Source organism: Streptomyces sp. NPDC034037 (assembly GCF_055575715.1).
In genome coordinates this window covers 341,986-399,656 of the sequence record NZ_JBVISC010000002.1, presented here as the reverse complement: position 1 = coordinate 399,656, position 57,671 = coordinate 341,986, and the positions used below count along the sequence as shown (strand labels likewise).

42 protein-coding genes and 4 pseudogenes (2 of these 46 only partly in view) are annotated in these 57,671 nt (G+C 68.1%); 25 read left to right on the top strand and 21 right to left on the bottom strand.

Annotated features, from left to right (window positions below):
* The 4 genes from uppS to ACZ516_RS07505 all read left to right on the top strand — a co-directional run.
* On the top strand, window positions 1-443 hold the 3' portion of the coding sequence (gene uppS, locus ACZ516_RS07520; RefSeq protein ID WP_468748862.1) for a polyprenyl diphosphate synthase. It extends 298 nt beyond the left edge of the window; 443 of the gene's 741 nt are visible here — the last part of the coding sequence; its start codon lies off the left edge, out of view; its stop codon occupies window positions 441-443.
* 176 nt (window positions 444-619) lie between these two features.
* Entirely contained in the window at window positions 620-1,147 is a 528-nt protein-coding gene (locus ACZ516_RS07515; RefSeq protein WP_468748861.1) for a transposase, read from the top strand.
* Window positions 1,148-1,335: 188 nt separating this feature from the next.
* On the top strand, window positions 1,336-2,667 hold the full coding sequence (locus ACZ516_RS07510; RefSeq protein ID WP_468748860.1) for a cytochrome P450: 1,332 nt from the start codon (window positions 1,336-1,338) through the stop codon (window positions 2,665-2,667).
* 404 nt (window positions 2,668-3,071) lie between these two features.
* Entirely contained in the window at window positions 3,072-3,950 is an 879-nt protein-coding gene (locus ACZ516_RS07505) for an LLM class F420-dependent oxidoreductase (protein WP_468748859.1), read from the top strand.
* Window positions 3,951-4,423: 473 nt separating this feature from the next.
* Here the strand turns inward: ACZ516_RS07505 and ACZ516_RS07500 are convergent, their stop codons facing one another.
* The 7 genes from ACZ516_RS07500 to ACZ516_RS07470 all read right to left on the bottom strand — a co-directional run bounded on the left by ACZ516_RS07500 (window position 4,424) and on the right by ACZ516_RS07470 (window position 11,545).
* Window positions 4,424-5,611: a hydroxymethylglutaryl-CoA synthase gene (locus ACZ516_RS07500; RefSeq protein WP_468748858.1), complete on the bottom strand. Its 1,188-nt coding sequence runs from the start codon at window positions 5,609-5,611 to the stop codon at window positions 4,424-4,426.
* The gene (locus ACZ516_RS07495; protein ID WP_468748857.1) at window positions 5,601-6,692 is read right to left on the bottom strand and encodes a hydroxymethylglutaryl-CoA reductase; all 1,092 of its coding nucleotides are present in this window, start codon (window positions 6,690-6,692) and stop codon (window positions 5,601-5,603) included. The genes ACZ516_RS07500 and ACZ516_RS07495 overlap by 11 nt, the downstream gene beginning before the upstream one ends.
* Window positions 6,692-7,774, bottom strand: a complete 1,083-nt coding sequence (fni, locus tag ACZ516_RS07490; RefSeq protein WP_468748856.1) for a type 2 isopentenyl-diphosphate Delta-isomerase — start codon at window positions 7,772-7,774, stop codon at window positions 6,692-6,694. Before fni ends, ACZ516_RS07495 begins: the two co-directional genes overlap by 1 nt.
* Window positions 7,771-8,925: a phosphomevalonate kinase gene (locus ACZ516_RS07485; protein ID WP_468748855.1), complete on the bottom strand. Its 1,155-nt coding sequence runs from the start codon at window positions 8,923-8,925 to the stop codon at window positions 7,771-7,773. The genes fni and ACZ516_RS07485 overlap by 4 nt, the downstream gene beginning before the upstream one ends.
* Complete coding sequence (gene mvaD, locus ACZ516_RS07480; protein WP_469009023.1) at window positions 8,925-9,926, bottom strand: diphosphomevalonate decarboxylase; 1,002 nt, start codon at window positions 9,924-9,926, stop codon at window positions 8,925-8,927. The genes ACZ516_RS07485 and mvaD overlap by 1 nt, the downstream gene beginning before the upstream one ends.
* Window positions 9,913-10,968, bottom strand: coding sequence for a mevalonate kinase (gene mvk / locus ACZ516_RS07475; RefSeq protein ID WP_468748853.1), 1,056 nt, complete (start codon window positions 10,966-10,968; stop codon window positions 9,913-9,915). Before mvk ends, mvaD begins: the two co-directional genes overlap by 14 nt.
* Before the next feature lie 334 nt (window positions 10,969-11,302).
* Window positions 11,303-11,545, bottom strand: a complete 243-nt coding sequence (locus ACZ516_RS07470) for a phosphopantetheine-binding protein (protein WP_468748852.1) — start codon at window positions 11,543-11,545, stop codon at window positions 11,303-11,305.
* A gap of 2,026 nt (window positions 11,546-13,571) precedes the next feature.
* On the opposite strand from ACZ516_RS07470, the gene ACZ516_RS07465 reads away from it, so the two are divergent.
* The 3 genes and pseudogenes from ACZ516_RS07465 to ACZ516_RS07455 all read left to right on the top strand — a co-directional run.
* A complete protein-coding gene (locus tag ACZ516_RS07465) occupies window positions 13,572-15,395 on the top strand; it encodes a carbamoyltransferase family protein (RefSeq protein ID WP_469009021.1) in 1,824 nt (607 codons plus the stop codon).
* Between the two features lie 391 nt (window positions 15,396-15,786).
* Window positions 15,787-16,818, top strand: a complete 1,032-nt coding sequence (locus tag ACZ516_RS07460) for an IopA (protein ID WP_468748850.1) — start codon at window positions 15,787-15,789, stop codon at window positions 16,816-16,818.
* 112 nt (window positions 16,819-16,930) lie between these two features.
* Window positions 16,931-17,377, top strand: a pseudogene (locus ACZ516_RS07455) (DUF5655 domain-containing protein); the annotation flags it as partial.
* A 357-nt stretch (window positions 17,378-17,734) separates the two neighbouring features.
* On the opposite strand, the gene ACZ516_RS07450 reads toward ACZ516_RS07455, so the two are convergent.
* The 3 genes from ACZ516_RS07450 to ACZ516_RS07440 all read right to left on the bottom strand — a co-directional run bounded on the left by ACZ516_RS07450 (window position 17,735) and on the right by ACZ516_RS07440 (window position 21,535).
* Window positions 17,735-19,021 (bottom strand): low temperature requirement protein A, encoded by a 1,287-nt coding sequence (locus ACZ516_RS07450; RefSeq protein ID WP_469009020.1) that lies wholly within the window; start codon window positions 19,019-19,021, stop codon window positions 17,735-17,737.
* A gap of 94 nt (window positions 19,022-19,115) precedes the next feature.
* Window positions 19,116-20,552: an aldehyde dehydrogenase family protein gene (locus ACZ516_RS07445; protein WP_469009018.1), complete on the bottom strand. Its 1,437-nt coding sequence runs from the start codon at window positions 20,550-20,552 to the stop codon at window positions 19,116-19,118.
* Window positions 20,553-20,635: 83 nt separating this feature from the next.
* A complete protein-coding gene (locus tag ACZ516_RS07440) occupies window positions 20,636-21,535 on the bottom strand; it encodes a zinc-binding dehydrogenase (RefSeq protein WP_469009017.1) in 900 nt (299 codons plus the stop codon).
* 293 nt (window positions 21,536-21,828) lie between these two features.
* On the opposite strand from ACZ516_RS07440, the gene ACZ516_RS07435 reads away from it, so the two are divergent.
* Window positions 21,829-22,401: a TetR/AcrR family transcriptional regulator gene (locus ACZ516_RS07435; protein ID WP_469009015.1), complete on the top strand. Its 573-nt coding sequence runs from the start codon at window positions 21,829-21,831 to the stop codon at window positions 22,399-22,401.
* Between the two features lie 416 nt (window positions 22,402-22,817).
* Here the strand turns inward: ACZ516_RS07435 and ACZ516_RS07430 are convergent, their stop codons facing one another.
* The 3 genes from ACZ516_RS07430 to ACZ516_RS07420 are packed head-to-tail and all read right to left on the bottom strand — an operon-like array spanning window position 22,818 to window position 26,820.
* Window positions 22,818-23,897, bottom strand: a complete 1,080-nt coding sequence (locus tag ACZ516_RS07430) for a 3-oxoacyl-ACP synthase III family protein (RefSeq protein ID WP_469009013.1) — start codon at window positions 23,895-23,897, stop codon at window positions 22,818-22,820.
* On the bottom strand, window positions 23,894-25,738 hold the full coding sequence (locus ACZ516_RS07425; RefSeq protein WP_468748846.1) for an acyl-CoA dehydrogenase: 1,845 nt from the start codon (window positions 25,736-25,738) through the stop codon (window positions 23,894-23,896). Before ACZ516_RS07425 ends, ACZ516_RS07430 begins: the two co-directional genes overlap by 4 nt.
* Complete coding sequence (locus ACZ516_RS07420; protein WP_468748845.1) at window positions 25,735-26,820, bottom strand: acyltransferase domain-containing protein; 1,086 nt, start codon at window positions 26,818-26,820, stop codon at window positions 25,735-25,737. The genes ACZ516_RS07425 and ACZ516_RS07420 overlap by 4 nt, the downstream gene beginning before the upstream one ends.
* Window positions 26,821-27,225: 405 nt before the next feature.
* Here ACZ516_RS07420 and ACZ516_RS07415 point away from each other — a divergent pair, with 405 nt between their 5' ends.
* From ACZ516_RS07415 to ACZ516_RS07380, 8 genes and pseudogenes are all read left to right on the top strand, one after another.
* Window positions 27,226-28,071: an SDR family NAD(P)-dependent oxidoreductase gene (locus ACZ516_RS07415; RefSeq protein WP_468748844.1), complete on the top strand. Its 846-nt coding sequence runs from the start codon at window positions 27,226-27,228 to the stop codon at window positions 28,069-28,071.
* 149 nt (window positions 28,072-28,220) lie between these two features.
* Window positions 28,221-29,477 carry a wax ester/triacylglycerol synthase domain-containing protein gene (locus tag ACZ516_RS07410; RefSeq protein WP_469009012.1) on the top strand — a complete coding sequence of 419 codons (1,257 nt, stop codon included), beginning with the start codon at window positions 28,221-28,223 and terminating at the stop codon, window positions 29,475-29,477.
* A 109-nt stretch (window positions 29,478-29,586) separates the two neighbouring features.
* Window positions 29,587-31,161 (top strand): CocE/NonD family hydrolase, encoded by a 1,575-nt coding sequence (locus ACZ516_RS07405; RefSeq protein ID WP_469009011.1) that lies wholly within the window; start codon window positions 29,587-29,589, stop codon window positions 31,159-31,161.
* 239 nt (window positions 31,162-31,400) lie between these two features.
* Entirely contained in the window at window positions 31,401-32,822 is a 1,422-nt protein-coding gene (locus ACZ516_RS07400; protein ID WP_468748841.1) for a hypothetical protein, read from the top strand.
* Window positions 32,823-32,833: 11 nt separating this feature from the next.
* A complete protein-coding gene (locus ACZ516_RS07395) occupies window positions 32,834-33,082 on the top strand; it encodes a hypothetical protein (protein WP_361080500.1) in 249 nt (82 codons plus the stop codon).
* A 170-nt stretch (window positions 33,083-33,252) separates the two neighbouring features.
* Entirely contained in the window at window positions 33,253-34,734 is a 1,482-nt protein-coding gene (locus ACZ516_RS07390; RefSeq protein ID WP_468748840.1) for an ABC1 kinase family protein, read from the top strand.
* 109 nt (window positions 34,735-34,843) lie between these two features.
* Window positions 34,844-35,017, top strand: a pseudogene (locus ACZ516_RS07385) (transporter); the annotation flags it as partial.
* 289 nt (window positions 35,018-35,306) lie between these two features.
* A complete protein-coding gene (locus ACZ516_RS07380; protein WP_468749079.1) occupies window positions 35,307-35,606 on the top strand; it encodes a hypothetical protein in 300 nt (99 codons plus the stop codon).
* A gap of 313 nt (window positions 35,607-35,919) precedes the next feature.
* On the opposite strand, the gene ACZ516_RS07375 is transcribed toward ACZ516_RS07380, so the two are convergent.
* The 7 genes from ACZ516_RS07375 to ACZ516_RS07345 all read right to left on the bottom strand — a co-directional run bounded on the left by ACZ516_RS07375 (window position 35,920) and on the right by ACZ516_RS07345 (window position 45,192).
* On the bottom strand, window positions 35,920-36,102 hold the full coding sequence (locus ACZ516_RS07375; RefSeq protein ID WP_468748839.1) for a hypothetical protein: 183 nt from the start codon (window positions 36,100-36,102) through the stop codon (window positions 35,920-35,922).
* Between the two features lie 418 nt (window positions 36,103-36,520).
* Entirely contained in the window at window positions 36,521-37,729 is a 1,209-nt protein-coding gene (locus tag ACZ516_RS07370) for a hypothetical protein (RefSeq protein ID WP_469009009.1), read from the bottom strand.
* Window positions 37,730-38,656: 927 nt separating this feature from the next.
* On the bottom strand, window positions 38,657-38,830 hold the full coding sequence (locus ACZ516_RS07365) for a hypothetical protein (RefSeq protein WP_468748837.1): 174 nt from the start codon (window positions 38,828-38,830) through the stop codon (window positions 38,657-38,659).
* Between the two features lie 170 nt (window positions 38,831-39,000).
* Window positions 39,001-40,512: an ABC1 kinase family protein gene (locus ACZ516_RS07360; RefSeq protein ID WP_469009008.1), complete on the bottom strand. Its 1,512-nt coding sequence runs from the start codon at window positions 40,510-40,512 to the stop codon at window positions 39,001-39,003.
* Between the two features lie 383 nt (window positions 40,513-40,895).
* A complete protein-coding gene (locus ACZ516_RS07355; protein WP_468748835.1) occupies window positions 40,896-41,219 on the bottom strand; it encodes a hypothetical protein in 324 nt (107 codons plus the stop codon).
* 1,787 nt (window positions 41,220-43,006) lie between these two features.
* Window positions 43,007-44,596, bottom strand: a complete 1,590-nt coding sequence (locus ACZ516_RS07350) for an HAL/PAL/TAL family ammonia-lyase (RefSeq protein ID WP_468748833.1) — start codon at window positions 44,594-44,596, stop codon at window positions 43,007-43,009.
* Window positions 44,597-44,856: 260 nt separating this feature from the next.
* Window positions 44,857-45,192 carry a chorismate mutase family protein gene (locus ACZ516_RS07345; RefSeq protein ID WP_468748832.1) on the bottom strand — a complete coding sequence of 112 codons (336 nt, stop codon included), beginning with the start codon at window positions 45,190-45,192 and terminating at the stop codon, window positions 44,857-44,859.
* A 306-nt stretch (window positions 45,193-45,498) separates the two neighbouring features.
* On the opposite strand from ACZ516_RS07345, the gene ACZ516_RS07340 reads away from it, so the two are divergent.
* Window positions 45,499-46,737 carry a metal-dependent hydrolase family protein gene (locus ACZ516_RS07340; RefSeq protein WP_468748831.1) on the top strand — a complete coding sequence of 413 codons (1,239 nt, stop codon included), beginning with the start codon at window positions 45,499-45,501 and terminating at the stop codon, window positions 46,735-46,737.
* Between the two features lie 111 nt (window positions 46,738-46,848).
* Complete coding sequence (locus tag ACZ516_RS07335) at window positions 46,849-48,024, top strand: carboxylate-amine ligase (RefSeq protein WP_469009007.1); 1,176 nt, start codon at window positions 46,849-46,851, stop codon at window positions 48,022-48,024.
* A gap of 121 nt (window positions 48,025-48,145) precedes the next feature.
* On the opposite strand, the pseudogene ACZ516_RS07330 reads toward ACZ516_RS07335, so the two are convergent.
* Window positions 48,146-48,472, bottom strand: a pseudogene (locus tag ACZ516_RS07330) (IS630 family transposase); the annotation flags it as partial.
* Between the two features lie 1,693 nt (window positions 48,473-50,165).
* On the opposite strand from ACZ516_RS07330, the gene ACZ516_RS07325 reads away from it, so the two are divergent.
* The 7 genes and pseudogenes from ACZ516_RS07325 to ACZ516_RS07295 all read left to right on the top strand — a co-directional run.
* Window positions 50,166-51,302, top strand: coding sequence for a beta-ketoacyl-ACP synthase III (locus ACZ516_RS07325; RefSeq protein WP_469009005.1), 1,137 nt, complete (start codon window positions 50,166-50,168; stop codon window positions 51,300-51,302).
* Between the two features lie 50 nt (window positions 51,303-51,352).
* Window positions 51,353-51,589, top strand: coding sequence for an acyl carrier protein (locus tag ACZ516_RS07320; protein ID WP_468748828.1), 237 nt, complete (start codon window positions 51,353-51,355; stop codon window positions 51,587-51,589).
* 67 nt (window positions 51,590-51,656) lie between these two features.
* Complete coding sequence (locus tag ACZ516_RS07315; protein WP_469009004.1) at window positions 51,657-52,883, top strand: beta-ketoacyl-[acyl-carrier-protein] synthase family protein; 1,227 nt, start codon at window positions 51,657-51,659, stop codon at window positions 52,881-52,883.
* Between the two features lie 171 nt (window positions 52,884-53,054).
* Window positions 53,055-53,240 (top strand): annotated as a pseudogene (locus tag ACZ516_RS07310) (IS5/IS1182 family transposase); the annotation flags it as partial.
* 469 nt (window positions 53,241-53,709) lie between these two features.
* A complete protein-coding gene (locus ACZ516_RS07305) occupies window positions 53,710-54,990 on the top strand; it encodes a wax ester/triacylglycerol synthase domain-containing protein (RefSeq protein ID WP_469009002.1) in 1,281 nt (426 codons plus the stop codon).
* A gap of 134 nt (window positions 54,991-55,124) precedes the next feature.
* On the top strand, window positions 55,125-55,343 hold the full coding sequence (locus ACZ516_RS07300) for a DUF5988 family protein (RefSeq protein ID WP_468748825.1): 219 nt from the start codon (window positions 55,125-55,127) through the stop codon (window positions 55,341-55,343).
* 99 nt (window positions 55,344-55,442) lie between these two features.
* Window positions 55,443-57,671: the 5' end (the start) of a beta-ketoacyl synthase N-terminal-like domain-containing protein gene (locus ACZ516_RS07295; RefSeq protein ID WP_469009000.1), read on the top strand. 4,410 nt of this gene lie beyond the right edge of the window; the window shows 2,229 of its 6,639 coding nt (coding positions 1-2,229); it begins with the start codon at window positions 55,443-55,445; its stop codon lies off the right edge, out of view.

Here is a 57,671-nt window from a genome sequence, read left to right as displayed (position 1 = left end):
GCCGGCTGCGCCGGAGCGACCAGTGGCGGCTGCACCACATCGGCAGTACCGACCTGCTCCCCGAGCCGATCGTCCGGTTACTCGCCGATACCGAAGAGGCCACCCGCCACAATGCCGGGATGCTGGTGAACCTCGCCATCGGCTACGGAGGGCGCCGCGACATCGTCGCCGCAGTGCGCTCCCTGGTCGAGGACGTGACAAAGGGCCTGGACGTACCGGTGACGGAAGAAGAACTGTCCAGGCGACTGTCCACGGCCGGGCAGCCCGACCCGGAATTCATCATTCGTCCGTCCGGTGAATTCCGAACGTCAGGGTTCCTGTTGTGGCAGGCCGCCCGCGCCGAACTGCACTTCTGCGAGCAGCTATGGCCTGACTTCAGCAGGGAGGACCTCACCGAGGCCCTGCAATCCTTCAGTCATCGCCAGCGCCGCTTCGGCTCCTAGCTTGATCCTTGAACCTGGGGTCCGGAAGCTTGGGCTCTGAACAATCGGAAGGCGCTCGCCCAGGAGATCATCCCCCTCTTTGAGGGCGACGGGCGAACCCCGGAACAAGACCCTGCGCGGGCGCCGGTTCCACATCAGCTGCGCCATCCAAGGCGTCGCCGCGCTGCTCGCACGGCGTGGCTGGACTTTGCCGGGCCGTGTGCGCTTGCCGCCGCCTGCACGGTTCGGGAGGGGGCCGACGGAATCGGACCCGAACCACGGGCACCTTGCCGACGGCCCACCGGACTCTCAACAGTCACCTCGCAGTAGGATTGCGCCGCGACATTGACGACCCGGCCCGGCTCACAGTCTTCCAACTGCCGGCCTACGCACCCGATCTCAATCCCGTCAAGGGCACCTGGTCCGTGTTGCGGCGCACCGTCCCGTCCAACCGGGCTTCGCCGCCCCCCAATCCCTCACCACCGCCGTCCGCCGACGACTACGTCAGCTCCAATACCGCCCCGACGCCCTCCGCGGGTGCCTCAAGGCCAGTAATTCACAACCATTCAACGCGTTCACGAGAATGTCTCCGGCTCCGTCTTGTCACGGGGTGCGACGAGTGGGTTGATGGTGCTAACGGCCACTATTTCGGCATCCGATATACGGCTACCAGAATTATTCCACGAGCGGAATCCGTTGGGATCCGGGCAGGCCGGCCAGCGTGAAGCGCCGTTCCAAGGGCAAGTCGCGTCGGCAACACCGGACGGCCGCGGCATCGGATACGCCATGACTTAAGAGTGGGCGAGCCGGCGGCCTCGGCGACCCTCGCAGCCCGCACCGAAGAACCGCTTCTCCCGACAGCCGCATCGCTCGAAGAAGCGACTGAGCAACAGTCCTTTCGAGGAGATCCAGCATGGATACTGAAGCCAATCTCGGTTCCCTTCAGTATGTTCCCTCAACGGGGCGTCCAGTCCCCGAAGCAGAGCCTGAACTCGTGGAGCGGTGGCGCTCGGAGGGAGGCGAACTGGTCGAGTTGCTGTCGCAGGTGCGCGAGCGGTTCGGCGGCATCGCCGCCTTCCGCCTCGGGTCGACCCCCACCGTTCTCGTCACCGATCCGCAGGTGGTCCAGCATGTGCTGGCCCGGCACTCGGAGCGGTATGTCAAGCACTCCCACCGCGCCCGTGCGCTGATCGGCGACGGCGTCATGGTCGCCACCGGTGCGGCATGGAAGCGGCAGCGCCGCATACTGCAGTCTCAGTTCACCGGTACCGGGATGCGCCGCTACGAACACCGGATAACCGGGGCTGCCCGTACCACCGCCGGACGCTGGGACGGATACGCCCGCACCGGGCAGACCCTCGATGTCGGGCAGGAGATGCGCCGCTTCGCCCTGGACACCATCTGGCGCTCCCTTACCGGATACCCCCTCGATGACGGAACCGAGCGCGAACTGGCTGCCGTGGCCACCGCGGCAGCAGCCCTTCCGACCCTGCCCGCTGATGCAACCGATCCCCAGGGCGCCATTGCCGCCGATCTCGCCCGAATCGACGCGGTCGCCGGACGCACCATCGAAGCCGCCCGCAGTGGGGCGGTCGGCCCCGACGGCCCCGGCCTGCTGCACGTCCTGCTCGACGCCGCCGCCGAGCAGGAGGAGTACACTCACCGGCTGATCCGCGACGAGCTGGTCACGCTGCTCGTAGCCGGGCACGAGACCACTGCCTCCACCCTGACCTGGCTCTACCTGCTCCTCGATCGCCACCCTGACGCCCGCGAACACGCTCTCACCGCCTGCGGCGAAGGCCCGGAGCAGCGCCGTCAAGCTATCCGGGCTCTGGTCAACGAGACGCTCCGGCTCTACCCGGCCGCCTGGGCCCTACCACGCCATGCCGCCGAGGACGACACTCTTGGTGGCTACACCATCGAGGCGGGTACGGACATCCTGGTCTGTCCGTACTTGACGCACCGCAATCCCGAACTGTGGCCCGACCCAGAGCACTTCGACCCCCTGCGCTTCATCACTCCGAGCGTCCGACCCGCCCACCCCGGCGCCTACTTCCCCTTCGGTATAGGCCCTCGTGCCTGCCTCGGCATGCAATTCGCGCTCCGTGAATCGACCACCATGCTCGAACATCTACTGCCTGCCTACACCCCGACCTTCCACGCCACCCCCACGGGGACGGTGTACGGCATCACTATCCGCCCCGATGGCCCGACCTCCGCGACCCTGGTACCGCGACTCCCATGAATGCGGAGGGTCCGAAGTCAACGGATACAGCCGTCTCCTTTGCGGGCATCGCATGGGTGTGGGCCCCCACGGCCCTGGCGGCTGCTTGTCCCCGTCCAAGGACATGGCGGGCAGCGGCGTCCCGGACGATCCATTTGCGCTCAACGACCACCGGTGGCTTCCGAGCCCGGACCGGCGCGCGAATCTGCGACGAGCGGCCACTGGTCTTGAGGCGGGCCGCGTGAGCGCGCCCCGCTATGCACATGAGAGCCCGGCTATGCACGTGAGCCCCGGCTGCTCCGCGATGCCGCGAGAGAACCGGCGCGGGACCATACCGACCTCGACCATGAGCAACCGTCCTCGACAGGCTCCCCGTCCCCAACCGCCAGCCCGGCAAATAAATCAGGAAGGCAGGAAGGACACCGATGCAGGTCAGCGCCACACTTCTCATGACCGACCAGACTGTCGGTCCCGCAGATCTCGCACACGACTTGGAGGAGTACGGATTTTCCGCCCTCTACCTTTCCGAGCACACACACATCCCTGCGAGCGGGGCCACACCATACCCCCTCGGCGGTCCTTGTCCAGAGCCGTATAGCCGGCTCCTCGACCCCTTCGTCGCCCTCACGGCAGCAGCCACCGTGACCGAACGGCTGCGTCTGGGAACTGCGATCTGTCTGGTCGCACAGCATGATCCGATCATTCTCGCAAAGCAGATCGCGACGTTGGACCTGCTGTCCAACCAGCGTTTCACGTTGGGGATCGGGTTCGGCTGGAACCGTGAGGAAGCCGCCGACCACGGCGTGGACTTCGCTGACCGACGCGAAGTGGCCCGCGACCATGTCGCGGTGATGCGAGCCCTGTGGGCGTCAGAACCCGTCGGGCACCAGGGGATCTTCGCACGGGTCCAGCCAAGCCGATGCCACCCCAAGCCGGCCAGGCCGGGTGGGCCCCGGATCCTGGTGGGCGGACAAGGAGCTGCCACCACACGGCTCTTCCAACACATTTGCTCATACGGTGACGGATGGCTGGCGCCGGTACTCGACACCTCCGTATTCGAGGACGCTCTCGTGCGTCTGAAAACCCAATGGCGGGCCGCAGGCCGGGACCCCGCAGACCTGTTCGTCGTCCCCTTTCTTCCGAGCCCGCACCTGGCGCCCGGCCCAAGGCCCGGCCTGCCTGAGGCGGAGCGATTCGCCGAACTCGGTATCACAGAAATAATCGTTCAGCTCCCCTCTGCGGGACGCGGCGAGGTGCGTAAGGACATGGACGAGTACGCCCCCCTCCTGGCCCAACAGTCCTGACAAGGCAGCCCGATAGAGGAAGACATCACCTCATGGGAGGACCTGTGACCATGGCTGCTCCCAGACGTACTCTCTGGAGTTGCCTGGGCGGGCGGCGCAGATGAATCGCACCGCAGATCGAGAAGCTGTCCGTCGATCTCGGCGGGCATCCGGAGGCCCTGCGCGGCTGGAATCCACCAGGCCGAGGCGGACGCCGGTGAACGGGCGGTCTGCGTCAGCCCGGCGAACGTCAGCGACCGGGACGGCGCCGCGGTACTGCTGGCTCAGGGCGCGGGGAAGCCACGCGAGGCCGTGTTCGCCGTGGTTCCACACCGGTGGATGATCGAGCGACGTTGCTCCACCGCGCAACCAGAGCCCTGCCCTGAACGGGACTTCCCAGACACCCACTAGTCAGAACACCTGCGACGGCCATCTTCACGCAAGCGGCGTCCCCGTAGTACAGATGGCGTCGGCCAGTGGTCGTGCCCGTGGGGTCACGACGGGTTGCGGGCTATCTCGTATATGCGCTGGTGTTCCTGGATTCCCGCGAGCCGGTAGCGCCCTTGGGTGTGGTGAGGCAGCACGTGGTGACCACCGTCCGTGTGCAGGGGGCGGGTGCGTAGTTCGCGGTAGGTGCTGTAGTCGATTGGCCGACGTCGGGAGATTGCATCGCGATGGGTGGCCGTACGCAGGCCGGCTTGATAGTTGGTGGCGACCTGTCCGGTGAAGAACTCGGCGACACTTCCTGACCCGTAGCTGAAAAAACCCAGTGTTTCACCGGCAAGTTCTCCGTCTCCCTCCAAGAGAGCTCCCAGTGCGAGGTAGAGGGACGCGGTGTAGCTGTTGCCGACGACCTCGTTGTAGCGAGTGGTAGGGGCGATGGCATGCTCGACGGCGGCGGCATCGGCCTGCACTCCGGCTTGGCTCAGCAGGTGCTGGTGTGCCTTGAACGCCATCCGGGTGAAGGGCTGGTGATAACAGACCGTGTGGATCTTCTCGATCGGGAGGCCGTCGTGGTCCTGGTAGTCGCGCCATGCGCCGTCGACTGCCGCCAGGTAGGCGGCCAGCGACTTCTTTCCGTCAACGAGCGCGGTGGAGCGGTAGTTGGGGCGCCAGAAGTCCATGACGTCCTGGGTGTACAGGCCCGATGGACTGTTGATCTCTACGAGGGCAGGGTCGGCTGACACCAGCATGGCTGCTGCGGCGGCCCCTTGGGTGGCTTCTCCCGGAGTGTCGAGGTCGTAGCGGGCCACGTCACTGGCCAGGACGAGGACCTGCTGTGCCGGATCACGGTGGACCAGTGCGGACGCGAATTGGAGTGCTGCGGTTGCCCCGTAGCAGGCTTGCTTGAGTTCAACGACCCGCACTTGCGAAGGAAAGTCGAGCAGCGAGTGGACGTAGACGCCTGCGGCCTTTGATTGGTCGATGGACGATTCAGTGGCGAAGAGGACCGTGCGGATGCGGTCGGCGCCGTGACGTTCGATGATCGGTGCTGCTGCGTCGGCGGCCATGGTGACGATGTCTTCGTCGGCTGTGGGCACGCTCATTTCCTTCTGGCCGATGCCCCTGTGGTATTTGGCCACGCTGGCGCCGGTGTGCTTGCTGAGTTCGGCGTGGGTGAGCACGAGGCCGCCGGTGCTGAAGGATAGATCGTGGATACCGACGGTGGGGTCAGCGGACATGGTGATCTCCGTTGCTGCGTTCGAGTCGGTTGTGGGCTTTCATCAGTTCACCGGGATTGGTCTGAGCCGCCAGCAGCGACAGTTCGCCGCACAGCACGGTGGCGGCGGCGAGAACGGCGAGACGGCGTGCGTTGTCTCCGACCGGACGATCGTCGCGGCAGCCGAGCGCGGTGAGGGCCTGGTCGACGAAGTCGAGGCCTTTTCCGTTGCCGACCGTGCCGACGATGAGGTTGGGCAGCGTGCAGGAGAAGTAGAGATCGCCGTCGCAGTCCTGGGCGAGGGTGACGCCTTGCGATCCCTCCACGATGTTCGCGGCATCTTGGCCGGTCGCGAGGTAGAAGGCGAGCAACATGTTCGCGTAGTGGGCGTTGGCGGAGCGAATGCCTCCGGCCAGGAGCGTGCCCACCAGGTTTTTGTTGATGTTGAGTTTCACGATCCGGGCGGCCGTGGTGTGCAGGCGTTCGGCGACGAGCTGTTCAGGGACGCGAATTTCCGCGATCACGTTTTTGCCCCGGCCCAGGATGCCGTTGATGGCCGTGGCTTTCTTGTCGGTGCAGTAGTTGGCGGAGATGGAGCCGTAACTGATGCCCGGTACATGGGCGAGAAGGTGGCCGAGCAGGGCATCGGCCGCAAGGGTCGCCATGTTGTGACCGGCTGCGTCCCCGGTGGAGAATTCGAAGCGCAGATAGAGCAGCGGGCCGACGATCTCCTCCCGCACAGCCAGGAGTTCGGCGAAGCGGCTGGTGCTGCGGGTGATGTCACGCAGTTCGTCGATGCGCTCGTGTACGGCTCGTGCGGCGATGTGGGCAGCTTCCGCGCTGTCGGCTTCGACGAGGACGGAGCGGGTCATGCGCTCGTCCACGAGCGTGGCTGTGATACCCCCCTCGACCCTCCGGGAGATCAGTGCGCCGCGGCCCACGGACGACCAGAGGGGGGACTCGTAGGTGGCGAGCGGCACTTCGACCTCGGTGGTGGCTACGTTGCCCGAGATGCGCAGTGGTCCGACCCAGCGTTGGGGAACGTGCGCGGAGGCCGGCTCGCCTCGCGGGGTGGATTTTGTTGGGGTGGGGTGGTCGGTCATCAGAGGCCCTTCTGGGGGGCGGGTGTGTCGATGTCGCGCAGCGCGCAAAACTCGCGCAGGGATCCGGTCACCAGCACGTCGCAGTGGCTCAGGTCTGCCGGGGTGTGGGCGCCGAGGAGCGTCATGAGGGCGGTGAGGTGGTCCAGCCAGGTGCTGATCTTTTCGATGAGGGCGCTCACGCCGCCGTTGAGGAGGGTCGTGAGGAAGATCCCGGAAGCCCCGACGGCGTGGGCCCCCAATGCGAGCGCCCTGGCGACGTCGAGCGGGTGACGGACGCCCCCGGAAGCCAGGAGCGGCAGCCCGTGGTTGCGTGCGTCGAGAAGGGCCGCGGGGGTGCTCAGCCCCCAGCTCTCCAGGTAGGCGTAGTCGGCGTGTGGGCGGCGGCCGTTCTCGATCCGGGCGAAGTTGGTTCCTCCGCGCCCGGCCACGTCGGCGATGTGCACGCCGAGGTCGGCCAAGTGGGAGACGGTGTGGCCGCTGAGACCGAACCCGACCTCTTTGACGATGACCGGGACGTCGACTGCTGTGACGATGTGCTCGATGGCGGCGGGCCAGGTGCCAAAGGAGCGGTCACCTTCGGGCATGACGGTTTCCTGCACGGTGTTGAGGTGGATCTGTAGCGCGTTGGCGTCCAGCAGGGCGACGGCTCGGCGGGCTTGCTCCGCGGTGGCGGTGGTGTTGACGTTCGCCATCACGAAGCCCTGTGGGTTGTGGTGCCGTAAGGGGGTGAAGGTGTCGGCTGTGGACGGGTTCTTCAGGTAGGGGCTCATGGATCCGGAGGCGATCGGCACTCCGGTCTCGTGTGCGGCGATCGCGAGGTCGCGGTTGATCTCCCCGGTTCTTGTGCTGCCGCCGGTCATCGCGTTGATGTAGAGCGGTACCGGCCAGTCCAGTCCACCGAACTGGGTGCGCAGCAGGACCCTTTCGCGGTCGGTGCCTGCCAGAGCATGGTGAAGGAAGTTCACCTCGTCGAACTGACTGTGTACCCCGGCCATGGGGACAGGAGCGGCGCCGTTTTTCCCTACGTGTTCGTGCTGGGCGGCGGCGAGGCGTACATGGTCGTCCTTGCGTGATCCGCTCATTGCGATCGTCCTCGGTCGGAGATGAGGGGAGGGCGCGAGATGGGGCTATCGGCGGGGTTCAGGGGGTCGGTGACGTGCAGTGGCAGGGCGGTGATCCCGGCTGCTGCCCAGCGCGTTCGCAGGGCGTGGGCGGGGGCCGTGTGGGGCAGCAGGGCGATGCCGCAGTCGCCGCCGCCGGCGCCCGACGGTTTGCCTGCGCCGCCAAAGGCCTCGGCTGCTGTGCACAGCTGGGTGAGCTGCGGGGTGAAGATGCCGAGCTGGGTGTCCTGGTCGAGGCCGGCCAGGATGTGGCGTGCGTCGTGGATGGCGGCGAGAAGAGCCTCGGGGTCGCCTCGATCGAGCGCGTGCGTCGCTGTTGTCACGCAGCTCTCGCTGCGTGCGAGAAACCGGTGGAAGGCCGCGCTGCCCCACCACGCTGTGGGGGTGAGTTGGCTGACGCGCGCGGAGGTGGAGGCGGGAGTGCCGCTCCAGCCCGTGTGCAACGACAGGGCGTCCGGCGGCGGCAATGACCGTACGGAAAACCCGGGCCACCTGGCCTGCAGTGTCTGTGCCGGGCCGCTGCTTCTCAGGCTCTGCAACAGGCGTGCGCGATCCGGGGCCTGGTAGACGATCCAGCCGCCCCATGTGCTGGCTGCCAGGTCCGCACCCGAGGGACCCGCATCCCGGCGGATACTCGCCAGCAGGGCCACGCGGAAGCGCAACTCCGGCGACATCGGTACGCCGCAGAACTCCGTCAGGGCAGTCACGGCCGCGACCGTCACCGCACCACTGGAGCCCAACCCGATCTTGACGCCCTGTTCGTGCAGACCGCTGCGGACGGTCAGCCGCACAGGTGCAGGCGGCAGCGCGAGCTGCGCGCGCAGTTCGTCGACCACCTCCACGACGGAGACCAGATGGGACAGGGCCCCACCCAGGTGCGGGGTATCCGCCACATCCAGTGGCCGCAAACCCGTGCGGCCGCGGAGCAGCCGCACCTCGCGAGGCAGGAGATCGGTGGCCAGCTCCACCTCCCCGTCCAGGGGCGTAGAGGCGGAGACCGTGATGAAGCGATCCACAGCCACCACGATCGCTGGCTGCCCCGGCTTCAGTACGGCGTATTCCCCCGCGATGAAGAGCTTGCCCGGGGCCGTGTGCGTCACCGTCTGGGGCATCAGCAGGCCTCCGTTTGCAGCGTTGCCCCGGGCCCACTGCGGGCCACGACCGCCGAGCAGCCGGACCACTCGCGCAGTGCGACGGCCACACGCTCGGCGTCGGCTCCGCCGCACAACACTTTGACGTTGGGGCCGGCGTCCATCGTTGCCCAGGCCGGCAAGCCTGCCTTCCGCATGCGGCGCACCTCCTCGAGCACCCGGTGCGAGGCGGGGGTCAGGTATCGGACGGGCGGCACCGCGCTCTCCATGGTCTGGTGCATGCCGAGGGCGTTGCGCTCGGCGATCTCGCCGACGGTAGCCAGGTCGTCGGTCTCCAGTGCCTGGCGCATCACGTTGAGGTCGGTACGGGTTGTCGCGAGCCAGTCCTGGAAGTGCGGGGAGGTCGTCACCGTCCTTCGCATGGCCTCGCGGCTGGAGACCGGCTTGGGTCCGGTCTCCACCAGGACGACGACCAGCGCGAGGTCCAGAGTGGCGTTCACGAGGGGCTCGGCGTAGGAGGCGAGGTCGGGATCGGTGGCGTTGGGCGCACCCGCATGCCAGAGGACGAAACCCCCGAAGAGGGAGCGTGCGGCGGACCCGGAGCCTCTGCGGGCCAACCTGGACAGCGATCGGGGCTCAAGGGGCAGGCCGAAGGCGCAGGCCGCGGCGAGGGCGAGGGCCGCGAATCCGCTGGCGGATGAGGCCAGCCCGGCGCCGACCGGCACAGTGTTACGGGTTTCCACCGCGGCGCGCTCGGCCTTCCCGGACCGCTCTCGTACGAGGTCCAGGAAGTTGGTGATCCGCCGCAGCATCTCGCCCTCGGCAACGGCCCCGTCGACGATCACCAGGTCCTTCGTGGCGCGAGGGCTGAGGCGGACCTCGGTGGTGGTGGGGAAGAGATCCAGGGTCAGTGACAGGCTGTCGGCGCACGGAAGGATGAGGCGCTCATCGCGTTTTCCCCAGTACTTGACCAGTGCGATGTTGGGGTGGGCCACGGCGATCGCGCCGTCAGGACCGAACATGTCCCTCTCCTCTCGGCAGAGGGGCCGTCCAGGAGCGCAGGGAGTGTTCGCGGACGAAATGGGCGGCCAGTGCGTCGGCTGCGTGTTCGGTGGTTGTCAGGGCGATCACGCAGCCGCCGAGTCCTCCGCCGGTCATCTTCGCGCCGAGCGCGCCGGCCCTCAGCGCGGCTTCCACCAGGTGATCGGTGCACTGGGTGGTCAACTTCAGGCCGGCGAGCAGCGCGTGGCAGTCCGTGAGCCTGCGGCCCAGTGATTCCAGGTGGCCCCGCTCCAGGTCCAGCAGGGCCTGGCGGGTGAGTGCGGCGGAGCGGTCGAGGAAAGACTTACGGCGAGCGGGATCTCGCGAGAACCTCTGCCGCAGCATGCCGACGGCTTCCTTGGTGGATGCGCCGCTCCCGCTGTCCACCACGACGAGCCAGGAGTCAGCGCACACCGGCGGGACGCTGATCCGCCCTTCTGCCAGCAGTACGGGCCCGCTGCTGCCTGTGGTCCACGCGTCAATGCCGCTGGCTTGGCCATGCGCTGCGGTCTCGGACAGCTGTATGTAGCGGAAGACGGTGTCCGCGCTCAGCTCCAGCCCGAAGAGGTCGTCCAGCGCGAGGGTGAGGGCGCGGGCGGAGGCCGCGCTGGAGCCGAGGCCCCGTGCGAGCGGCACGCCGCTCTCCAGATGCACGTCCACCCCGGGCAGGACCGGCAGTCCTGTCTGCCTCAGGACGGCTTCGGTGAGTGTCACCACCCCCTCGGGGACCGGGCTTTCCGCGGTGTGCGGCAGCGGACCCGTCAGGCCTGCCGGCACGCCGGGTGGGGCAGCCACCAGGCGAAATCCCAGCACTCCGCATCCGCCCCGGTCACGGCGGGCGACGCGGGCCCGGCACCCCAGCCGGGGCACGGGCAGCGCCACGGCCGGAGCCCCGTAGACCGCGGCGTGCTCTCCCAGCAGGATGACCTTCCCATGAGCCAGCCCCGTGCCGGTGTCCCGCCGATCGGTGTCCCGGGCGGTCCCCGGCGACGACGGCGAGCACTGTTCCTGTTCAGCGGTCATGAGCGTTCCGCGTCATGCCCACCGCATGTCCCGCATGCGGGGACCGGCCCGGTCGGCAGCCGTCGCTCTCCCGCACGGGGACAGGCAGCAGGTGTGGTGGTGAGGAGGATTTCCAGGGCTATCTCGGAGCAGGTACGAATGTCGACGAGGTTGCCGGCCTCTGCCGGGAATATTGACGTTGCGTTCATGCTCGTTGATCCTTCTTGTCTTGGTGCGGTCTGGTGCCCCGGGCTAGGTGGGCCGCTCACGTGCTGCGTGCCGGCGTGCCGGGCAGGTGTCGGCACATCGCCTGGACTTTGACTTGCCAGATCCGGAGACCGGGCGGTGGCTTACGTCACGCGGTCTGTGCGATTTCCACGCATCGGGAGATGGTTGTGCCGTCTGCGTTGAGCAATTCGTCATCGATCGGCTTGCCCAGCGCATTTTGTAGCTGCTGTGCCAGTTCCGTGATCTGGAGGGAGTCGAGATCGAGATCCTCCAGAAGCCTGTGTTCCGGGTGGATACTTTCGACGGGCCTCTCGGCTAGGACGGCGACAATGTTCTGAACCTGTATCAACGTGTTCTGCTTGGTGGTCATGCCTTTCTCCTTCATTGGGCACGCTAGTGGCCCACGCCATGGGTTTAGTACAGTCGAATGTCAAGGGGCACAGAACGACTTGCGTCGCGTGTGGCGGACAGCGTCCTTTCATCAACTACTCGGGGAGTCGATGCCGAACCTGCCAGAAAAGAGGTCCAGACGTGCACGTGTTGACGGCCGTGAGTGTTTTGTCGAAGGAGTGGCCGCGCCGGCGAGGAGCCCCGTGAATACGCTTCTCGATTACGGTCTCAGCTGTTCCGATGATTCTGGTGCCCTAGGATGTCCGCACCGAACTAGGCGAGCCCGTTCAATCCGTGAATGCGTTGAACGCTTGTGAACGCGCGAAGTGACGGCCATCGCCTTGGCCCTCGGTGGGCCCTGATGGCAAGTGCCCTCTCACTGCAACGGACGGTGCGGTCGGCTGGACGACAGCTGCACCGCTCCATGCTGTGCGGGTCCTGCTGCTCCCTCGGGCACCGCCTCGCAGTTGGCGGGAATCGCGGTGCCGAAGGACATCGGCAGAGCAGAGCATGTTGCACCGAACCTCTTGACGCGTTCCGGTGAGAAACCCAGGGCGGGCCGCCACCGCGCCGCCGCACGCCAGGAGGCGGCATGTCAGAACGCGCGGCCGCAGCCAGGAACTCACCGTGTTCCTGGCGCAGGCCGGCTGCTCGGCTGGTGAACTCTGGCCCAGGCGGCCAACTGCCGGAGCAGAGCCGCAGCGCCCATCGACGTCTGTCTCAGTCTTCGCCGCGCACGACATTCCATTCTGGGGTCTGCTCAGCGGACGGCGCTGTGGCTTCGTCCCGGGGCACCCGGGCAGGGATATGCATACGCACCTTGCCCACCGGGTCGGCTGAAGGGGCAGCCTCGCCGCTGTCCATTCTGTTGATCGGCGGCCGTGCCCTGCGCTCCGGTGTGGCAGTGACAGTCTCATCCCGATTCATTGGATCCTCGTTTCTCTTCCCTGTGAGAGCGCTGATGCCTCGGCCGCAGGGAGGTACACGGCAGACCACCCGGGGCGGCCGGTGTCCTGAACGGGGAAAGGAGAGGCTACGAGGCTACGGAGCCGCCCGCACCGATTGCTGTGCCGGGCGACGTACGCGCCACTCTCCAACGAACTCCTCCCGTCGGCCGGTGCAAGCACCCACCGCTTGTCTCTTCTCTCCGCAGGAGCGGAGAAAAGGCGGGCTCAGGTGGTGGGCTACTTCTCCGGGTTCCCCGCAGTCCCAGCATCGAACGCAGACAGAACCAAGCAGAGCGTGCAAGCGTTGAACACGTATATCCCTGTGAGCCAGTGCCGCGCCCCGGCAGGAGTCACGTACCGAGCCGCAGCCGAGATTTGCGGGACAAGCGAGTTCCCGCCGTGGCGCTCGGTGGCAGCAAGGGTGAGCCTGTGGGGGCCTCTTTGTCTTTTGCCAAGTGAGGCGTGGGGTTCGGGGTAGGGCCCGTTCGACCCCGCCACGTCAGCCGTAGTGCGGGCGAGCGCGGCGGGACGGATGCCCTGGTGGCGTGATGAAGGTCGACATGCCGAACTGCACGGCCCATCCGCCCTGTCGGGCCTGCCTGTCAGGTCTGCCTGGTGCGGTTCAGCCGCCACCTGCGTCTCAGAACCGGTCCGGAGAACCTGGGCCGCCTACGCCAGGCCTGATACGGCCTGTGCAGATGCTTTCCCCCAACCTACGATTTCATCGGTGGTGCGGTGAACATGCGAGCCACCGGGGCGGCCTGGGCACCAGGCAGGAGCGTCCCGCACGGACGGGTGCTGAGGAGGTCGGTTCGATGCCTCGCAAACGGTTCCGCCGGAGGATCTTCGCTTTCCTCCGGCGTCGACGCCGGCACAGGAAGCGCTCCGATGACCGGTCGATCTATCCGATGTTCTAGAAGTGGACGAGAACGAGGATCGAAACCTGTGCTGATCTTGGTGGGAACGAGTGGACGGCGGTGGAGCGTGCGGGCCATGGCAGGCCATCGCTGCCGTGGGGCACGCGCGCACGCGATACTTCCAGGCTGAGAAGGAGTTCGCGTGATTGCCCCAGTCCTCGGCATCTCCGCCTATTACCACGACAGCGCCGCGGCGCTCGTCGGGGAAAATATCGTGGCCGCTGCTCAGGAGGAACGATTCACCAGACGTCGCCACGAGCCGTCCTTCCCCACCCGGGCCGTCCGCTACTGCCTTGAGGAGGCCGGAGCCGCGCTCAGCGATCTGAGCACAGTCGCCTACTACGAGGACCCGGTGCGCAAGTTCCATCGAGTATTGTGGACGTACGCTGGAGTGGCCCCCCGCGGCTGGACCTCTTTCCGCCGGGTGTTCCCGCAGTGGATGAGCTGGAAGCTGCGGATGCCGGCCACCGTGCGGGAGCGGTTGAGGGAGCTGGATCTGGGCGCGGTGCCGCCAGTGGAGTGCTTCGGGCACCACGAGTCGCACGCGGCGTCGGCGTTCATCCCCAGTCCGTACGATTCTGCGGCCGTGCTGTGCGTGGACGGGGTGGGGGAGTGGACGACCACGTCGATCTGGCGGGGTGCCGGGAACCGCGTCGAGCCGGTGGCCGAGTTGCGCTTCCCCCACTCGCTCGGCCTGTTGTACTCCGCCTTCACCGACTTCTGCGGGTTCAAGGTCGACTCTGCGGAGTACAAGCTGATGGGCTTGGCTCCGTACGGCAGGCCGACGTATGCGCCGCTGATCCGCGAGCGGCTGATCGACGTCAAACCTGACGGCTCGTTCCGGCTGAACACTCGCTGCTTCGAGTTCCTGTACGGCCGGGTGATGACCGGGCGCAGGTTCGAGGAGTTGTTCGACGGACCCCGGCGGCAACCCGAGGGTCCGCTGACCGAGCGCGAGTTCGACCTCGCCGCGTCCGTCCAGAAGGTCACCGAGGAGGTCATGTACAGGCTCACGGCCACCGCGCGCGAGCTGACCGGGGAGTCGAAGCTGTGCCTGGCCGGTGGCGTGGCGCTGAACTGCGTGGCCAACGGCCACCTCCTGGACAGCGGAGCGGTGGACGAGGTCTGGGTGCAGCCCGCGGCCGGAGACGCGGGCGGCGCGCTCGGCGCCGCACTGCTGGCCCGGCGTCCAGGACGCGACCACGTCAGCCACGGGGCCGACGCCATGCAAGGTGCGCGGCTGGGTCCGGGGTACGACGACAACCGGATCGGAGAGTACCTGGACGCCCATCAGCTCCCCTACGTGCGGCTGGGTACGCGGGACCTGTCCCGTCGGGTAGCGGCCGCACTCGCCGATGGCAAGGTGGTCGGCTGGTTCCAGGGGCGGATGGAGTTCGGTCCGCGCGCGCTGGGCGGCCGGTCGATCCTGGGCGACGCGCGGAACCCGGCGATGCAGTCGATGATGAATCAGAAGATCAAGTTCCGCGAGTCCTTCAGGCCGTTCGCGCCCGTCGTACGCGCCGAGGACGCGGACCACTACTTCGATCTTCGCCAGCCGAGCCCGTACATGCTGCTGGTCGCGCCGGTCGCCCCACGGCAGCGGCGGGCCGTGCCGGAGTCGGACGGCATCCGCGGGCTGGACCTGCTGCGCGTGGAACGCTCGACGATCCCCGCCGTCACGCATGTGGACTTCTCCGCCCGGATCCAGACCGTCACCCGCGAGGGCGACCCCGCTCTGCACCGGCTGCTGTCCGACTTCAAGGCCCGTACCGGCTGTGCGGTGCTGGTGAACACCTCGTTCAACGTGCGGGGCGAGCCCATCGTCGCCGCGCCCGAGGACGCGTACCGGTGCTTCATGCGCACCGATATCGACCTGCTCGCCCTCGGCTCCTTCCTGCTGGACAAGAACGCCCAGCCGGTGTGGACCGAGGAATGCGACTGGCGGGACCACGTCCCGCTCGACTGACGAACGCGACCGTCTACGAAAGCCGGGACCCCATGAAACTCCTGGTACGTGCGTGCGGGGTAGTACTGGCCGCACTGGTCTACGTGCTGTTGGTCCTGCCGGCCGGGCTGGTCGCCCGCCTGGTCCGGGACCCGCTGCGACGTCGCCCGGACCCGGGCGCGCCCAGTTACTGGATCCACTTCGACGCGGGCGCCTCCGGTCAAGGGGCAGGGGCGGCATCCGCTGGGGGTCGATGACCCCTGCCGACGGCACACGCACGGCATGGCGCAGTGCTGGGAAGCCGGGCCCGAGACCACCTGTCCCTTCCCGCTCATCCTGCGGTCCCGCCGCCACGCCGCCCCGTGACCACACGCCAGCAGTCCGACCAACCGGCAAGGACGCAGGAGGCACCATGGAACAGCAGGAGCGCCTGATCCCCTATATGAAGCACTACATGGAGTTCGCCATGGCCGACATCCGGTGGTTGCCGTATGTCGTCTATTTCAACCGGACCGGCTGCACCTCGCCCGTCATCAACACCGACTCCGCGGGGTTCCGCGTCTCCCACGGCCCCGAAGGGCCACGCTCACTCCAGGACGCGCCTCCCACCGGCGCAGTCAGTGTGCTGATCGGCGGATCGCTCACGTTCGGCCTCGGAGTCAGCAGTGACGAGCACACCATCGCCTCCGTCCTCGGCCGGGACCCGGACGGCCCGACATGGCTCACCCTCGCCGCCCCGGGATTCAACTCCACCCAGGAAGTCGTACTGTTCCTGCTGCACCGGCACCAGCTCACCGCCGTACGCGACATCGTCGTCCTCTCCGGCCTCAACAGCCTTGTCGTGGCGGGGCTGCCCGCGGCGACGGCGGACTACGGGCAGTTCTTCTGGTCCGGGACGTTCCTGCGCCAGATGGGAGTTCCCGAACAGAAGCAGCCGGACTGGGCGCTGGGCCGTCGCGCCGCGGCGCGACGCCTCTTTCGCCGCATTGCGAGGACAGGCGGTGCGCCGGACGCCCCGCCGACCCTGGAGGCGGCCGCACGCGTCGAACTCGCCGCCCGCACCACCGCCCGGGATCTGGCCCGGCTGTGCGAGCTGGCCGCGCCCACCGGCGCCCGCGTGCACTTCGTGCTCCAGCCCGCCCTCGCCTGGACCGGCAAGCCCCCGAGCCCGGAGGAGAAGGCACTGATCGAGGAGAACAACCAGGAGCGGCGGCAGATGTGGGACCTGTTCAACGAGGTCCTGGTCCCATCGGTCTACCCGGCCTACAGCGAGCGGCTGGCAGCCGAATGCGCGGCCCTCGACGTCCCGTATCTGGACGCCAACCCCGCGTTGGCCGCCGGCCGGACCGCTGACGACTGGCTGTTCGTGGACCAGGTCCACCTCAGCGACGAGGGAAGCCGCGTGCTCTCCCAGATCATCACGGCCGAACTCGACCGCACCTGAACGCCCGGGAGCCCGAGTCGGCGCGGCGCCGCGAACTCCACCGGATGACCCAGCCCGGAATGTCCCTCTCGCGGCATTGGTGGATGGATCATGATCAAGTCGATCGCGAGCAATAAGGCTGCGGCGTCTCGTTGAGACGCCTATGGAGACGCTGTTGGGCGTCCGGTTCCTGGAGGGCGAGTACAGCACCGGGCCGGTGCACACGGGGCGGATCGACTCGCTGGGGCTGGACGAGAACGGATCCCCGGTCATCGTGGAGTGCAAGGGCGGTGTCGACGCCGGCGCCATCAACCAGGGCCTCTTCCATCTGACATGGCTGATGGACCACCGGGCTGAGTTCGAACACCTGGTCCGCTACCGACGCCTCGGCAACGACCTGCTCGGCCTCGCGGCCGTTGCGTCCATGAGCGGCGGCAGTCAGGTCGCGTGCGGGGGCCGTCGGCGGGCGGTTGCGCGAACGGCGGACCACGTCCAGGACGCGTCGATGGAGGAGCTGGCGAGCGCGGCCGGCGAGGTTCTGCTCGGGCTCGGGGACGGGGTCAACCGTGTTGAGGGCAAGCACGGGTCGGGCGACTTGGATGCGCCGTGAGAATGCTCTGACCGTGCTCCGCGCCATTCTGGTGCCGCAGGCCCGGTGCCGCTGATGGTGACACCTGTCGTGCTCTGGCTCAGCTGGGCCACCCGGCGGGGTGACGTGCGGTCGAGGCCCCCGTGCCGATCGGCGGGGGGCTCGTTGAGCCGGCGTGACCACCATGCAGGAGGCTTCAGCACCGACCGGGCGAAGGAGAAGAACCGCTCACGCGTTGGTGAATTGGTTGTTCCGGCCCTGTCGGCCGACCGCGTCGGTGCAGGGGTGTGGGGGTACGAACCGGATGCTGACTGTGAAGCAGTTGGAGCCCGGTGTTCCGACGGTGAGTCAGTGGTCCTGTGAGGCGACGCTGTTCAGCATGTGCTGTTGGTGGCGGTGTCCGATTGTTTCGTAGCCGATCACGGTGACGAAGGGGGCGAGCATGACGATGAGCAGGCACACCGCGGTGGCGACACCGGCCGCGGAGAGCAGGACCGCCACGGCGAGCACGGCGAGCGTGAGGCCGATGAGCAGCAGGTGGAAGCGGTCCGCGGAGGAGAGCAGCAGGGTGTGCAGGAGATAGACCATCAGCAGGTAAAGGCCGACGGGGAGCGCAAGGGACAGGACGACGGCGGCGCCGCCGATCTTCGCGTGGTGTTCCAGGTGCAGCCCCGCCACGTGGAGCCCCGCCCCCGCTCCGGCGATGCCGATGTAGAGGGGGATGTGTCCGTAGCCGAAGAGGTATCCACGGTTGCGGCGGTGGGCGAGGATGTCGCCGAAGGGCGTGGTGAAGTACACCCACCACATGCCAAAGGTCAGGCCGACTCCGGCGACGACAACGGCGACGGCGTTCGCGCTCCACCGCGTTCCGTCCGCGCCGCCCAGGAGTTCGCCGGACGAGGCGATGGTGCCGACGACGCCTTCGCCGAGGGTGATGATGGCGAACAGGCCGTAGCGTTCGGCAACATGGTGGGGGTGCCAGGGGGTCCCTCCCGCGCGGCCCTGGGTGAGGAGCGGCAGCGCGAGTTCCAGCACTCCGAGCACGACGAACGCGGCCAGCACGGCGGCGAGCGGCGGCTCGGTGAAAGCGACGGCGATCCACCCGGTCTGGGCGATCATGGTCCAGCGGATGTTGGCCGTCCCGACCTTGCGGAAGGGGGGAGACTCCCGGGCCGCGCGCCACCATTGCGCGACCATGGCGATCCGCATCACGACGTAGCCGATGACCATGGCCCGCAGTTCGAGGTGATCGCCCTCTTCGAGGGAGTGGAACAGCGCGGGGAGGCCGAGGGAGAAGACGACGACGCCGATCATCTGGAGCATCGTCAGGGCCCGGTAGAGCCAGTCGTCGGTGGCGAAGGCGGAGGCGAACCAGCTGAAGCTGATCCAGGCGACGCTGATCGCGAACATCGCCAGTACGAACGCGATGACCGCCTGGGTGGCGTGGCCTTCGGCGAGCATCTCGGCGAACTGGGACGCCGCGGTGCCGACGGCGACCACGAAGGTCAGGTCGAACAGCAGCTCCAGTGGTGAGGCGACCCGGCCGTGTTCCTCCGGGTCACGGCCGCTCATCGGTACCAGGCGGTGCGACAGTCCGCTGTCGCCGGCGGCGCTGGTTGCGTGGGAGTCACTCATGCGCCGCATGATGCCCGATGCGGAGACGCTGACGGTCCGTCGCCGCGCGGCGACGGACCGGGCGTAGGCGGGTCCGGGGCGGAACGGAGGCATGTCAGGTATCCACTCCGACGATGGACTTGGTCTCCAGGTATGCGTCGATGCCGAAGTCGGCCCATTCGCGGCCGTTGCCGGACTGCTTGTAGCCGCCCCAAGAGGTATTGAAGTCGAAGTCGGCGTCGTTGATCAGGACGTAGCCGGTGCGCATCTTCTCCGCGACCGTGCGGGCTTGGCGCACGTCGGTTCCGGTGACATAGCCGCACAGGCCGTAGGGGGAGTCGTTGGCGATACTGACGGCGTCCTCGACGCTGTCGTAGGCGATGACGGACATGACGGGGCCGAAGATTTCTTCGCGGGCGATGGTCATGTCGTTGGTGACGTCGGCGAAGACCGTGGGCTTGACGAAATGCCCGCCTGTCAGCGCGTCGGGCAGCTCGGGCTTGCCGGGGCCTCCGGCGATGAGCCGGGCGCCTTCGTCGATGCCCTGGTGGATGTAGTCCTGGACGGTGTCCCACTGGTCGGCCGAGATGACGGGCCCCATGAAGGTGTCCTCCGCACGGGGGTCGCCGACTTTCAGTCCCGCGACCGCCGTGGTCAGGGCGGTCAGGAATTCGTCCAGGCGCGCACGTGGCACCAGGGTGCGTGATGCTGCGCCGCAGGTCTGTCCGCTGTTGCCGAGCGCGTACAGGACCGCCGTGTGCACGGCGGTGTCCAGGTCTGCGTCGGGCAGCACGATCTGCGGCGATTTGCCGCCGAGTTCCGTGACGACTCTTTTGGCCGTGGGGGCCGCTGCGGCCACCACGCCGACCGCGACCGGTCCGGAGCCGGTGAAGGAGATCATGTCGATCTGCGGGTGCGCGTTCAGCGTGTCCCCAATGACCGAGCCGCGGGCCAGGACGAGGTTGAACACCCCCGCGGGGACCCCGGCCGCCTCCAGGATCTCCGCCAGCAGTACGGCCGAATACGGGGTCAGCTGGGCCGGCTTGAGGACGATGGTGCACCCGGCGGCGAGGGCGGAGGCCACCTTTCCGGCGGGCTGGAGGGCGGGATAGTTCCACGGCGTGATCATCGCGCACACGCCGATCGGCTCTCGCCGGATCCACGTGCGTCCGCGTCGCTCCACCATGTCCAGGTCGCGCAGAGCCTGCGCTGCATGGTGGAACTGGGACTGGCCGGAGGGGACGTGCAGGGAGCGGGAGAGGGCCAGCGGGGAGCCCAGCTCGGCGGTGACGGCCTGTGCCATGTCCTCGGCCCGGCGGGCGTACTCGGCGCCGACGGCTGCCAAGAGAGCCACACGCTCGGCGGTCGTGGTGGCTCCGAACGCGCGGAAGGCGCGCCGGGCCGCGGCGACCGCCCGCTCGACGTCGGCGACACCACCCAGGGCGACGCGGCCGCTCGGCCGGCCGGTGGCGGGATCACTCAACTCAAGGACACTGCGCTCCACCGGTGCGCTCCAGCGTCCGTCCACATACAGGTTGTGCAACTCACGCATGACAGCCTGCCTAGCTTCACGGAGGGGAAAACGAGAGGCCGGACGGCGGCGGCCCGCTGCCGTCCGGCCTCCGGGACTGTTCGTCAGCCGTTGGCTGCGGGCGTGAACACTCCGCGGAAGCGCATCTTCCCCGAGGCGAGCCGGTCGTAGGCTTCAGTGGCCTGATCCAGGGAGAAGGTCTCCAGGATCGGCTTGACCTTGCCCTTCGCGGCGAGGTCCAGGACCTCGCTGAGGTAGTGCTGGCCGCCATGGGTGGACCCGATGACCCGCTGGCGCATCATGTGGAACGGCACGCCCTCGGAGGAGATGGAGAACGGCTTGCTGAAGTCCAGGCCGCTGAGGACCACACGACCGCTCACCCGCAGCCCCGCCATGGCCTTCTCCGCCACGTCGAAGGCATTGGTCGTCACCAGCAGGACATCCGCGCCGCCGAGCTCGGTGAGTTCCTCGCCGCTCGCCACGACGTGGTCGGCGCCCAGCTGGAGCGCCAGGTCGTGCTTGTCGGGGGAGTGGGTGATCGCGACGGTCTCGAAGCCGGACGCCTTGGACAGCTGCAGTGCCACGTGCCCCAGGCCACCGATACCCACCACGGCGACCTTCTCGTGCGGCTGGGGGGACGCGTCCCGCAGACCGCTCCAGGTGGTGTATCCGGCGCACATCATGGGCGCGGCGTCCTGGTAGGACAGTCCGTCGGGCAGCAGCACGGTGCCCTCGGCGGCGATCGCGATGTACTCCGCGTGTCCGCCCTGCGCCGAGAATCCCGTGGTGCGCGGCGCGGCGCAGTTCATCGCCGTCTGCCCGGTCAGCGGCCGATTCTCACGGCAGTAGGCGCAGCGGCCGCAGGCGGACTGCACCCACGTCGTACCGACCCGGTCACCGGCCTGCCGACTGTGCACGCCGGCGCCCACCTCGACGACCTCGCCGACCACCTCGTGGCCGGGCGTCTGGGGGTAGAGGTCTCCTCCGTAGCCTGGGTGGACCATACGTCCGTGTAGCACATGCCTGAAGCGTGCACCTTCACCAGTACCTGTCCGGGTTCCGCCGTCGGGGTCGGGATTTCATGGACCTCCCACGGCTTGTTGGCCCCAGTCATCACTACTGCCTTCATGGCCTGCTCCTTGCGCGATGTGTGCTGCGGGTCCGCGCGCTCTGCCGCGGGGCAGAGACCGGTTCCGCCTGAGCCCAGAAGTAACCATCTAGGTAGATACACCGAAGTCCGGACCGCCGAATAGTTCAATAACTAGATAGTTACCTCTGGTGCTCCTACACTTCTGCCATGCCACCGGACGCCACCGCCACTAAGAGACGCCTGCTCGAGGCCGCATACCACGAGTTTGCCGACTACGGGCTGGCCGGTGCCCGCGTGGACCGCATCGCCGAGAGCGCGCAGGTCAACAAGCGCCTGATCTACGTCCACTTCGGCAACAAGGGCGAGTTCTTCGACCTGGTGGTCGCGCGGAGCCTGGCCGACCTCGCCGAAGCCGTCCCCTTCACCGCGGACGACCTGCCCGGCTACGCGGGCGCACTCTTCGACTACCTGCTCCAGCATCCCCAGGTTCTCCGTCTGACCGGCTGGGCGCAACTGGAGCGCCCCGAGCCCACCGCGGCCGAAATCGACGCCTACCGCCCCAAGATCGAGGCCCTCGCCGACGCTCAGCAGCAGGGCATCGTCACCAGCGGCGTCGCCCCAGCGGACATCCTCGCCCTGGTCCTTGGCCTGATCACCGCCTGGGCCGCCGCCTCACCCGCCCTGAGATCCCTGGCTCCCCAAGACGCCTGGTCGCCTGAGCGCATCGTGGCTCACCGCGCCGCGATGACAGCCGCCGTAGAGGCCCTGACCGCCTCCTGACGTCGCAACGCGAGCCGAGGAACGGACACCACCTTGCCCGGCGTGCACGCGTTCACCCTGGGCCCGCCGCCCGGGGCCTGGGCCGTTTTCATTCTCTTGCGCGGTTCATGTTCCGGCCGGATGGCGCTGTACTCCGGTTCACCGCTCTTGCGTACGCGGAGCAGCGATGCGGGCGGCGCGCCTCATCGGTGGCATGCGGCAGCGGAATTGCCCGTGGTCCGCACAGCCGCGCGGTGGTCCGCAACCGCCAGATCCTTGCCCCCGGTCCCAAGGAGAAGGTGGGCGAGTGCCTCGGCAAGCGGCCAAAGGCCCGATCAACCCCACCACGGGCTGGCCTCGATCCCGGGCCGTCCGAGAGCATCGTCGCGCTGGTCAACACCGGAGTGCAGGACATTCTCAGTACTGACAACACATGATCAGCAGCTGATCGGCGGCCCCGCTGAGGGCACGGATTCAGTTTGCAAGTCAGTCTGCAAGTCAGTTACTGATGCCGCGCCAGTCCACGTCAGCAGGGCGTAACCCCACGTCAGGCCGGCGCCGAAGACGGCGATGAGGACGCGGTCACCTGGGCGAAGCAGGCCTCGGGCGGCGGCGGCCGCCAGGGCGTAGGGCGCGCTGGCGGCGCCGATGTTGCCCACTTCGTCACCGACGATGACGAGGCGGTCGGACGGGATTCCGATGCGCTCCCCCAGATCACGCAGCAGTACGGGGTTCGGCTGGTGGGTGACTATCAGGTCGAGATCGGTCAGTTCGAGCCGGCTGTTCTTCAGGGCGTCCTCGACGAGGCGAGGGAAGACGTCGGTGATGAAGTCGCGGACGGCCCGGCCGTCCATGTGGACGTTGTGGGCGCCCTCCCGTACGGTCCGGTCGGTCGCGGGGCGCCGGCTGCCGCCTGCGGGAATGAGCACGTGGTGCGCTCCCGTCCCGTCTGAGCCGAGCTGGAAGCTGGTGAAGCCGCCGTCCGTCACCGGCCCCAGCACCGCCGCTGCGGCGCCGTCACCGAAGAGCACTGCCGTGCCCCGGTCGCTCGGATTGAGGAATTTCGAGTACGTCTCGACGCCGACCACTGCGGCGTAGCGGGCGGTGGGGTCGCCGCGCAGCCAGTTGTGGGCAACCCGGGTGCCGAACAGCCAGCCCGAACAGGCGGCGCTGACATCGAAGGCGACAGCGTTGCGGGCGTTGACGCGTGCTTGGACTCGGCAGGCTGTTGCCGGTCCGAGCTCGTCGGGTGTGGAGGTGGCGGAGATGAGAACGCCGATCTCCTCGGGGGCGATGCCGGCCGCGGCCGCCGCCCGGCACACCGCGGTGCTTGCGAGATCCGAGGCGGCCTCCTGGGAGCCGGCGATGTGCCGGGCTCGCACTCCGGTCCGCTCGGTGATCCACTCCTGGGTTATGCCGAGGGTGTCGGCGACCTCTGCGTTGCTGCGTCGGGCGCGCGGCAGATAGGTGCCGAGTCCCAGGACGCCGATGGTGGGGGGCGGTGTGTGGCGCGTCATGCTGGTCCTCCGTGGTACCAGGTGAGCCGGCTCGCCAGCGAGTCGGCGAAGTTGTCGTGGCTCAGCGGGGGTGATGCCAGCCCCGGTGGGGGGCCCATGGCCTGCGTGAGCTGGTGCAGATGGGGCAGTAGCCGGTCGCACAAGTCGTCCGCGATCGATGGCAGCCGGCGTACGGCGGCGATGCTGAGGAGGCGTGTCTCCATCAGGGTGTCGGCCAGCTGTTGCGCCTGCTGGACGGCGTGCAGGGCGGCGAGATCGCAGAGCACCGTGCGTAGACATGGATCCGCCACGCAGTCGAGCGTCTCGGCGACGTCCCGGGCGAGCAGGTTCTGTGCGTGGACCTCGCCGAGCAGCCGAGTGCGGTGCAGCAGCGGGTTCCAGAGATCGAGGCCGCAGAGGCCCGCGTTCGCGCGCCGGTTCATGTCCTGCCGGAGTTCCTCGCACAGCAGGCGCTGCAGGGCCTCGACGATGGGCTGCCACCACCAGGGATCGTCGAACTGGGCGCGCTGGGGCCGCATGGCCTCGCCGAGCGGCAGTTCCGGCTCGGCGATCAAACGCTGCCCCGTGTCGAGGAAAATCAGCTGGTTGTCACCCCCGGCGCTCTCGAAGGCCTGGGCAAGTCCTAGATACGGGTGGAAGGCATTCACGTCCATCAGGCCGGGCAGGCCGAGGCGGTGCATGCACACGGCGGCCACCCGGCGCGCCCCGCGCACGGTAAGGGCCTTGTAGAGCGCGAGGGACGGGTCCACCGCGGCCCACGGGGAGAAGGTCATGCCCGGTATGTCGGGAGAGGGGCGCGTCGCGTCGGCGGGTTCCGTGCTCAGGCCACGGGCTGCGCGGGCACCTGCGGTCAGGGCGAAGGCTTCGCTCAGGGCGCCCAGGACGGCCTGCTGCTGCGTGCGGTATGTCAGCAGCGGCCGGCCAGGGGCGAGCCGGCCGTTGGAGAGCCGGGTGGAGCAGGCCCGCGTGGCGGCGACGGCCGCTGCCCGGGCTGTCGCGGCCATCGCCGAAGGCAGCGACGACCATAGGGACCGGCCGACGGACAGGGTGCGTTGGAGCCTGCTGTCCTGGCTGTTCAGGGGGTCATGAAAGGCCCCCGACGGGTCGATCCACGCGGTGTCGCGCAGCCACCGCTCGTACGGTACGGCCAGTCGGTCGAAGTGGACCAGCGCGTAGTCCAGCGGTAGCGAGGAGACGTCCACCCGGCTGGAGATGCGGACGCCGGGGACGGGCCCGGTCTCCTCGGAAAGGTCGACGAGGAAGGAGAACACCCCGCAGTCCGCGCCCGCGACCCTGACCCGGGCGCAGACCACGGCTGTCTGGGGGGTGTGACGGGCGCCGACTGCGGAGAATTTGGCCGCGTCAGAGTCCGGGGTGCGCAGGACGAAGCGACGGGTGGCGAGATCGAAGTCGGCGGTGGTCCGCACGCCGAGGTGACTGCCGGCCTGACCGACTTCGGTCACCATGAAGACCCCCTTGCGCCGGCCCGTCTGGAGCTCTTCGACAGGCCCCGCGAGTTCCGAAGGGCTTCCGGCCAGCGTCAGCACAGAGCCGAGACAGAGGATGTAGTGCGAGAGCACAGCCATGTACAGCGAAGGATCCGCGACTGCGGTGTACGAGCTGAGCAGCGACATCTGCGGTAGATCACGAAGGAGTTGCGCGGCGGACGGCAGGGTGCCCGCCAGCAGGCCGAGGCGGCACCGGAGCTCCTCGCCCGGGCGCGCCCGAGGAGCCAGGGGGGTGGCCAATGCCCCGGCAATGGCCAGGCGCTGTTGTTCCGTGCACGCATCCTCACCCGTGATGTGGGTGAACGCCTCCTGGTAGGCGGTGAGGGGGATCATCGGGCGTCACCCAGCTCGGCACGGGCCGCGGGCTCTGACGGTTGGAGGGGGACGGGCGGCGTGTGCGCTTGGGGGGACCGCCGCCAAAGGAATCCGGCTTCGCGCAGCGGATTGAAGGCGGTCACGAGGTCATCGGGGAGGGTGCGCCGGACGTTACGGGTCAGGGCCTGGCCGGTGCCGATCTCCAGCACGACCGCCGGGGAGGTGACCGCGGTGCCGAGGGCGACCGGCAAGCGCGCGGGCAACACCAGGCAGTTCGCCAGCCCGCGCGCCAATTGGTCCGGGGCGGTGTAGAGACCGTTGACCGCCGAGTGCACGGGCACATCGGGGGCCCGCACCGGGAACCGTCCGACGAAGTCACGAAAGGCGTCAGCCGCGTCCGAGAGCGCCGGATGATGGGCCAGTACATTCAGCCGCAGGCGGCTTACCGGGATGCGCCGAGCGGCCGCCAGTTGTTCCAGTTCGGCAACCGCTGCGACCGGACCGCTCACCACGGTCTCGCCGGGGTCGTTGACACACGCCAGCGCGAGCTCCCCCTGAGAGCTGGTGGCGAGCAGTCCGGCCGTGACCCGTTCACCGGCGCCGACGAGAAGCATCGCCCCGCGTGAGCCGGCCATGTATTGGGCGAGCCGACAGGCGAGGCGGGCGCCGGCGGTCACATCCAGGGCGCCGGCCGCCACCAACGCCGGGATCTCTCCGAAGCTGACCGCCACCAATCGGTCTGGGGGGCCGTGCACAGCACACAGTGCTCGATGGAGAGCTACGGAGACTGCGTACAGCACCAGTTGAGAGGTCCCTGTGGGTGCCGCCGCCAGCTCGCGGCCGCTGGGTGGCCTCGGCCCCAGGAGAGACGCGCCGACTGGTGGAACGCCCTCCTCGGCCCCTGCTGGATCGGCCAGCTTGAATACGTCCCGTATGGCGTCGCGCACCACGGGGTTCTCGTGCATCGCGCGCACAAGCGTGCTGACGGAGAAGTCTCCCTGACCGGGAAACGCGTGTACCACTTCGGCCCGCAATTCCTGCCGGGACGCTTTCTTGGCGGACGCCTTCTTCCTTACTGCAGCGGGCTGCACCTTTCCCATCTCGTTCTCCCGTCTTCCCAGGAAACTGGGTGTTGCCGCATCTGGAATCCTCCCGAAGAACCTCTGCTGGACCATCCGGGTAGGCCCCGCGCTGACGCGCCGCTAGCCGCTGTCCGGCGCCGCGCATATCCGGATCGGCCGACCGGGGGGCGAGTTATTCCGGGGGCGGCACAAGCATCGTGTGTCCTGAAACGACCTCGCGAGGCAACTGCGGCCCGGACGATCCGTGAATATGTTGAACCTTGTTCTCTTCGATCTCTCATGCCGGTATTTCAACACGTTCAACAGGCGGCCCGGCATGTCGCACAAGTGCCAGGGGGAAGAGGATACGAGACCGTCGCCGCCCAAGGTGAAGTCCCTGTAAGCGCAGAAGTATCAGGCGGCGCAAAGGCCGGAGGGGATCACATGAATTCGTCCTATTCCTATCGACTGGACGGGGCCCGTGCCCTGGTGACGGGAGCCTCGCGGGGCATCGGTGCGGCCATCGCCGAAGCTTTCGCTGCTGCTGGGGCTCAGGTGGTGCTCGCAGCACGCAGCCGGGAAGCCAGTCGGCGTACCGCAGAACAGATCCGGGAAAAGATGCCGGATAGCCTCAAAACCCACCAGATAGCAGGCGACCTGGCCGACCCCGCCGTGGCACCGCGACTGGTGGACGAGGCGGTTGAGTTCCTGGGCGGCCTCGACGTACTGGTCCACAGCGCGGGCGTCCTGCCATTGGACCCGCAGGGCAATCCGGTCTTCAAACCGCTCGCCCTGTCCACCGTCGAGGAGTGGGAACCCGTCCTGGCGGTGAACCTCAGCGCCACCGTCGCCCTGTGCCGTGCCGCCCACCCCCATCTGCTGGAGTCGGAACGGCCCAGCGTCCTCCTGGTGTCATCCGTGGCGGGCCTCATCGGTGTGCCGACCATGGAGGCCTACGGGGTGACGAAATCCGCCCAGGTGTCCCTGGCGCGTTCACTGGCAACCGGGTGGGCCGCGCAGAACATCCGCGTCAATGTGCTCTGCCCCGGGTGGGTGCGCACCGATATGACGGCCAGCGTGCACGGCAACGAGATGTTGTCGGGCCTGCTGCTGCAGCACGTTCCCATGGCTCGCTGGGCGGAGCCGGAGGAAGTGGCCGGGCCGGCCGTATTCCTCTCCTCGTCGGCGGCTTCCTTCATCACCGGGCACGCTCTCGTCATCGACGGCGGCCTGTCGGTCCCACACGGCGGTCTCGCCAACATCCCCACCGGACCCGCTCCGGCCGCCTGACGCATCGCATATCCGTATCGCGCACTTGCTGCGCGACGGCCTCCGCCCTTTCCCCCGACAGGAGTTGACCGATGACCGCTCGGAGCCGCACCGCACCTGCCACCACGGACCGGATGAGTGCCAAGGACCGGTTGGCGTGGAGGCTGGAGATGGACACCGACGTCCGTCCCGTCATCGTGCTGCTCTTCGTGCTCGACGGAGAGCCCGACCAGCACAGCCTCCTCGAATGGCACAAGGAAGCCGCTCGTCGGTTGCCACGGATGGCCGCCCGCGTGGTTCAGCGCGGCGGTCCGCTCGGAACACTCCGCTGGGAACCCGACCCGTCGTTCGACCCCGCCCGACACATCCGACGGTTGAGCACATCCGGCAAGGGCACCCATGCCGAACTCCTCCAACTGGTCGAGGGGCTCGCCCAGACGCCGTTCATTCCCGGCCGCCCTCTGTGGGAGTGCTACCTCATCGACGCGCTGGAAGGCGGCAGGTCCGCCTACGTTCTCAAGATCTCCCACGCGATAGCCGACGGGCTGCGCCTGCGCGACCTCTTTCTCCGGCAGTCCGCCGACCAGGCCGTGCCCCCAGAGCAGACGGGCCCCCTGGACGGGCCCCCGGGGGAGTCGGCCACCACCGGGTCCACTGCCCCAAAGACCCGCGCCGCCTCCCGGATGCGCCGCGCGCGGGACGCGGTCCGCTTCGCCCTGCTGGTCGCCCAGGACATGCGGGACCTGCCCCCCTGGCCGGTCGGCACCGGTGACGGCGTGGCGCGCCGCTACCTCACCCTGGATCTGCCGATGGAAGGGGTACGCGCCGCCGCCCGGGCCGGCGACGGCACGGTTCAGGATGCTCTCGTCGCCGGATTGGCCGAAGGAATCCATCGGTATTACACACACAGCGATCTGAGACGCTCCCGTGTGCGGGTGTTTTCGCCCTACGGCAGAGCTCCGCTCACCCGCCACAACCCCAGCCCCGTGGGCAACCACTGGTTCATCGTGCGCTTCGACGTCCCCGCCCCTGCTCCGGACCTCGCGGCTCGGGTCCGCGCGGCCCGCTCCGCCGTGCGGCGCGTGTACCGCCGGGACGCACTGGACTGGATGGGCGGCGTCGCCCGGATGGCCCCGTTCCTGCCCGCCCGTCTCCTCCAAGTTTCCTTCCGCCGTTTCACCGCCTCCCACGACTTCATCATCAGCAACATTCCCGGCTCTCGCAGCACCCTGCGGATCGCCGGCGTCTCGGCCGAGCAGGTGTACGGGATCGCTCCGAGCCTGGGGGCGGCGTTCACCGCGACCACAGTCTCCTATCGCGATGCCTGTCATGTCACCATCAATATCGATCCGGCGGTCGTCGGCGACGTGGAACGGCTGGGCGACTGCCTGCGCCACGGCCTGGAGAAAGTCGCCTGCCGTGGCTGAGCGGGCAGCCGTGCTACGGCGTATCACCGGGCCCGTGTCCAGCCACTTGCTGCAACAGGCCCTGTCCCTGCCCGCCCCCCACACGCGCGCTGTCAGCCTTACCCGGGGGGTGTCCATTCCTGTCACCCGTGGCCGCACCTTGGAGGCCGATCATTGGGCGCCCCGCGCGTCCCGGCGGCCCCTGCCGACCCTGCTGGTGGGCACCCCCTATGGGCGCGGACCACTCCTCGCGTCGCTGCTGGCCCGCCCCTATGCCGAACGGGGCTTCCAAGTCCTGCTCACCAGCCTCGCCAGCACTCTCAAGGCGGGGGAGCCGCATTTCGGTTCACCGGCCAGCGACCGGGAGGACCTGCTCGCCGTCGTGGAGTGGATCACGCGCCAGGACTGGTTCGACGGCTGCCTCGCGCTGACCGGGCCGAGCTATCTCGGCTACGTGCAGTGGACCGTGGCGGAAGCGTTACCTCCCGAGGTGCGGGCACTGGTGCCGCAGATGACCTCCTCCCGGCTGCCCTTCTCGCTGCGCGGCGACGGCATGTTCGCCTTCGACGCTGCTCTGCGCTGGTGCCTGCTCATCGACCGCCTGCAGCGCCACGGAGCCGCCTGGGGCATGCTGCGCTTCGCTGCCGACCGCCTGCACAAGGACCTGGGAGCGCTGCCCGTCGAACAGGCCGACCGACGCTTGAGGGGCCGCACCCTGCCCTTGTACCAGCTTCTCGTCCAGCACGACGGCAGCGATCCATTCTGGGAGGGGTGGGACTTCAGCGACCGGGTCGGCGCGACGACGGCGCCGGTCAGTTTGGTGGCGGGCTGGTACGACCTCTTCGTCGGTGACCAACTCCGCGACTATGCGAGGCTGTCGGCGGCCGGGCGGCGCCCGCGGCTGACCGTGGGCCCCTGGACCCACCTCGGGGCCGGCGCGCTGGCCGCGGGCATACGCGAAACCCTCACCTGGGCCGGCGCCCACTGCCGGCACGAACCGCCCCCCGCCCGCCTGCCGGTGCGCCTGTACGTGCTCGGAGGCGGAGGCTGGCAGGACTTCGACCAGTGGCCACCCCGCGGAACTTCGCCGCGCCCCTGGTACCTCCGGGAGAACGGTCGGCTGTCCTGCGAACCATCCTCGCACCGTGAGCAGTCCAGCAGCTACTCCTACGACCCCGCCAGACCCACACCCGCAGTGGGCGGCGCGCTGTTCCTTCCCGGTGCCGGGCGCCGGGACAACCGGTCCCTGGAAAAACGGGCCGATGTCCTCACCTTCACCAGCGGGCCGCTGGCCGAGGACATCGAAGTGATCGGTGAGGTGACGGTGCAGCTGTGGGTCGGCGCGGACCACCCCGCAAGCGATCTCTTCGTCCGCCTCTGCGACCTCGGCCCCGACGGCCGTTCCTGGAACGTGTGCGACACCTTCACCCACGTACAGCGTGACTTGGCCACCTCCGCCGCCCCGGCGCGGCTGCAGCTCAGTCCCACCGCCAGCCTCTTCCGGCGAGGTCATCGGCTGCGCGTGCAGATCTCCAGCGGCGCGTACCCCCGTTTCGCGCGCGCCGGCAGGGCACGGGCCCACCTCGCCCGTGCCACAACGCTCGACAGGGTGCGCCAGGAGGTCTTCCATGATCGCGAGCGGCCGTCCTGCCTCGTTCTGCCCGTCCTCAGCCACGCCGCCGCATACCGAACCTCCGCCCCGTGAACCCCCGGCCAGGCGCACCGGCCCACGTCGCGCCGCGGATCGAGGGAGGGCCGCCAATGTATCTGCGGAACGAGCCCCGGCCGGTGACGCGATCGCACCCTTGGCGAAACCATCCGCTCTTGCGACGCTCGGTCCTGCGGCGCAAGGGCTACCTTCCCGCGATCCGTACACGTCGGCCTCCGGCACGCTCAGACACGCTGTCGTTGTCATACCCGCACGTATGTCGTCGTGGAGGGACCGTGACCGGAAAGAAGCCAGTCAACCAGCGACTACGCGTCCTGCTCGCCGAAGCCGACTGGACGGGCCAGCAGTTCGCCCGGGCGGTCAACTCGGTGGCCGCCGAGAACGGCCTGCAGGTGCGCTACGACCGCACCTCCGTTGCGCACTGGCTCAGCGGCACCGTGCCGCGTCCACGGGTTCGTACCCTCGCCGCCGAGGCGCTCGGCCGCCGACTGGGCAGGCCCTTGACTCCTCTTGAACTGGGCTGGGCCACCGATGCACAGCACGCGCCCCCGGCCGTCCTCCCCGATCAGCCCCACGATGCCCTCACCCGCCTCACCCACTTGTGCAAGGCTGACTCCGACCCCCTCCAAGGGCCCCGCCTGCACTGGTCGGTCTACCAGGCGACCGAAGCATCCACCCCGGACCAGATGGTCACGGCCTGCACGCCCTGCGGGGACGGCATCCGGCCGGTCCGCCCCGCCGCTCCGGTGGCCCTGGTCCTGAGCACAGCGATCCCCTTTTTCTCCATGGCGCTGGAGATTGGCGGTACCCACGCCAGAACCGCGCTCGCCGCTTACCTCAGCGGTGACGTCACCGTCTGGCTCCGCGCCGCTCTGCCGGACCTCGAAGCACACTCCTCCCTCATCACAGACGCTTCCCGTCTGCTCTACCTGCTGGCCCGAATGCACAGCGACGACGCCCACGACGGCCTCGCCCAGCGCTACTTCCGCCTCGCCTACGACCTGGCCGGAACAGCCGGTGACCCGACGACCCAAGCCACCGTTCTGCGCGCCATGAGCAGTCAGGCCGCCGCCCTGCGCCACCTGCGACAGTCCCTCACACTCGCCGAACACGCCCGGAACCTGCTGCCGGACGAGGCCCCCGCGGGCGTGCATGCCTACGTCATCTCCCAGCAGGCGGTCGCCCGGGCGCTGGCCGGACACCGCTCCGCCGCACGCACCGCCCTGCAGCAGGCCGAGACCTGGTACCGACGCGACGCGGCGAACACGGTTACGCCGGGCCCCACCCCGGCCGACTTCCATACATACACACCCGCGGCATGGTGCTTCCAGCGCGGCAAAGCACTCGCGGCTCTTGGTGAACGCGCCGCCGCTGTCACCGCCTTCCGAACATCGCTCGCCCACAGGTCCATGCACTCCCACCGAGCCCGCGCCCTCACCCAAGCGGCCCTGACCCGCCTGCTGCTGCAGACGGGGCACGTCGAAGAAGCTTGCGTCAGCTACCGCGATCTGCTGGACATCGCCCCGCACCTGCGGTCGGCGCGGGCCCGGCAAGCCCTCCTCGATCTCAAACGCATGCTGCGTCCATTCAGCAAAACCCCCTCCGTCAGGAGGCTCCTGGATTACACGGACCACGTCGGCAGACAGACGGCCGACGAGCAGAACCCGTACCGCACGATGCGGTACGCCTCCCAATGAGAGGAAGAGCAATGACCTCGAAACGCACCGGAATCACCAAGTTCGTCGACGAAGTGGTCGACAGTACGCGGGACCTGACCGACGGGATCCTCGACCGCCTGTCCGACGCGGAGCACGATTTCCGCAAGGGACTGACACGGGTCGTCGAGAACCGGGACACCACGGCAGACAACCAATCGTCCAAGTCATCCAAGCGGTCGACCGCCGACTCCGACATTCAGGCGGAGACGGCTTCCGCTGCACGGCGCAGCCATTCCTAGCGGCCTCCGTCAGGCGTGACGAAGGCACGTCCACCTAGGGTGCTCCGGGCGCCCGCCCGGAGCACCCCCTGCTCCTGCAAGGAGACAACCGCCATGGGGCCGACGAGGACGACTCTGCGCAGATGTACCCGGCGAGCGCCTCACGGGCACATACGATGACCGCCGCCCGAATGCGGCTGCTGGCCCGCACGGCGACATCCTTGCTCACAGGAGAGATGACCGGTCGCGGCCGCGACGGTTTTGCTACGAGCCCTCAAGAGCGCCGGGCCGTCGCCATCCGGGAGGCGTTCGAATCCCTCGGACCGTTGTACATCAAGGTCGGACAGATCCTCTCCACCCGGCCCGACTTCGTGAACCCGACGGTGATAGCCGAGCTGGAGACACTCCACGACCAAGCCTCGGCGGTTCCCTTCGCTGTGATGGAGCCCGTCCTGAAGGAGGAGTTGGGCGCCGCATGGCGATGCCGGTTCTCCTCCATCGAGACCGCGCGGCCCCTCGGCTCGGCCTCCTTGGCACAGGTCTACGAAGCACGGCTACGCGACGGCACGGCTGTGGTCGTCAAGGTCCAACGCCCCGGCATCCAAACCATCATGGACGCCGACATGAAGATGCTCAGACGTGCGGCGCGCATCGTCGCCCACCGTGCTCCCCGCTTCAACGCCACCGTCGATGTCGAGACGATGCTGACAGTGATCTTTGACGCCATGAGGCCCGAACTCGACTTCCGGCTCGAAGCCCAGAACATGGACACCGCACGGCGTACGGTCCAGGCGTTCAGCACCCTCGCCGTCCCGGACGTAATCCATGCGACACGGCGCATCCTGGTGCAGACACTCGCGGCGGGCCGGAACATCCGCGACGCTGATCCCAGCGACTTCAAGGAGGACGACCGGATCGCCATCGGCCGGGACCTCTTGGGGTTCATGTACCGCGGCTATTTCCAGGAACGGTTCTTCCACGCCGACCCGCACCCGGGCAATATCTTGGTCCACCCCGGTGAACGGGCCTCCATCATCGACTGGGGGATGGTCGGACGCATCGACCGCAGGATGAGCATGTCCCTCGTCCTCATCCTGCTGAGCCTCTCGCAGAACGACGGACAGGCGGCGGCGCGGGCCTGGATCGACATGAGCAAACCGACACCGTGGTCGGACCTCGCCGGCTTCACGTCCGACATCGCGATCCTCGTCCCGAAGATCGCCACCGCCTCACTGGAGGAACTCAACTTCGGCACCACGCTGACCAGCGTCCTGAAACACAGCACTCGACGAGGCATTCAGAGCAGCCCACTCGTTTCCATCCTCGGTAAATCGTTCGCGAACATCGACGGCTCGGTCCGATACCTGGCACCGGAACTGTCCGTCACCGAGGTCTTCACCGACCACCTGCGCCCCCTGCTCTCCCACTTCGTTCGAGAGGCCACCTCCCAGGGGCAGCTGGCGAGCTCCGTGATGGAGCTCCTCATCGCGTCAGGATCGTCCCCGGCCGAGACCCGCGGGCTGCTGAAGGACCTGGCCAACCGGGACTTCACCCTCAATCTGTCCGAACGGCCCTCCGGAGCCTCCCTGTCCGCCGCCAAAGACGAACGCTACCGACGGCTGGCCTTCGCGGGCTTGGCCTACCTGGCCTGGAGATCACACCGCCGCACCTGAAGGCCATGCCGGTCAGGCTCACGAGCAGGGCCAGTAACCCCCGTGGACGCGGGTCGTCCCGCGAACGAGTGGTAGGGCGGTCGTGGGGCCTTGCCAAGTGGGTAGGGGCGTGGCCGAGGTCGTGCCGCGTCTGGCTGTGGTCGAGGCGGATGTGCAGGACCTCGTTGCGGCGCACATGGAGACGATGCTGGGTGTCACCTTCCTGGCGAGCGAGTACGTCATCGACTGTGCCGATGGCGGGCGGATCGACTCGCTGGGTCTCGACGAGAAGGCGCACCCGGTGGAGCTTCACCGTCACCGGCGGCAAGGTCAGCCGTTTCGAGACGGGCCGAGCCTGAACCGGTTGCAAGCACCCGAACGCGACAGCCCTTCGATGCTGCAACCGCAGAGAAACGGACTCGTGAGCCAGTCGCCATCCGCCGTGAGCGCGTGGCACCGCCCTTATCAGTCATGGTTCGGTCAACCCTCCGAGTTCTGGGTGGTCGGAGGAGGGGCCGCTGCTCAGAAGGCCCAGGTGGTCGAAGACCGTCTCGGGCTGTTCGAGGCGCGGGAAGTGCCCTGCGCCCGGACGCATGATCGAGAACGAGGCCAGCATGAGAACGGGCCTTACCGGCCTGCGAGGCGTCGCAACGCTGGTCGGCGTGGAGGAGTCAAAGGCATGGATTGCCTTCCCTCGCGCCTGGAGCGTCGACGACATAAGCGCCACCACCGGCCTCGGCCGCGCCAGCCTCTATGCCGCGTTCGACGGCAAACACGGCGTGCTGCTGCAGGCGATGGCCGGGTACTCCGCCCGGCTGGGGCAGTTCGCGCCGGAGGCGCTCGCCGGACCGGACCGCCAAGATGGCCCTGGAGCGCGGCGCCTCCGACCCTGAGGTGGAGCGCCTGGTCACAGCCTGCTTCTCCGCGGTCGCGACGGCGGTGGCCGAGTGTGTGCGAGCGGCCCAGCGCAGCGGCGACATCGACCCCGCGACCAGACGCCGCCCGGCCCGCGTGGCCGACTGCCCCCAGCGCTCCGTGTGCTCAGGAGCCGCCTGAGCCGTCGTCAGGTAATGCGCCGTCGTAGTCGTCCAGCTATGTCTCAAGAAGCCGCTGTGGCTCCCACAGCGTCATCCCGCGCCCACGGTTGTGGGTGGCACACGCATGCCGCGGCAGATGCGGGTATGACTCGTCCACCCAGCCCGGCAGTTACAGCAGCGAGGCCGCTTCGAGGTTCCGGCGGAAGGTCCCCGGGGTGATCGCCACGGCGAGCTCCACCGGCAGCCGCTCGGAGGGGAACCGCGGCGCCAGAGGGTGTTCCGGGTCGTCGCGGCAGAGGCCGCGGATCTCCTCGACGTACCACCACAGGAGCCCGCGGACCTCCTCGAACATGAACGCCTCGCGCGGCCGGGGACCAGAGCCGCGAGCCCCTTGTCCTGCACGACAACCGGCCCCACTTGGCCAACCCCCAGTGCACGTCGCACAGTCCGACCCCGCAGCTCGAAGTCACCGCGATCCAAGCCGTCACTGGATTGCTCTCACGCCTGCAGACCACTGCCAAGCCCAGCGACCCGCAATCGCGAACCCGGACGGCATCACTGCAGCTCTCGACGCGCCACCGCCAACCCTGCACGAGCGCGTCGGGGAAGACGGCCCGGGCCCGCTCACACGGGACGGTCTCGTGGTCACCGTCGTCGGCGAGGGCGTGGTGGCCACCCCATGACCCTCGTTCAGTGAAAACGGCAAGCCCGCATCGGGCCTGCTGGGCCGGTTGGACCAGACGGATGCAGCGGCCTGGCCCGCGGTCACGTCAGGGATGACGGTAGGGCGGTTGGCTGCTCAGGTCGAGTTTGGTTGTGTGGGTGAGAGTACGGGCCTTGTGCAGGAGGGCGGCGACGGCGGCATGGTGCTGGTGGGGGAGAAGAGCGCCGCGTAGGTCGGTGAGAGCTTGGGCGACGGGCGCGGAGTGGAGGTAGGCGTAGCGGTCGAGGAACGCGCGCCAGTGGGGGAGGGAGGCTTCGAGTTGTCCGGTGCGCAGTAGGGTTTCGGCGAGTCTGGCGTGGGTGAGCGCGCTGGTGCGGCGCTGGGTGGTGCTGCGGGTTTGTACGGCGCTGCGCAGGGCGTGGGTGGCTTCGACGTTGTCGCCGAGGGCGAGCAGTATTTGGGCGCGCTGATAGTCGAGGCCGGCCTGCGGGTAGTGGCTGAAGGGGTCAGACTGACTGCTGGCGCGGGCGAGTTGTTTCTCGGCGGCGGCGAGGTCGGTCAGAGCGGCGCGATGGTGGTGCTGGCAGGCGTGGGTGAGGGCGCGCTGGCTGAGGAGGAAGGCATGGGTGGCTGGCGGAGGGTGGGAGCCGGCGGCGGCTACGGCGGCTTCGGCGATGCGGCGGGCTTGCTGGGGGTGCCCCAGGGTGTGTGCTTGGAGGCTCATGGTGCGCAGGGTGATGGCGTAGAGGTTACGGTCACTGGCTTCGCGGGCGAGTTCGAGCGAGGTGATGTAGTACCGCTGTGCCAGCCCTGGAGATCCCGCGTCCATCGTCATACGGGCGAGAAGATGGGTGAGTTGGGCAGCGGCGGCGTACAACTGGCGGCGGAGCGGGGGCGGGGCAGCTGCGCTGAACAAGTGGCCGGCGTTGTCGGCGAGGTAGGCGCGCAGGGCAGTGCGGGCGTGAGCACCCCCATAGCGTTCGATGAGGTCCGCGAAAAGACGGACCATCTCCTGCTGGATCTGCACGTCGGCGGGTGTGGGAGGACGGCCGGTGGTCAGCGGCGCGGGGGAGACGTGGGCCGGAGACCAGGCAAAGGAACCGGAGGCAGTGCTGAGGTTGTAGAGACAGCCGACGACGAAGGCCCGGCGAGTGGGGTCAGCCTCCGCCTGGCACAGGACGGAAAGACGCTGCATGGCGTGCCCCTCTTCGCAGGACAGGTCTATTTCGGGGCTTTGAGCCTGCGCTGGCTGTTCCAGGCCGGTGTCTTGAGCGGTGAAGAGGCGGTTGCAGCGCCGGCTGAGCGCAGATGCCACCAGATCAGGGACGGGTGGGCGGGGCCGGGACCCGGTCAGCCAATGGGCGACGGCGGTACGGTCATAGCGTAGGTGCAGGCCCTGTGCTGAGCCCAGGGCGTTGACGGCCCGTGCCAGTTCGGCGGCGCTCCAGTGGGCCTCGGCCAGTAGGGCGGTTAAGTGAGGGTTGGGCTCGCAGCGTGCCATGGCTCCTCCGCAAGGGGGGCGGCGTTCGTACGGGGCCGGGGAACTTCACGGTGTCTGGCGGGTGGGCGCGTGCAGCCCGCAGTGCAGGGTGGGGCTGTTGCGGGGCAGGCAGCGGGTTGTTTTGACGATGGCGGGAAACTCTGCCCCGGATGGTCAGGGCTTGGTCGGAGTCCATTTGTTGCTGGGGTCACCGAGATCATTCGGCGGAGCACCGGGAAGGGCAGACGGCGGCACGGAACAGTGATGGTCGACCGAGGGTGGCGGGCTGGTCGTGGACCGTGTGGGGCAGGACGGTTCCGTAGTGCCTGGATTGGACGGCGGCTCACTTCCCGGCGACGAGGTCGGGGGCGGCGGGGAGCTCGTAGGCCCCGGTGAAGTTGGCTCTTCGGTTTCCTGTGGCGGGCCTGATGAGGTGGTGCTCTCCGCTGGTGACGCGGCTGTGGGCCCGGGCCTGGATGGCGCCTTGCCTGATGGGGCGGATTGGACCGGTAGGGGAATCAGGACCACGAAGGGTGGTACTGCCGACCGCGGGCCGGATGACGGGGCTTGAGCTGGAGGCGGAATGTGTCCGTGCTCTGGGGCGGGTGGCGGTGGCGCCGACGGAATGGCGCACGAGACGCTGAAGAGGGCCGCCGCGATCACTGCGCAGAACAACAGCAGGGTCCGCACGTTTCTCACCAGACCTTCTGTCTGTCAAATGAATGGGGCGTGCATGGTCCAGCACCAGTCCAGCACCATGGGTCAGGGACTTGACGCGAGTGTCTGAAGCAAAGTTTGCAGACCGGTGAAGAACTGTTTTATGGCGTGAAGAATGGCGATGATGGTGTGGCCGAACTCCACCGGCGCTATGGCGATGATGAACAGCAAGGTCGTCAGGGCCAGCCAGAACACCAGCCCGTGCGGGCGATAGAACATATGCGTCCCCTCCGGCTCACGTGAGGTGCATGCCCGATGGGTAGCTCGAGCTCAGCTGGCCGTGCATGGTACGCAGCCCGTTCCAGTACGGCCTTTGGCCTGCGTTACCTGGGCCGGTCAGGGCGCACCCCTGCCTGCGGCGACGCCTGGAGGTATGACCGTGTGGCGCGTCAACGTCCCCGCAGGCGGCGCCATAACACCAGCGCGCCGGCCGTCAGCACAACATCGCGCTTCATGGTGCCGAGCAGCGCGTTCAGGCTGTCCTCTTTGACCACGCCTTGATTGATGTTGAGGCTGAGGTCCCGGTCGGCGAGGTCGCGTACGATGCTGCGTGCCTGTGCGGGAACTTGGGCGCTGCCGGTGATCGCTTCCAGCAGGGTGCGTGCTGCCTGTGTTTCGGAAAGGAATTCCGCAGCGATGTTGAAGACGATGGCACGGAGTTGTTCCTCGAAGACATCGATGACGGAGAGCTCGGGGCACAAGTGGCGGATGGAGCCTTCGATGTTGGCGAAGGATTTTCCCAGGATGGATACCATGGGGCTCGTCTTGATGCCGCGCCGGGTGGAGCACTCCAACACGGTCCCGAGGGTGAGGCCGAAGTTGAGTTCCTCCAGGGAGCGAGTTGCGACTTGTGGGACCAATGCCGCCATGTCGTCGCCGAAGTCCGGTATGCGTGACCAGGGGGTGGGGTGGCCCATCTCGACCCAGGCCCGGGTCACACCGGCTCCATCGTTTTGTGCAAGGCAGAGCAGAACGCGCACGATGTTTTGGCTCAAGGGGCGGTCGATGCGGCCGACCATGCCCCAGTCGATGAGGTGGGCGGGACTTCCCGGGTGGACGAAGACATTGCCTGGGTGGGGGTCGGCGTGGAAGAAGCGTTCGATGAAGTAGCCCCGGTACATGAAGGCGAGAAGGTCAGTGCCGATGTCGATGCGCTCTTGCGTGCTGAAGTCGGCTGGATTCGCCTCACGTATGGAACAGCCCGGTGCAAGGGTTTGGATGAGGACGCGAGGAGTCGCAGACAGAACCTCGGGGACAGCGACATGCTTGAAATCCTCGGCGACGTTGCGGGCCATCTCCATGTTCCGGGCTTCGAGGACGAAGTCGAGTTCGGGTCGCATCGCGTCGAAGATCACTTTGAGCATGGCGTCGACATCGATCACCGCCCTGAAGCGCGGGGCGAGGCGACCGGCGAACCGGGCGATTCTCCCTAACAGAGCCATGTCCGCCTGGACGACGCTCCGGACACCTGGCCGCTGGATTTTAACTGCCACGGGCGTGCCATCGGCCAGAACGGCATGGTAAACCTGTGCCAGTGACGCGGCTCCCAGAGGAGCGCTGGTGTCGATGTCGCGGAACGTCGACGGCCAGTGCGGTCCAAGCTCCGCGGCCAGAACCCCCTCGAAGTTTATGAACGGGCTGACCGTAACCCTGTCGTGGAGTTTCTGGAATTCCTCGAGCATCGCGGGCGGCATAAAATCCGACCTGGTGGAGAGTATCTGCCCTACTTTGATGTAGAAGGGGCCCAGGTCCTCCATCGTCTGACGCACGGCCGAGGACCGGCCGGCCGCCACACCCTCGGCTTCGAGGCGAGTGGCCCGGATTGTGCGGCTGATCTCACGCCCCACGAGGCGAGTGAGGGTCCCTGCGACCTGCCGAGCGCGTTGTTGACCATGGCTCATGGACTGCTCCTACGAAGGCAGAGGCAGGCTGCGAGACGCATGCGGCAGCCCAGCAGAATGAGGGGGTAAGGCAGGAAAGCGGAGAAGTGAAGGTGCTCTTTTGGGCAGGCAGGACGTTCGGGGCCCTGCCTGCCGACCGGGGCAGCGGGATGGGTCATCCCCGGTTGGAGCTACCAGTGGGGCCCGGCTCGGAGAGGGCCGATTGAAGCGTTTGACGACCGGATCAGGAAGAGAACCTGTCCACGGGTGAAGGCGCCCGCGTCCAGCCGCACACGGCGCCTTTCAGCAGCATCGTAGAGAACGCCATCGCACTGGAGGTACAGCATTCACTCCGGCGTGCCTGCTGCGGCCGGCAATCGTGTCATCCAAGGTCCCCCGAGCCCTCAGCGACCGGTGGAGGACTGCTTGGAACGTGCCGAACTGCTGGAATCCGTCTGGTCCTGCTGCTCCACGGTGGAGGTGAGAAGGGAGAGCTTCGTCTGCAGTTCGCTCAACTCACGCTGCAGTCGACGCAGTTCACCGTTGTCGGTTATGGGCGTTGCGCGGTGGTCCTTCTCTGGCTTCACGCTCTTGCTCAGTGCCTTGCGCAGGTCATACTCGAGGTCCCTTGCCCGATCCAGGACGTCGTCGGCCAAATCTTTGGCCTCGTCGATGATATTTCCTGCGAACTTGGTGACCCCGGTGCGGGGATGGGTGCGCTGGGCCATGACATGCCTTCCTTCGGGTAGGACCGGTCACCGGCGTGTGCCATGTGACAGAACGAGACGGCCGCAAGGCAACTGGAGGCCGTGCAACGCCGCGGGGGCGCCGGGCAGCCTGGTGAATGTCGTTGGTGAGCGATCGATGGTTCTGCAACGAATGGACTGCTGCCCCTTGAGAGGGAGCCCCCGGTTGAGCCTGCGGCCGTCTGCGTTCCAGAGCACTCGCCGCTGCACCGGAAATCAACCCCAGGCGAGGGGGCGCACGAAGCACGCAAGTAAGTGAGGCGGCGTTCAGAGGCGCCCGCGTACGCCGTTATGACCCCCCTATATCCGGGCCGCTAGAACGACACGCTTCGAGCTTGCGTCTGGGTCTTGCCTTCGTTCGCATGCTGCTGGTACGGGCAGTGCTCCGGAGTCGGAGGGAAGGGGTTCATAAGTCACTACGAAATGCATGTTCCGCAACGCGTTCATGGTCTCCGTGTTCTGTCGACCCGGCTCACCGGCGGTGCGGTAATCCGTGGGCTGAACGTTCAACGCGTTCACGCGCTGCCCGGGACGTGAAGGTACCCGGAACGCCCGGCACCTGGTTGATTTGAGCAGGCCCCTACATGGGCTTTCGTGTCCCAGGACGAAGTGCCTGTGCGGAACAAGCGACGGATCGCACTTGCCAAGGAGGCGGCATGCCCAGCAAAGGGACCGACTTCGCCCGACGGGACAACCCCATGTCAGCACTGGACCAGGTCCTGTGGCGCATCCAAAAACAATCCTGCCACCAGGCTGCTATTGCTGCCCGCGTTCAGCTCGAAGGCGCCGTGGAGCAGGATCAGTTCGTTGCGTGGCATCAAGATCTGCTCGACCTATGCCCCCGCGCCTCACCTATCGCGTGCCCCCGCGCCTCACCTATCGCGCTACCGGCACGCGCGGGCAGCCCGCCTGGCAACTGGATCCTCACTTCACACTGAGTCGGCACGCCATGCGTCTCTCGGTCCCGGGCGGGGCGCAGGGGGGAGGATTCCCAACTACTGCTCCACGGTCCGACGACCTCATCTCTATCCGCGGACGCCGCACCGTGGCAGGCCTATCCCATCGAGGGCACCACAGACCGGGAGTGCTTCTATCTCCTGGAAATCGCTCATGCCACGTTTCGACGGCTCGTCTCGGTGTTGCCGGTGCCGCGGGGGATGGTGGCGGACCGACAAGGCCGCCACGGCCGCAACATCGGCACCCCGGCCCCTGCACAACCTGCGTGACCTGCTCGACGCGATCCCCTGCGTGGCTCGCACCGGCATCTTCGAGCATCTCAACGCACTGCTGCGGCGTCGGGTCCGCGAGGAAGAGGGACGCACCACAGAGCCGCCCGGCTTCGTGAGCGACGCACAAAGCGGGAAGTCCTCGACCACCATCCCCCGGCTCGTGAACAGGGCGCTGAGGCAGGGAAGAAGGTCATCGGCCACAAGCGGAGCATCCTCGTCGACACCACCGGCCTGATGCTGGCGGTGCTGGTCACGGCCGCCGGCGTCCAGGACTCCGTTGTCGGCGGACGCCTCCTCAACCGGCTCGCAACCGACGACGTCAGCATCCGCAAAGGGACGGCCGGCCGCGGCTACTGCGAGTACCTCGTCGGCCATGCCGCCCGCTTCGGCATCGACCTCGAAGTCGTTCGCCGCACCCCGGTACGAAGGGCTTCATCGTCCTCCCGCGCCGGATCTGGGCCTCCAGGCCCGGTGGAAGACCTGCCCAGGGCCCGAGCTACGCCGTGCCCGCCAGGTTCAGTGTCAGGGAACGCGTCGGGATCAGACCTGATGCTGTTGCGTGAGGGTGGTGTGCAGCGTTCCGTCGGCGATGAGTTGAGTGACGGTCTCGATGTCCTGGGCGAGGGGTCGGTCGGTGTCGAGGTAGGGCGAGTGGCTGCGGATCAGGTCGTGGGCGGCCCGGGTGGCGGGGCTGAGGAGGTGGGGGCCGCGCAGGTCGGCGGCCTGGCACAGGGCGAGCAGGTGGATCGCGGTCACGTGCAGGACGAGGCCGGTGACGGTGTGGGCGTCGCGGGCGGCGATGGTGCCCATGCTGACCTTGTCCTGGTTGTGGGCCTCGGTGGAGCGGGAGAACGAGGTGGCGGGCATGGTGTTCTGCAGGGCTTCGGCGACCAGGGCGGAGGCGGTGATCTGCATGCCCTTGAAGCCGTGGTTCAGGCCGGCTTCGGGATCGTCGTCGCCGCCGGGGCGGGGGGCGAGGTTGGGGGTCAGTCCGTTGAACTTCTCGTCGACGACCAGTTCCAGCTGTCGGTCCAGGAGGTCGCCGACACTGGCGACGGCCGTCTTCAGCGCGTCCATCGCGAGGCCGACGTGCCCGCCGTAGAAGTTGCCGCCGTTCTCCGCCGCCCGGCGCTCGGTGTTGAAGAGGGGGTTGTCGTTGGAGGAGTTGATCTCCGTGGTCAGCCACTCCCGGACCCAGGTGAGGCTGTCGGCCAGGACACCGGTGACGTGCGGGGCGCAGCGGATGGAGTACGGGTCCTGCAGGGAGACGTCATCGTCGTCCTCGGCGGCCTCGTGGGCACGGGAACCGTCGAGGAGGCCGCGGATGCGCTCAGCGGCGGCGCGCGTGCCGGCATGCGGCTTCTGCGCGAAGAGGAAGTCCTCGAAGTGGGCCGGTTCCCCGTGGTGTAGCTGGCTGGTCAGGGCGGTGCACAGGTCGGCGGCGAAGGCGATCTGCTCAGCGCGGTGAACAGCGAGGACGGCGAAGCCGGACATGAAGGAGGTGCCGTTGAGCAGCGCCAGCCCTTCCTTGGCCTCCAGGACGAGCGGACTGAGGCCTGCCTGCCGCAGGGCCTCCTCGGCCGTGGTGCGACGGTCCGCGTGGCTCACCTCGCCGTCTCCGGTCAGGAGGCGGGCGAGGTAGGAGAGGGGGACCAGGTCGCCGCTGGCGCCGACGGACCCGCGCTCCGGGATGAGCGGCAGGATGTCGGCGCTCAGGCAGTCGACGAGGAGCTGGACGAGTTCGGGGCGTACGGCGGAGTGACCGCGGGCCAGGCAGTTGGCCCGGATCAGCATGGTGGCGCGGGTGACGTCCTCGGGAGCGGTGGGCCCGACGCCGGCGCCCAGGAAACGTACGAGGTGACGCTGGAGATCTTCGGACTGCGCCGGGTCGATGCGCTCCCCGCTGCTGTCCCCGAACCCGGAGGTGACCCCATAGATGGCCGCGCCCTCATCGATGAGTTCGTGCTTCAGCTTCAAGGAGGCGCCCATGCGCTCCACGGCGGCATCCGGCACCGACAGCCGCTTCCTGGAGGCTGCTCCCCGTGTTGCCACAGAGGCGACGTCGTCGAGGGTGAGGCTGTGACCGTCCACCAGGAGGGGCGGATTCTGCGTGGCGTTGGTGTCGTTCATGGTGGTGTCCCGCCGGTAGAGGGTGGAGCGGGCGCGAGGCCCGCAGGACGGTGAGAGGGTGTGCGCGTCACGTACGGCCGGGGCCGTGCGTCGAGTAGGGGCCGTGGTGGCTGGTCGCGGTGGGTCGCCAGGGGGGGGCAGGAGCGTCGTGCTCGTGAGGCCCGTAGGGAGTCAGTCGGTGGCAGGGGCGGATCGCGGGGGTGCGGATGCGCGGCGGGAGCCCAGGAAGCGGACGTCGAAGGTGCGGGTGAGGCGCTCGTTCAGCGCGGCCTCGGCGAACGTTTCGGCGGGCCCAGGTGGCCGTGCGGCCGGGTCCCCGTGGAGACGAGCCGGCCGCCGCCACCGCGGCTCGCGCGCGGGACCCGGCAGGCCGGCTCCCTGCCCACCTCACCCAGTGCTTGGTCGTACGGGGCGATGACCTGCGCCTCCCGGCCCAGCTCCAGGCGGACACCGCCGCCGGAAACCCGGTGGGACCGGATCGCGGCCGAGACCAGGGCTCGCTCCCGCACCAGGTCGATCAGCCGGGCGTCCAGCGCGTCGATCCGCTCCCTGCCTCGGGAGACGTCGACGACCGTCGTGTCCGTGGGTGAAGGCATTGCGGGTCCTCCCGGTCAGGCGTGGAACTCCCGGCGGCCGACTTGATGGAGGCCGAGGCAAGGCTCTACCGTCGCACCTCCCCTCACCTTCCGCCACTTGGCGTAATCGATCGGATGCACACCGTATATCCACGGGGTTATCCATCTTTCTGTTCTTTTCGGTGTGAGGACCGAGTCGAAGCCGCTCACAGGTTCGAAAAGGTGCAGTTATGGCAAAACCTGCCATAACTTTGTCTGTCGGCGATTCCCTCGCGGCAGATCTGAGATTCCACGAGGTCGGGCAGTGCGAAGGGAGGACCATCCCTGATGAACGGGCAGGTCGAAACGCTCGTGGTGCGCGCGAGCCGTCACTGGGACGGCGTCTCCGCCACGCCGGGAGGCCCTGTCGAAGTGCACGTGCGCGACGGGAGCATCACGTACGTCGGGCCGAGGGGCGACGGCCGCCTGGCGGACGCACCGGCGGGCGAGGTGGTCGAGTTGGGGGCGCGCATGCTGCTGCCCGGGTTCATCGACTGCCACGTCCACGTCGTGGATCCGGCCCTGAGTCATACCACTCCCAGTCGCCAGGCCCTCGGCGCGCTGCCCGCCCTCCGGACCCTGCTGGACCACGGTTTCACCACCGTGCGAGACCTCGGCTGCACCGACCATTCGGTCACCGTCGACCTGCGCCAAGCCGTCCAGGACGGCATCGTGGCGGGACCGCGCATGATCGTCGCACCGCACATGCTGTCCAGCCGCGGCGGCCACGGGGACAAGTCCGGTGAACTGGCCGCCGGCTTCGGCGTGGAGGTCGGCACCCTGGCCGACGGCCCCCTGGAGATCACCCGCGCGGTACGGGTCGAGGTACGGCTCGGCGCGGACTGGGTGAAGTTCTCCGCCACCGGCGGCTTCAGCTCCGACCGCGACGACCCCACCCAGATCACCTACACCCAGACCGAGATGGACGCTCTCGTGGCCTGTGCCGAAGACATGCAGCGCCCTTGCGCCGTGCACGCCATGACCGACCGGGGCATCCGCCGCGCGGTGCGAGCCGGAGTGCGTTCCGTCGAGCACGCCAACCTGGCCACCCCTGAGACGTTCGACCTCCTCGCGGAGCGAGGGGTCTGGCTGGTCCCCACCCGCTACGTCGCCGCCCTGCTCACCGAGCAACTCGACAACGACGACTACTGGCAGGACAAGGAACCCGAACTGCGCGACAAGATCCGCAAGCACACCGCCGATCTGCGGGAGCGGGCCGGTCACCCCGGCGCCAGCCAGGTACGCATCGCGTTCGGCACCGACGCCGGCGTCGTGCCCTACGAGGACACCTGGCGAGAGTTCCCCGCCATGGTCGACGCCGGGATCACCCCGCTACGCGCCCTCCGTGCAGCGACGGGGGAAGCAGCAGCCCTGCTCGGCCGCGACGACATCGGCCGTATCGCCCCCGGGACGGCAGCCGACCTCATCGCCCTCGACGGTGACCCCTTCACCGACATCCACGCCACCGGGCGCATCGCCTTCGTCCTTCACCGCGGTGCCGTCCACCGCCGCCCCACATCCCCTTGACCGCCCCGGCCTTCCGCCTGCCCCGGCCCGGGCCACACGCCCCCGGCCGACGGCGACGTGTGGCCGACACGCCCCCCACCCGTTTCCGCAGCCTCGAAACGAGGAGACGCAGTGCCCTCCACCGACACCCCAGCTGACGGCACGACGATGGGGGTGGAGGAGGAATTCCTCCTCGCCCACCCCGAAACCGGCGCCGCCACGCCCCACGGCCCCCAAGTCGTCGCACGGGTGGGCCACAACTACGGCCCCAGCACTCCCGGCGCCGGGCCCCGGACCGAACTCCTGCAAACCATGGTCGAATCCGCGACCGGCGTCTGCACCACACTGACCGAGCTGCACCACCACCTCGCCACCGCCCGCATCCGCCTCGCCACAAGTGCCGCCCACACCGGCGCCCGCCTGCTGGCCACCGCAAGCCCACCCCTGCCACCGACAGCCCCTCGCTCGCCGGTCACCGACACCCAGCACTACGACACGATGCACGCCCTCTACGGCGCCCTCGTCACCGACCAAGAGATCTGCTCCTGCCACGTACACATCGGCGTCGCCGACCGCGACACCGGCGCCGCCGTCCTCAACCACCTTCGCCCCTGGCTGCCCACCCTCCTGGCCCTGTCCGCGAACTCCCCCTTCCTCCACGGCCAAGACACCAGCTACGCCAGCTGGCGCACCATCAGCCTGTCCCGCTGGCCCGCCGTCCGGGTACCCCCACGGTTCAAGGACGCCGACCACTACGACCGCACTCTGGCCGAACTGCACCGCGGTGGCCTGCTCGCTCTCTCCAGCGACGCCCACTGGCTGGCACGCCTGTCCAACCACCTGCCCACCGTCGAAGTCCGAGTGGCCGACGTCTGCCGCACCGCCGACGAAGCCGTCCTCCAAGCAGGCCTCACCCGCGCGCTGGTGCGCACCGCCTTGCACCACATCGCCGAGGGCCGCCCCGCACCCGACCTGTCCGAGACCTCCGCCGCCGCAGCCCTGTGGACCGCGGCCCGCCACGGACTGGACGGCCCCGCACTCGACCCCATCACCGGCGAGCGGACTCATGCACCCCGGCGCCTGCACCAGCTCTTCACCCACATCAAGGACGCCGCCACCGAAACAGGGGACCTCGACCACCTGCGCGACCTCGCCCACCAGAGCCAGAACGGCGGAACCGGCGCCATCCGACAACGCCTCACCCACCACGCCCACGGACCGGCCGGCCTGCTCGACCTGCTCACCCAACCGAGGTACCAGCCCACCTCATCTCAAGCGCACCAAGATCCGCCCGTCGGCCGGGGGTGAGTGCGTTGACGTGTTGGCGGTTGTCGGCAACCCATGCCCGGGCTTCACCGCCACCTCCTGGCCATCCTCACCGGTGATCGTCTCGACCGCCCTCCTCGGTACGTTGAGGTGTCCTGCCCTGCGCGGCGATCAGCAGGTCACGGTAGTCGCGCCAGGAGAAGCCTTTACGTCCGTCACGGCGGCCGTTGTCCCCGGTGTGGCCGGTAGATGAGTCGGGACCAATGGCCGAGTTCCCAGTGGTCGTTGCGGCGATGGACACCCGTCTGCGGGAACGGCCGCGGACCCTCACCACCGGGGTCCGGCCGCGCTGTGCCCAGGTCTTTCGGCATCATGAAGAATCCGGCTTCGTCTCGAAGACGAGCCAGGCTCCCCGGGCCGCCGCGATCCTTCCGCGCAGAGCCACACCTCCTTGACCCACCCGGCGACCTACGCCTCGTGCGGCGTCAACCGCCGCAAGAGGGTGTCGCCAACACGCTGGCGCACCCTGTGACCGGGACCCTGCCGGGCGTCGTGAGCCGGTCGACACTTCCCCACTAGGGGTGTCGCATGGCCCCTGGCCTTCGTGCCCTGGAGTGCCGAGGCCGGCCGGGTGGTGCTGCAGTCCCGCAGTGGCCGCCACCTCGAGCAGGGCTTCCCCATCTCGCCCGGTACCTGGCACCCTGCCTGTGGGCAGCGCCCTGGACGCGGGGGTCCGCGCCTACAGGGACGGCTGTCCGGCCTTCACCGAGCTGCTGCGCTCGCGCAGGCCCGCGAACGCGGCGGAGCCGCGGTGGTGTTCATCGCCTTCGACCAATCGCCGCCTCGGGACAGGACCTGTGCTGCATGCAGCCGTCCCAAGGACGCCTCCGGATTCATCTTGGTGCCCCGCCGCTGGGTCGCGGAACGAGCATGCCTGGATGATGCATGCCTGCCGGCACGCCGCGGGACTACGAACGTCTCATCCAACGCTCCGAAACGCGATTACCTTGCTGAGCAGGCGGCTCGCCCGCACGCAGTTCAGGTGGACAGGCCCCTTGACAACTCAGGGACTTCGCCCGTGATTTCAGGCAAGCGCGACTGGCAGAGTCTCCGCGGCAATGGTGAGGACGGCGAGCGCGACCATCACAGGTCGTACGAGGTGCAGCGCGCGCAGAGGAGCGCTTCTCTGTCTCTTCGGTGCTTCACTCGGGCTGGCAGGCTGAGCGCGGACATCAAGTCCCAGCAACTGACGACACCACACGCAGTCGTCGTTCTACCCGCGTACCGGGGACTCGAGCCAGTACGCACCGGACAACCGTGCGCCGTGGCCATCAGGCGGCCCCGGCTTGATTGAGCGGATCCATGCCCGGAATGGAAACGACCACGGATCCGTGAACGGTCCGCACTGCACGCCGGGTCTCCGGATTCCGCCGACGTGTGATCACTCGCTGTGCGGGAGCCGTGTGCTGCGCGTTCAACGCGTTCACGCACTGCCCGGCCGTGAAGGTACTCCTGGCGCTCTGTACCTGATTGATTAGAGCTGCCAGAGCTGCCCCCTATATCAGTCCTGTTCGAGGCATGGGAGGAGGAATTGCAGCAGTGCGTCTTCTCCTGAGGATCGCCCGCACCCTCGCGGACGGACTGTGTGCGGTGCGTCTGCTGACGGGGCGGCGGCCCTCCGTCGGTGACTCGCGGCAGCGGGAGGCGGCTCGCCACCGGCGGAACATCCTTGCGGACCGCCTTGTCCGTATGCGCCTGTGGTGCCGGGTGGGTGCAGCCGCGTTCCTGCCGTCACAGCTGAGCCGGACTTCGCGCACCGCGAGTACGGCACGGCACTACGCGTTCTTCTCTCCTCCGCTCGCCGGCATGAAACGGGTCGCCCGGAAGGCCGGTGCAACAGGCAATGGTGTGCTCCCCTGTACCCCTGCCCGGGGCACCACCCAGCACCGGGCAGAGAGGCAGAACAGCCCGGCGGCGCGACTCTCAGCCATCTACCTCGTAGGACGCGTCCGTCTGTCGGCATCCCGCGCGGGCAACAACGCGGTCCGCCCGCGGGTTCCCGCTGGTTCTCGGGTGGCGTGCAGGGCGGCCTTGCTGTCGCCGTCCTGTCCGGCAGTCAGAGCGAGGCCGGCGAATGGCGCAGGAGCCCTCGCGGCGATGGTTTCCTCCCGCGGGGTGTGTCAGTGCCGGCTGAACTGCGCATCGCAAGGTTCACACCGGACATCAAGAGTGCAGTCGCGCTGCCATCGGCTGCCTGCCTCGGAATCAGGAATCCGAAGGTGGATGAAATGAAATCTGTTGCCGTCATAACCGGTTGGGGCGGCTGCCTTCCGCCCCGAGAGATCAGCAACGAGTTCCTGTCGCGCAGTCTGGACACTTCGCCCGATTGGATATCCAGTCGCACGGGAATCTCGTTCCGCCGACGGGCAGAGGCCGACATCAGCACGTCGGATCTCGCCGTGGGTGCCGGGCTGGCGGCGTTGGAGTCTTCCGGTGTCCTCCAGGCGGATCTTGTACTCCTGGCGACCACGACTCCCGATCGCCGCTGCCCGGCCACTGCGCCTGAGGTGGCGTGGCGGCTGGGACTGGGAGAGATTCCCGCACTCGATGTGTCGGCCGTGTGCTCGGGGTTCGTCTATGGACTGGCCCTGGCCTCATCCCTCATCCGATCCGGTTCTTGCCGACGGATCCTGCTTGTCGGGGCGGAAACGTATTCGCGGATCATCGACCCGGGGGATCGGGATACGGCTGTCATCTTCGGCGACGGTGCTGGAGCGGTCGTGATCCGCGACGGAGATCCCGGTGAAGCCGGGGCGCTGTTGGCCACCGACCTCGGTAGTGACGGCTCGGGCGGGGAGCTCATCTGTATTCCTGACGGTGGATCCCGCAGGCCGTGGGATCCCACGGATCCTGGTCAGAAGCAGTATTTCAAGATGCAGGGAAAGAAGGTGTACAGCCTGGCTATCCGTCACCTCGTCGAATCCTCGCAGCGCGTGATGGCGCGGTCATGCTGGGCCGCCGATGATGTCGAGGCGTTCGTCGGGCATCAGGCCAACCAGCGCATCTTGGACGCCGTGGCAGAGCGTATCGGGATCGTCTCGTCCAATTGCTTCGGCAACATTGCACACGTCGGGAACACAGCCGCCGCCTCCATCCCGCTGGCCCTGGCCGACATCGCGTCACGAAGACAGGTCGCGGCCGGGTCAAGAACCTTGCTGTCCGCCTTCGGCGGTGGGCTGACCTGGGGTTCGGCAACACTGACCTGGCCATCAGCTCCCGCCGTGCACCGGTTGCCCGCCCGTGCCGGCAGCCGGCCCTGATAGACCCGTCTGAACCAGAGCAGCCCTCTAACAGAAGAAGAGAGGTATCCATGACCACGTATGACTTCCTCGTCAGGACGCTCAGCGAGAAGTTCGACGTTCCAGTCGAGAACATCACGCCCGACAAGACACTCACGGACCTTGACATGGACTCACTGGCAACCGTCGAACTTCTCGACATCATGCAGGAACATTGTGCCGCCCCGATCGACGACGACGAGATCGGCGAGGCAGCCACGTTGAAAGACATGGCGGATCTGCTGAGTGCCAAGCAGGAGGCTGCCTGACCGAGAAGAACGCGTCCGGGACCGCAGCCCCTGTGCCGCGTCGGCACTCCTTGAGGAGCAGAAGTCAATGACCCTCGACCCCATCGCTGTGACGGGCATCGGGCTGGTGACACCAGCAGGTGTGGGAACCGCCGCCTCCTGGCGCAACCTGCGCGCAGGCAGATCGGTGGCTGCCTCGGACCCGGAGCTCGCCGGGCTGGCCGTCGATATCGCCTGCCGCGTCCCACGCTTCGACACCGCACTGGCTGCCGCCACGGCCGAAGAGCGCAACCTGGACCGCTGCACCCAGTTCGCACTGGTCGCCGCTCGTGAGGCGGTCCAAGACGCGGGGCACGACACGACGGCCTGGCCGTCCGAGCGCGTTGCCGTAGTGCTCGGCTCCGCCACTGGTGGAGCCAGAACGTGGGAAGAGCAGTGTGAGCGTTTCGTGACGACCGGAGTCCGCGGCGTAACCGCCGCCTTCCTGCCGAAGTTCCTGCCCAACATGCTGGCGGGGCAACTGTCGCGTCTCCTGAACGCTCGTGGCCCCAGCCTGCACACCAGCACCGCCTGCGCCTCCGGCGCCACCGCCATCGGTATCGCGGTGTCACTCCTGCGTTCGCGGGCCTGCGACATCGCCGTCGTGGGGGGAGCCGAGGCTGCAGTGACCCCTATGGTGGTCAGCGCCTTCACCCGGCTGCGGGCTCTGTCCCGGCGGACGGCCGACCCGGCGGGCGCGTCACGCCCGTTCGACAAGGACCGCAGCGGCTTCGTCATCGCGGAGGGCGCCGGCGTCCTCGTCCTCGAACGTGCCGACTACGCACGCCGACGACGGCATCCCGGTTACGCGCATATCGTCGGCTACGGATCATCCTCCGACGCCCACCATCCCGTCGCCCCCCACCCCGAGGGAACGGGGGCACGGCAGGCCATCGGGGCCGCCCTGGCAGATGCCGGCGCCAACCGGGGGGAGGTCGACCACGTAAACGCGCACGGTACCGGCACGAAGCTCAATGACGCCGTCGAGGGAAAAGTTCTGGATGACCTCTTCGAGCAGCGTCCTTCGGTGACAGCCAACAAGGGTGTCCTGGGACACATGTTAGGGGGAGCGGGAGCCGTCGAAGCCGCCTTCACGGCTCTGTCCATCGCTCACCAGGTCATTCCGGTGTGCGCCAATCTGGACACGCAGGACCCCGCTCTGTTCCTGGACACCGTGCGCACCGCGGAACGGGTACAGGACATCCGTCTCGCCCTGAGCAACTCCTTCGGCTTCGGCGGCCACAACTGCGTCCTCGCGCTGCGACCCACGGGATGAAACGAAAGGGCCATAAGCCGACTCCCAGCGCGTGGGACTGCAGGACGTACGTATCGGACTCACTTCCGGGATGGTGCTCATGATCTTCAGATGGTCGAGCCCCGGCGGAGACGAGGGAATTTACTGGAAAGGCGGGGTCCTGTGTGGTGCAGCTGAGTAGTGCAGCCCAACATGGGCCAGGGCGCGTGGAGTTGGAATGCTCCGGACGGGCGGTGGGAGATGGCGAAACCCCTCATCCCACCGCCGAAGGTGCGGCCGCAGGGCCGGCGGAACTCAGAACACTCCTGAGGAGACGTTGTTCACGGCGATCTTTGCGTGCTGGTCAGCGGGTCTTCCGGGCGGGCCCTGCCGCCGTGTTTGCCGTCGATCATGGGCGTCTCGTGGTTGTTCTTCTCGGGCTTCACGCTCTTGCTGAGCGCCTTTCACACTAACCTTCCCTTTTCGGGGGCTTTCGGGGCCGAAGCCGGGCTGGTGGAGCCGCTCGTGTTCGGAACCCCCGCCGTTGCACGGGAAAGCAACTCGTGTAGCGAGGGGCGCGCGCAGCACACAGGAGTGGCGTGAGCCCGGCCAAATGCACCCGCGCGCGCTGGAGTGCCTCACCATCCGAGGCAGCGCAGGAGTAGGCGCGTTCGACGCGTTCACGCACTGTCCGCCAATCAAGGTTCCCCCGAAGCCCCCGGGCCTGGTTCATTAGGCCAAGCCCCCGTACAGGCTTGTTCTCCTTTCCGGAACGGAGCCGGGTGCGCGGGACAGGAGACGGCGCGCGCTTTGCCAAGGAGGCCGCATGCTCACCACAGGGTCCGACTGCGTCCAAAGGGAAAGCCCCATGTCCCCATTGGACCAAGTCCTGTGGCGGATCCAGAGTCAGTCCCCCCACCAGGCCACGATCGTTGTCCTTGTCCATCTCGAAGGCGCCGTGGAGCACGAACAGTTCGTTGCATGGCATCAAGACCTGATCACCCTGTGCCCGCGCTTCACCCATCGTCCGGCTGGCACCGGCAGGAGGCCCGCCTGGCAACGCGATCCTCACTTCACGCTGAGTCGGCACGCATTGCGCGTCTCACTTCCGGGCGGGACGGAGGGGGAGGAGTTCGAGCACCTGCTTCATGGCTTGGCGAACACGTCCCTACCACCGGACGCCGCACCGTGGCAGGCCTACCTCATCGAAGGCGCCTCGGACGGGGGGAGCGTCTATCTCCTGAAAATCGCTCATAGCCTCGCGGACGGACTGCGCCTCATGTATCTCCTGAGGAATCGGCGGCCTCCAGTCGGCGCCCCTCGGCAACAGAAGTCGGATGGTCGTCGGAGGGGCGCCCGCGCGGACCGACGCGCCCGTATGCGCTTGTGGTACCGGCTGGGAGCAGACTCGCTCCTGCCCTCCCGACAAGGCCGAACTTCCTACACCGCAAGCGCGGCACGGCAGTACACCTTCTTCACTCTCCCGCTGGCCGAGATGAAACGCGTCGCTCGGGAGACCGGCGGAACAGCCAACGATGTGCTTCTGTGCGCTCTCACCCGCGGCATTTCCCAATACCGGGCGGAAACGCAGAACAGTCGGGCGGCGCGACTCTCGGCCATCCACCTTGTAGGCCGCGCCCACCTGCCGGCACCCCACGCCGGCAACAACTTCACCTTCGCCAGCCTCGCTCTGCCTGCCGGACAAGGGTGCGACGTCAAGGCCGCCGTCCAGTCCATCAGAGAGGCGGTCAAGGCCTCCGGAGGAGCGCGACCGGCCGACGCGGCACACCTCATCGCCAAAGTCGCCCCGGCACTGCCCACCCGCCTGCTGTTGGCAGCCCTCAGGCACGTCGTGAACCGACATGACTTCATGGTCACCAACGTGCCTGCAGGACTGAGCCCCTTCACGATCGCAGGCCGCCCTGTCAAGGCGATCTACGGGATCGGGCCGCTACTCGGCACGGGGGCTCTTGTCTCCATGGTCACGTACCGCGAAACATGCCATGTCACGCTGAACTGCGACCCCGATCTCATCAGCGACACCGGCGCACTGACTGATCACATCCAGCGGGCATTCGCAGAGATCTCCGCCCGGTTCCCCGCAGTACCTGAACCCCAGCGGTGCACGCCCTCGCAAGCAACAGGCTGAGCCAAGCGCCCGCCGTTGCCCCGAAAGCCCATGCCGGGCCCGGAACGGACCATGCCGGGCCCGGAACGGACGGCTCGCTCGTGCCCCGTGAACCACCAGCAACCGCAGACAACAGCACATGGAGGCAGCAACCCATGCAAAACGTTCGCGTCCGCTTGCTTGGCGGACCCGCCGAAATCCTGCCCGAGCAGCGCATACGCAGCGTTGCCCCAGAGGATCTGGACGACCACATCCGCGTGCCCTTCCGAGCCGGCTACGAGCACTTCCTCTACACCGGCACCGACGGACCCGACGACGGCCACGGCTGTGTCAGGCACTACCAGTGGTCCTACCGCACCTGCGTCGCCGAATAGAACCCGAATCTCCTCGTCGCGCCGCCCGCCCGCCGTCCCTCAGGTGTTTCATCCCCGCACCGCGCGCGGAACCTCAGTCCCGAAAGGCGAAACGGAACCATGGAGAGTGCCGCCGAGAACCCGACCCTGAACCAGCCCGTCGCCATCGTCGGCATGAGCGGCCGATTCCCGCATGCTCCGGACCTGCCGGCGTTCTGGGAACTGTTGTGCCAGGGCCGCGACGGAATCACCCAAGCGCCCGGCGATCGGGCCTGGCTGCACGAGCTGCATGCCGCAGGGCGGCAGACCGCGGGACGCCTGCCCACCACGCGCGGAGGCTTCCTCGAGGGCCTGGACCGATTCGACGCTTCCTTCTTCGAGATCTCCCCACGTGAAGCACGGCGCATCGACCCTCAGCAGAGGCTGCTGCTGGAACTCTCCCATGAGGCTGCCGAGGACGCCTCGACCCCGGTGCGCCGACTCGCCGAGGTCCGCACCGGGGTCTTCATCGGTGCCTTCAGCAGCGACTACTGGCTGCGCCAGATCGGCGACCTCCAAGGCCTGGACGTACATGCCCTGCAAGGCGGTACCCATAGCGCGCTGCACGGCCGGGTCGCCTACGCCATGAACCTGCGCGGCCCTGCCCTGACCGTCGACACCGCGTGCTCCTCGAGCCTGGTGTCGATCCACACCGCATGCCAGTCACTGCGCCTGGGCGAGTGCGATCTGGCGCTGGCCGGCGGCTGTCACGTCCTGCTCGCACCCTACTCGTCGCTTTCCCTGGCCCAGGCCGGAGCACTGGGAGCGGACGGGCGGTGCAAGTTCGGCGACGCATCGGCCGACGGCTATGTGCAGGGGGAAGCGGCCGGCATGGTATTGCTCAAACCGCTTCATCAGGCACTCGCCGACGGTGACCGCGTGCGCGCGGTGATCCTGGGCGGAGCCGTGGGCAACAGCGGCTTCACCGGTCAGGGCATGATCGCCCCCACCACCGCCAGCCAGGAGGACATCCTACGAACCGCCTACCGGGCAGCGGGTGTCGACCCGCGCGACGTGAGGTACGTGGAGGCGCACGGCCCCGGTACGGCCGCTGGCGATCCTGTGGAGCTGAGCGCCTTGGCCCGCGTACTCGGGCCACGGGAGAACGGACGGCCCCGGTGCCTGCTCGGCACGGCGAAGACGAGCGTGGGCCACACCGAGGGCGCCGCCGGAGTGGTCGGCCTGATCAAGACTGTGCTGTGCCTGGAACAGCGCACCGTCCCCGGCAACCCGCACTTCGCCCAGCCCCGCCCCGACGTCGACTGGGGCAACGTGCCGTTCGAGATGCCCCGCCACCCGGTGGAACTGAAGGGGGGTAACGCCCGCCTGCTGGCCGGGGTCACCTCCTTCGGAGCCTCCGGCACCGGTGCGCACCTCGTACTGTCGACGCCCCCGCCCCCGCCCGCTGCAGCCCCTGGCCGCAGGGCCCATGGCGCTTCGGCGGTACTGGCGCTGTCCGCCCGCTCCCCCTCCGCGCTGGCCTCCCTCACACGCTCCTACGAGGAACTGTTGTCCGCCCCCGACGCCCCGCCCCTGGCAGAGGTCTGCGCCGCCGCGGCGGACTGCCGCGATCACTACGAGTACCGGCTGGCGGCCACGGGCTGCACATCCAAGGACATGAGCGAGGCGCTGCGCCGGCATCTCGATGGCGAGGAGAGCCCCGGAGTGTCCGTCTCGGGGGAGGGTTGCTGGTCCAAGCCGCGGCTGGCGTTTGTCTTCCCCGGCCAGGGGGCGCAATGGGCGGGCATGGGAAAGACCCTTCTCGCCACGGACGGCATGTTCACCGAGACGCTGCAACGGTGCGACGCGGTGATCCGCCGCCATGGCGGCTGGTCGCTGCACGAGGCGCTGACGACCGGCGACGACGGCTGGCTGCGCCGCACCTCGCGGATACAGCCCGCCCTGTGGGCGATGGGGGTTTCCCTCGCTGCCCTGTGGCGCTCCTGGGGGATCGAGCCGGACCTGGTCATGGGACACAGCCAGGGCGAGATCGCGGCCGCACAGGTCGCCGGCGCACTCACCTTGGAGGAAGCGGGCCGGGTCAGCTGCCTCAGGGCGCGGCTCATCGACGACCTCGCTCTGCCGGGCGCGCTGTGCTGGATCGAGCTTGTGCACCACAGGGTTCCCGAACTCCTGCGCAGCCTCGGGGTGCGTGCGGAACTGGCCGTCCAGGAAAGCCGCACGTCCAGTGTTCTGGCGGGCACACCGCAGGACATCGACCGCATCGTCGAATCCTGCGAAGAGCGCGGGATCTCCTGTCTGCCGATCCCCGTCGCGTACGCCGCCCACAGCCCGAGTGTCGACCCCGTG

Excerpts from the sequence above, each read along its gene's own strand:
- fni (WP_468748856.1), bottom strand. The coding sequence starts at position 7,774 with ATGAGCGGATCACGCAAGGACGACCATGTACGCCTCGCCGCCGCCCAG.
- ACZ516_RS07415 (WP_468748844.1), top strand. The coding sequence starts at position 27,226 with ATGAATTCGTCCTATTCCTATCGACTGGACGGGGCCCGTGCCCTGGTG.
- ACZ516_RS07315 (WP_469009004.1), top strand. The coding sequence starts at position 51,657 with ATGACCCTCGACCCCATCGCTGTGACGGGCATCGGGCTGGTGACACCA.
- ACZ516_RS07345 (WP_468748832.1), bottom strand. The coding sequence starts at position 45,192 with ATGCCTTCACCCACGGACACGACGGTCGTCGACGTCTCCCGAGGCAGG.
- ACZ516_RS07320 (WP_468748828.1), top strand. The coding sequence starts at position 51,353 with ATGACCACGTATGACTTCCTCGTCAGGACGCTCAGCGAGAAGTTCGAC.
- ACZ516_RS07380 (WP_468749079.1), top strand. The coding sequence starts at position 35,307 with ATGATCGAGAACGAGGCCAGCATGAGAACGGGCCTTACCGGCCTGCGA.
- ACZ516_RS07365 (WP_468748837.1), bottom strand. The coding sequence starts at position 38,830 with ATGTTCTATCGCCCGCACGGGCTGGTGTTCTGGCTGGCCCTGACGACC.
- ACZ516_RS07425 (WP_468748846.1), bottom strand. The coding sequence starts at position 25,738 with ATGATCCCCCTCACCGCCTACCAGGAGGCGTTCACCCACATCACGGGT.
- mvaD (WP_469009023.1), bottom strand. The coding sequence starts at position 9,926 with ATGTTCGGTCCTGACGGCGCGATCGCCGTGGCCCACCCCAACATCGCA.
- ACZ516_RS07510 (WP_468748860.1), top strand. The coding sequence starts at position 1,336 with ATGGATACTGAAGCCAATCTCGGTTCCCTTCAGTATGTTCCCTCAACG.
- ACZ516_RS07375 (WP_468748839.1), bottom strand. The coding sequence starts at position 36,102 with ATGTTCGAGGAGGTCCGCGGGCTCCTGTGGTGGTACGTCGAGGAGATC.
- ACZ516_RS07445 (WP_469009018.1), bottom strand. The coding sequence starts at position 20,552 with ATGCGTGAGTTGCACAACCTGTATGTGGACGGACGCTGGAGCGCACCG.
- ACZ516_RS07470 (WP_468748852.1), bottom strand. The coding sequence starts at position 11,545 with ATGACCACCAAGCAGAACACGTTGATACAGGTTCAGAACATTGTCGCC.
- ACZ516_RS07355 (WP_468748835.1), bottom strand. The coding sequence starts at position 41,219 with ATGGCCCAGCGCACCCATCCCCGCACCGGGGTCACCAAGTTCGCAGGA.
- ACZ516_RS07430 (WP_469009013.1), bottom strand. The coding sequence starts at position 23,897 with ATGACGCGCCACACACCGCCCCCCACCATCGGCGTCCTGGGACTCGGC.
- ACZ516_RS07395 (WP_361080500.1), top strand. The coding sequence starts at position 32,834 with ATGACCTCGAAACGCACCGGAATCACCAAGTTCGTCGACGAAGTGGTC.
- ACZ516_RS07440 (WP_469009017.1), bottom strand. The coding sequence starts at position 21,535 with ATGGTCCACCCAGGCTACGGAGGAGACCTCTACCCCCAGACGCCCGGC.
- ACZ516_RS07360 (WP_469009008.1), bottom strand. The coding sequence starts at position 40,512 with ATGAGCCATGGTCAACAACGCGCTCGGCAGGTCGCAGGGACCCTCACT.
- ACZ516_RS07460 (WP_468748850.1), top strand. The coding sequence starts at position 15,787 with ATGGAACAGCAGGAGCGCCTGATCCCCTATATGAAGCACTACATGGAG.
- ACZ516_RS07410 (WP_469009012.1), top strand. The coding sequence starts at position 28,221 with ATGGACACCGACGTCCGTCCCGTCATCGTGCTGCTCTTCGTGCTCGAC.
- ACZ516_RS07435 (WP_469009015.1), top strand. The coding sequence starts at position 21,829 with ATGCCACCGGACGCCACCGCCACTAAGAGACGCCTGCTCGAGGCCGCA.
- mvk (WP_468748853.1), bottom strand. The coding sequence starts at position 10,968 with ATGACCGCTGAACAGGAACAGTGCTCGCCGTCGTCGCCGGGGACCGCC.
- ACZ516_RS07500 (WP_468748858.1), bottom strand. The coding sequence starts at position 5,611 with ATGTCCGCTGACCCCACCGTCGGTATCCACGATCTATCCTTCAGCACC.
- ACZ516_RS07505 (WP_468748859.1), top strand. The coding sequence starts at position 3,072 with ATGCAGGTCAGCGCCACACTTCTCATGACCGACCAGACTGTCGGTCCC.
- ACZ516_RS07340 (WP_468748831.1), top strand. The coding sequence starts at position 45,499 with ATGAACGGGCAGGTCGAAACGCTCGTGGTGCGCGCGAGCCGTCACTGG.
- ACZ516_RS07300 (WP_468748825.1), top strand. The coding sequence starts at position 55,125 with ATGCAAAACGTTCGCGTCCGCTTGCTTGGCGGACCCGCCGAAATCCTG.
- ACZ516_RS07450 (WP_469009020.1), bottom strand. The coding sequence starts at position 19,021 with ATGAGTGACTCCCACGCAACCAGCGCCGCCGGCGACAGCGGACTGTCG.
- ACZ516_RS07350 (WP_468748833.1), bottom strand. The coding sequence starts at position 44,596 with ATGAACGACACCAACGCCACGCAGAATCCGCCCCTCCTGGTGGACGGT.
- ACZ516_RS07495 (WP_468748857.1), bottom strand. The coding sequence starts at position 6,692 with ATGACCGACCACCCCACCCCAACAAAATCCACCCCGCGAGGCGAGCCG.
- ACZ516_RS07485 (WP_468748855.1), bottom strand. The coding sequence starts at position 8,925 with ATGCCCCAGACGGTGACGCACACGGCCCCGGGCAAGCTCTTCATCGCG.
- ACZ516_RS07390 (WP_468748840.1), top strand. The coding sequence starts at position 33,253 with ATGCGGCTGCTGGCCCGCACGGCGACATCCTTGCTCACAGGAGAGATG.
- ACZ516_RS07420 (WP_468748845.1), bottom strand. The coding sequence starts at position 26,820 with ATGGGAAAGGTGCAGCCCGCTGCAGTAAGGAAGAAGGCGTCCGCCAAG.
- ACZ516_RS07305 (WP_469009002.1), top strand. The coding sequence starts at position 53,710 with ATGTCCCCATTGGACCAAGTCCTGTGGCGGATCCAGAGTCAGTCCCCC.